This is a genomic window from Paraburkholderia phosphatilytica, from assembly GCF_003443895.1.
GTDB classification, from domain to species: Bacteria; Pseudomonadota; Gammaproteobacteria; order Burkholderiales; family Burkholderiaceae; genus Paraburkholderia; species Paraburkholderia phosphatilytica.
Window position 1 is genome coordinate 1 of the sequence record NZ_QQOA01000021.1, and the last position, 57,086, is coordinate 57,086.

49 protein-coding genes (1 of these 49 running past the window's edge) are annotated in these 57,086 nt (G+C 67.2%); 22 read left to right on the plus strand and 27 right to left on the minus strand.

Annotated features, from left to right (window positions below; genetic code table 11):
* Positions 1-211: 211 nt before the first annotated feature.
* Positions 212-1,105 (minus strand): transcriptional regulator GcvA, encoded by an 894-nt coding sequence (gcvA, locus tag DVS29_RS21550; RefSeq protein WP_118182529.1) that lies wholly within the window; start codon positions 1,103-1,105, stop codon positions 212-214.
* 95 nt (positions 1,106-1,200) lie between these two features.
* Between gcvA and DVS29_RS21555 the strand changes: the two genes are divergently transcribed.
* A complete protein-coding gene (locus DVS29_RS21555; RefSeq protein WP_118182530.1) occupies positions 1,201-2,040 on the plus strand; it encodes a DMT family transporter in 840 nt (279 codons plus the stop codon).
* Between the two features lie 45 nt (positions 2,041-2,085).
* Here the strand turns inward: DVS29_RS21555 and DVS29_RS21560 are convergent, their stop codons facing one another.
* Entirely contained in the window at positions 2,086-2,745 is a 660-nt protein-coding gene (locus DVS29_RS21560) for a GntR family transcriptional regulator (RefSeq protein WP_118182623.1), read from the minus strand.
* A gap of 183 nt (positions 2,746-2,928) precedes the next feature.
* Here DVS29_RS21560 and DVS29_RS21565 point away from each other — a divergent pair, with 183 nt between their 5' ends.
* The 5 genes from DVS29_RS21565 to DVS29_RS21585 all read left to right on the plus strand — a co-directional run bounded on the left by DVS29_RS21565 (position 2,929) and on the right by DVS29_RS21585 (position 7,358).
* Positions 2,929-3,405 carry an OsmC family protein gene (locus DVS29_RS21565; protein WP_118182531.1) on the plus strand — a complete coding sequence of 159 codons (477 nt, stop codon included), beginning with the start codon at positions 2,929-2,931 and terminating at the stop codon, positions 3,403-3,405.
* 258 nt (positions 3,406-3,663) lie between these two features.
* Positions 3,664-4,221: an RNA polymerase sigma factor gene (locus tag DVS29_RS21570; protein WP_118182532.1), complete on the plus strand. Its 558-nt coding sequence runs from the start codon at positions 3,664-3,666 to the stop codon at positions 4,219-4,221.
* Positions 4,218-5,198, plus strand: coding sequence for an anti-sigma factor family protein (locus DVS29_RS21575; protein WP_118182533.1), 981 nt, complete (start codon positions 4,218-4,220; stop codon positions 5,196-5,198). The genes DVS29_RS21570 and DVS29_RS21575 overlap by 4 nt, the downstream gene beginning before the upstream one ends.
* Complete coding sequence (locus tag DVS29_RS21580; protein ID WP_118182534.1) at positions 5,198-6,265, plus strand: catalase family peroxidase; 1,068 nt, start codon at positions 5,198-5,200, stop codon at positions 6,263-6,265. Before DVS29_RS21575 ends, DVS29_RS21580 begins: the two co-directional genes overlap by 1 nt.
* Positions 6,266-6,461: 196 nt before the next feature.
* A complete protein-coding gene (locus DVS29_RS21585) occupies positions 6,462-7,358 on the plus strand; it encodes an anti-sigma factor family protein (protein ID WP_118182535.1) in 897 nt (298 codons plus the stop codon).
* 19 nt (positions 7,359-7,377) lie between these two features.
* On the opposite strand, the gene DVS29_RS21590 is transcribed toward DVS29_RS21585, so the two are convergent.
* The gene (locus DVS29_RS21590; RefSeq protein WP_118182536.1) at positions 7,378-8,166 is read right to left on the minus strand and encodes a response regulator transcription factor; all 789 of its coding nucleotides are present in this window, start codon (positions 8,164-8,166) and stop codon (positions 7,378-7,380) included.
* 759 nt (positions 8,167-8,925) lie between these two features.
* Between DVS29_RS21590 and DVS29_RS21595 the strand changes: the two genes are divergently transcribed.
* Together DVS29_RS21595 and DVS29_RS21600 are read left to right on the plus strand one after the other, a co-directional pair.
* Complete coding sequence (locus DVS29_RS21595; RefSeq protein ID WP_420816150.1) at positions 8,926-9,591, plus strand: N-acyl amino acid synthase FeeM domain-containing protein; 666 nt, start codon at positions 8,926-8,928, stop codon at positions 9,589-9,591.
* 201 nt (positions 9,592-9,792) lie between these two features.
* Complete coding sequence (locus DVS29_RS21600; RefSeq protein ID WP_118182537.1) at positions 9,793-12,753, plus strand: putative bifunctional diguanylate cyclase/phosphodiesterase; 2,961 nt, start codon at positions 9,793-9,795, stop codon at positions 12,751-12,753.
* A 67-nt stretch (positions 12,754-12,820) separates the two neighbouring features.
* Here DVS29_RS21600 and DVS29_RS21605 read toward each other — a convergent pair whose 3' ends face one another.
* The 5 genes from DVS29_RS21605 to DVS29_RS21625 all read right to left on the minus strand — a co-directional run bounded on the left by DVS29_RS21605 (position 12,821) and on the right by DVS29_RS21625 (position 19,837).
* Entirely contained in the window at positions 12,821-13,705 is an 885-nt protein-coding gene (locus DVS29_RS21605) for a bestrophin family protein (RefSeq protein ID WP_118182538.1), read from the minus strand.
* Entirely contained in the window at positions 13,702-14,403 is a 702-nt protein-coding gene (locus tag DVS29_RS21610) for a carbonic anhydrase (RefSeq protein WP_118182539.1), read from the minus strand. The genes DVS29_RS21605 and DVS29_RS21610 overlap by 4 nt, the downstream gene beginning before the upstream one ends.
* Before the next feature lie 158 nt (positions 14,404-14,561).
* Positions 14,562-17,075 carry a PAS domain S-box protein gene (locus DVS29_RS21615; protein WP_240655727.1) on the minus strand — a complete coding sequence of 838 codons (2,514 nt, stop codon included), beginning with the start codon at positions 17,073-17,075 and terminating at the stop codon, positions 14,562-14,564.
* A gap of 362 nt (positions 17,076-17,437) precedes the next feature.
* Complete coding sequence (locus DVS29_RS21620; protein ID WP_118182541.1) at positions 17,438-18,550, minus strand: malate/lactate/ureidoglycolate dehydrogenase; 1,113 nt, start codon at positions 18,548-18,550, stop codon at positions 17,438-17,440.
* A gap of 18 nt (positions 18,551-18,568) precedes the next feature.
* The gene (locus DVS29_RS21625) at positions 18,569-19,837 is read right to left on the minus strand and encodes an MFS transporter (protein ID WP_118182542.1); all 1,269 of its coding nucleotides are present in this window, start codon (positions 19,835-19,837) and stop codon (positions 18,569-18,571) included.
* A 304-nt stretch (positions 19,838-20,141) separates the two neighbouring features.
* Between DVS29_RS21625 and DVS29_RS21630 the strand changes: the two genes are divergently transcribed.
* Both DVS29_RS21630 and DVS29_RS21635 read left to right on the plus strand, forming a co-directional pair.
* Positions 20,142-20,861, plus strand: coding sequence for a FadR/GntR family transcriptional regulator (locus tag DVS29_RS21630; protein ID WP_118182543.1), 720 nt, complete (start codon positions 20,142-20,144; stop codon positions 20,859-20,861).
* Between the two features lie 73 nt (positions 20,862-20,934).
* On the plus strand, positions 20,935-21,516 hold the full coding sequence (locus DVS29_RS21635; RefSeq protein WP_420816151.1) for an FUSC family protein: 582 nt from the start codon (positions 20,935-20,937) through the stop codon (positions 21,514-21,516).
* Between the two features lie 66 nt (positions 21,517-21,582).
* On the opposite strand, the gene DVS29_RS21640 is transcribed toward DVS29_RS21635, so the two are convergent.
* Positions 21,583-24,480, minus strand: a complete 2,898-nt coding sequence (locus tag DVS29_RS21640) for a patatin-like phospholipase family protein (protein WP_118182544.1) — start codon at positions 24,478-24,480, stop codon at positions 21,583-21,585.
* 269 nt (positions 24,481-24,749) lie between these two features.
* Here DVS29_RS21640 and DVS29_RS21645 point away from each other — a divergent pair, with 269 nt between their 5' ends.
* The gene (locus tag DVS29_RS21645) at positions 24,750-26,282 is read left to right on the plus strand and encodes a DHA2 family efflux MFS transporter permease subunit (RefSeq protein WP_118182545.1); all 1,533 of its coding nucleotides are present in this window, start codon (positions 24,750-24,752) and stop codon (positions 26,280-26,282) included.
* 15 nt (positions 26,283-26,297) lie between these two features.
* On the opposite strand, the gene DVS29_RS21650 is transcribed toward DVS29_RS21645, so the two are convergent.
* Positions 26,298-27,011 (minus strand): DUF899 family protein, encoded by a 714-nt coding sequence (locus DVS29_RS21650; protein WP_118182546.1) that lies wholly within the window; start codon positions 27,009-27,011, stop codon positions 26,298-26,300.
* 94 nt (positions 27,012-27,105) lie between these two features.
* On the minus strand, positions 27,106-27,528 hold the full coding sequence (locus tag DVS29_RS21655) for a TfoX/Sxy family protein (RefSeq protein ID WP_118182547.1): 423 nt from the start codon (positions 27,526-27,528) through the stop codon (positions 27,106-27,108).
* A gap of 223 nt (positions 27,529-27,751) precedes the next feature.
* Between DVS29_RS21655 and DVS29_RS21660 the strand changes: the two genes are divergently transcribed.
* Positions 27,752-28,057 (plus strand): hypothetical protein, encoded by a 306-nt coding sequence (locus DVS29_RS21660; protein ID WP_118182548.1) that lies wholly within the window; start codon positions 27,752-27,754, stop codon positions 28,055-28,057.
* 17 nt (positions 28,058-28,074) lie between these two features.
* Here DVS29_RS21660 and DVS29_RS21665 read toward each other — a convergent pair whose 3' ends face one another.
* Both DVS29_RS21665 and DVS29_RS21670 read right to left on the minus strand, forming a co-directional pair.
* Complete coding sequence (locus DVS29_RS21665; protein ID WP_118182549.1) at positions 28,075-28,716, minus strand: response regulator; 642 nt, start codon at positions 28,714-28,716, stop codon at positions 28,075-28,077.
* Entirely contained in the window at positions 28,713-30,128 is a 1,416-nt protein-coding gene (locus DVS29_RS21670) for a cache domain-containing protein (RefSeq protein ID WP_118182550.1), read from the minus strand. Before DVS29_RS21670 ends, DVS29_RS21665 begins: the two co-directional genes overlap by 4 nt.
* Positions 30,129-30,340: 212 nt before the next feature.
* On the opposite strand from DVS29_RS21670, the gene DVS29_RS21675 reads away from it, so the two are divergent.
* Together DVS29_RS21675 and mctP are read left to right on the plus strand one after the other, a co-directional pair.
* Entirely contained in the window at positions 30,341-30,553 is a 213-nt protein-coding gene (locus tag DVS29_RS21675; RefSeq protein ID WP_118182551.1) for a DUF3311 domain-containing protein, read from the plus strand.
* Positions 30,550-32,046: a monocarboxylate uptake permease MctP gene (mctP, locus tag DVS29_RS21680; protein WP_118182552.1), complete on the plus strand. Its 1,497-nt coding sequence runs from the start codon at positions 30,550-30,552 to the stop codon at positions 32,044-32,046. The genes DVS29_RS21675 and mctP overlap by 4 nt, the downstream gene beginning before the upstream one ends.
* Positions 32,047-32,164: 118 nt before the next feature.
* Here the strand turns inward: mctP and DVS29_RS21685 are convergent, their stop codons facing one another.
* Both DVS29_RS21685 and DVS29_RS21690 read right to left on the minus strand, forming a co-directional pair.
* Complete coding sequence (locus tag DVS29_RS21685) at positions 32,165-33,499, minus strand: type II toxin-antitoxin system HipA family toxin (protein ID WP_118182553.1); 1,335 nt, start codon at positions 33,497-33,499, stop codon at positions 32,165-32,167.
* A gap of 1 nt (position 33,500) precedes the next feature.
* Positions 33,501-33,746 (minus strand): helix-turn-helix domain-containing protein, encoded by a 246-nt coding sequence (locus DVS29_RS21690; protein ID WP_118182554.1) that lies wholly within the window; start codon positions 33,744-33,746, stop codon positions 33,501-33,503.
* Positions 33,747-34,063: 317 nt separating this feature from the next.
* Between DVS29_RS21690 and DVS29_RS21695 the strand changes: the two genes are divergently transcribed.
* Positions 34,064-35,011, plus strand: coding sequence for a 2OG-Fe(II) oxygenase (locus tag DVS29_RS21695; RefSeq protein ID WP_118182555.1), 948 nt, complete (start codon positions 34,064-34,066; stop codon positions 35,009-35,011).
* A 41-nt stretch (positions 35,012-35,052) separates the two neighbouring features.
* Here the strand turns inward: DVS29_RS21695 and DVS29_RS21700 are convergent, their stop codons facing one another.
* The 5 genes from DVS29_RS21700 to DVS29_RS21720 form a co-directional block, all read right to left on the minus strand.
* Positions 35,053-36,222, minus strand: a complete 1,170-nt coding sequence (locus DVS29_RS21700; protein ID WP_118182625.1) for a lipocalin-like domain-containing protein — start codon at positions 36,220-36,222, stop codon at positions 35,053-35,055.
* Positions 36,223-36,353: 131 nt separating this feature from the next.
* Positions 36,354-39,056, minus strand: a complete 2,703-nt coding sequence (locus DVS29_RS21705; protein WP_118182556.1) for an FtsX-like permease family protein — start codon at positions 39,054-39,056, stop codon at positions 36,354-36,356.
* The gene (locus DVS29_RS21710; protein ID WP_118182557.1) at positions 39,049-39,837 is read right to left on the minus strand and encodes an ABC transporter ATP-binding protein; all 789 of its coding nucleotides are present in this window, start codon (positions 39,835-39,837) and stop codon (positions 39,049-39,051) included. Before DVS29_RS21710 ends, DVS29_RS21705 begins: the two co-directional genes overlap by 8 nt.
* 161 nt (positions 39,838-39,998) lie before the next feature.
* A complete protein-coding gene (locus DVS29_RS21715) occupies positions 39,999-40,658 on the minus strand; it encodes a DUF2182 domain-containing protein (protein WP_118182558.1) in 660 nt (219 codons plus the stop codon).
* 3 nt (positions 40,659-40,661) lie between these two features.
* Positions 40,662-41,426: a DUF899 domain-containing protein gene (locus DVS29_RS21720; protein WP_118182559.1), complete on the minus strand. Its 765-nt coding sequence runs from the start codon at positions 41,424-41,426 to the stop codon at positions 40,662-40,664.
* A gap of 202 nt (positions 41,427-41,628) precedes the next feature.
* Here DVS29_RS21720 and DVS29_RS21725 point away from each other — a divergent pair, with 202 nt between their 5' ends.
* From DVS29_RS21725 to DVS29_RS21735, 3 genes are all read left to right on the plus strand, one after another.
* Positions 41,629-42,849, plus strand: a complete 1,221-nt coding sequence (locus tag DVS29_RS21725; RefSeq protein WP_118182626.1) for a helix-turn-helix domain-containing protein — start codon at positions 41,629-41,631, stop codon at positions 42,847-42,849.
* 39 nt (positions 42,850-42,888) lie between these two features.
* Positions 42,889-43,530 carry a Vgb family protein gene (locus tag DVS29_RS21730; RefSeq protein WP_118182560.1) on the plus strand — a complete coding sequence of 214 codons (642 nt, stop codon included), beginning with the start codon at positions 42,889-42,891 and terminating at the stop codon, positions 43,528-43,530.
* A gap of 168 nt (positions 43,531-43,698) precedes the next feature.
* Complete coding sequence (locus DVS29_RS21735; RefSeq protein WP_118182561.1) at positions 43,699-45,417, plus strand: tetratricopeptide repeat protein; 1,719 nt, start codon at positions 43,699-43,701, stop codon at positions 45,415-45,417.
* An 18-nt stretch (positions 45,418-45,435) separates the two neighbouring features.
* Here the strand turns inward: DVS29_RS21735 and DVS29_RS21740 are convergent, their stop codons facing one another.
* From DVS29_RS21740 to DVS29_RS21750, 3 genes are read right to left on the minus strand one after another with little or no spacing between them, the layout of a single operon-like run.
* Entirely contained in the window at positions 45,436-46,347 is a 912-nt protein-coding gene (locus DVS29_RS21740) for a DUF72 domain-containing protein (RefSeq protein WP_118182562.1), read from the minus strand.
* A gap of 15 nt (positions 46,348-46,362) precedes the next feature.
* Positions 46,363-46,728: a hypothetical protein gene (locus DVS29_RS21745; protein WP_118182563.1), complete on the minus strand. Its 366-nt coding sequence runs from the start codon at positions 46,726-46,728 to the stop codon at positions 46,363-46,365.
* A 46-nt stretch (positions 46,729-46,774) separates the two neighbouring features.
* The gene (locus tag DVS29_RS21750) at positions 46,775-47,062 is read right to left on the minus strand and encodes a hypothetical protein (RefSeq protein ID WP_118182564.1); all 288 of its coding nucleotides are present in this window, start codon (positions 47,060-47,062) and stop codon (positions 46,775-46,777) included.
* 139 nt (positions 47,063-47,201) lie between these two features.
* On the opposite strand from DVS29_RS21750, the gene imuA reads away from it, so the two are divergent.
* The 3 genes from imuA to DVS29_RS21765 are packed head-to-tail and all read left to right on the plus strand — an operon-like array spanning position 47,202 to position 52,656.
* Positions 47,202-47,897, plus strand: coding sequence for a translesion DNA synthesis-associated protein ImuA (gene imuA / locus DVS29_RS21755; protein WP_240655729.1), 696 nt, complete (start codon positions 47,202-47,204; stop codon positions 47,895-47,897).
* Positions 47,827-49,440 carry a Y-family DNA polymerase gene (locus DVS29_RS21760; RefSeq protein ID WP_420816152.1) on the plus strand — a complete coding sequence of 538 codons (1,614 nt, stop codon included), beginning with the start codon at positions 47,827-47,829 and terminating at the stop codon, positions 49,438-49,440. The genes imuA and DVS29_RS21760 overlap by 71 nt, the downstream gene beginning before the upstream one ends.
* 6 nt (positions 49,441-49,446) lie before the next feature.
* The gene (locus DVS29_RS21765; protein WP_118182565.1) at positions 49,447-52,656 is read left to right on the plus strand and encodes an error-prone DNA polymerase; all 3,210 of its coding nucleotides are present in this window, start codon (positions 49,447-49,449) and stop codon (positions 52,654-52,656) included.
* Positions 52,657-52,784: 128 nt separating this feature from the next.
* Here the strand turns inward: DVS29_RS21765 and DVS29_RS21770 are convergent, their stop codons facing one another.
* The 4 genes from DVS29_RS21770 to DVS29_RS21785 form a co-directional block, all read right to left on the minus strand.
* Positions 52,785-53,495: a DUF1365 domain-containing protein gene (locus tag DVS29_RS21770; protein WP_240655734.1), complete on the minus strand. Its 711-nt coding sequence runs from the start codon at positions 53,493-53,495 to the stop codon at positions 52,785-52,787.
* A gap of 149 nt (positions 53,496-53,644) precedes the next feature.
* Complete coding sequence (locus tag DVS29_RS21775) at positions 53,645-54,991, minus strand: NAD(P)/FAD-dependent oxidoreductase (RefSeq protein WP_240655730.1); 1,347 nt, start codon at positions 54,989-54,991, stop codon at positions 53,645-53,647.
* Between the two features lie 30 nt (positions 54,992-55,021).
* Positions 55,022-55,609, minus strand: coding sequence for a lipocalin family protein (locus DVS29_RS21780; protein ID WP_118182567.1), 588 nt, complete (start codon positions 55,607-55,609; stop codon positions 55,022-55,024).
* On the minus strand, positions 55,606-56,694 hold the full coding sequence (locus DVS29_RS21785; RefSeq protein ID WP_118182630.1) for an SAM-dependent methyltransferase: 1,089 nt from the start codon (positions 56,692-56,694) through the stop codon (positions 55,606-55,608). The genes DVS29_RS21780 and DVS29_RS21785 overlap by 4 nt, the downstream gene beginning before the upstream one ends.
* Before the next feature lie 390 nt (positions 56,695-57,084).
* Here DVS29_RS21785 and DVS29_RS21790 point away from each other — a divergent pair, with 390 nt between their 5' ends.
* Positions 57,085-57,086: a 2-nt sliver of a CHRD domain-containing protein gene (locus DVS29_RS21790; RefSeq protein ID WP_118182568.1), read on the plus strand. It continues 433 nt past the right edge of the window; only 2 of the gene's 435 nt are visible here; the start codon is cut by the window's right edge — 2 of its three bases fall inside, at positions 57,085-57,086; its stop codon lies off the right edge, out of view.

Here is a 57,086-nt window from a genome sequence, read left to right on the forward strand (position 1 = left end):
TCGCCTCCAGAGCATGAACTGAACCGCCGTATGCGGAACCGCACGTACGGTGGTGTGAGAGGGCTGAGGGGGTAACCCCTCACCCTACTCGATCTGTTCAATGCGTGTTCAGTTGCCGTTCAGGCGACTGCACTGCACGTCGCGTCTTTCACTCGCACCTTTCATCAAGCTGAACGTTTCGCGGCGCGCATGACTGACAGGTCATTCACGCTCATTCACGCGCGGCGCCCTCCTGTTCGAGCCATGAGCGAAACTGCACGACGAGTTCGTCCTCGCATCGATCGTCCGGCACATACGTGCAGTAGCTGCGCGATGGCAGACGCGGCCCCGTGAACGGCGCGACGAGCCGGCCGGCGGCAAGGTCGTCCGCGACCAGCGCGGTCGGTCCCATCGCAACGCCGATACCGTCGATCGCGGCCTGCAACGTCAGGTAGAAGTGATCGAAGGTCAGCGCGGTAGCAGGCATCAGCGAAGGCACGTTCGCCTTCGCGAGCCAGTCTGCCCAGAGGCGCGGAAGACTCGACGCATGCAGCAGCGTGTGATTGCGCAGATCTTCAGGTGTCCGCAGCGGCAGCGTGCGCAGCAGCGCCGGACTGCATACCGGCACGCGCTCTTCCGTGAGAAACGGCCGCATCGCATAACCGTAGAACGTATCCGGCCCGCCGCGAATGATTACGTCGTAACGTTCGTTCAAGCCCTCGACCGGTTCGTTCGACGTATCGATCCGGATCTCCACATCCGGATGCGCGGCACGGAAGCCAGCGAGCCGGGGCACCAGCCAGCGCAGCGTGAACGTGGCGATCGCATTGACGGACAATGTGCGCGCGACACCGGCCGAGCTGCCGTATCGGGCCGTGGCTAGCGAAAGCTGCTCGAAGAGCGGGCCGATTTCCGCCAGATAATTTCGCGCTGCCGGTGTGAGCACGACCCGCCGGTTATGTCGCTCGAACAGCGGCGCACCGAGCCACGCTTCGAGCAGCCGCACCTGCTGGCTCACCGCGCCATGCGTGACGTGCAATTCCGCTGCCGCGTCCTTGAAGCTGCCCAGACGGCCCGCGGCTTCGAACACGCGCAATGCATTCAGTGAAGGAAGTGAACGAGTCATTCAAGATAGTGAATCTGACCTGAACGGGAAATTTATCTGGTTTGCCGGTGCTGAACAAGATAGATATTCTCGCACCATCAACCGGAGATTCGTTCATGTCTGTCGCCGTCATGCTGCTGGTGCTGTTCGCGGCGTTGCTGCACGCCAGCTGGAACGCGCTCGTGAAGTCGAGCCCGGACAAGTTTCTCGACATTGTGCTGGTGACGGGCGGAGCCGCCGTGCTGTCCGCGATCGCCCTGCCCATGCTGCCCCCGCCCGCGGCCGCAAGCTGGCCTTACGCCGCAGCGTCCACGCTGATTCACGTCGTCTACTTCCTGCTGATCGGCGCCGCGTACCGCAGCGGCGACATGGGCTATGCGTACCCGCTGATGCGCGGCCTGCCGCCGCTCCTCGTCGCACTCGCGAGCGGACCGCTCGTCGGCGAACGTCTCGGTGCGGGCGAGTGGAGCGGCATCGTCTGCATCTGCGGCGGCATACTCGGCCTGCTGCTGACGAGCCCCGTTGGCCACGGCACACGTCGGACCACGCAGTTCGCGCTGCTCAATGCGCTGGCGATCGCGGGCTACACGCTCGTCGACGGCACCGGCGCGCGGCTGTCCGGGCAACCGGCGTCCTACGCGATGTGGGTGTTCCTGCTGACCGGCCCGCCGATACTCGCGTACGCGATCGCGCGCCGCGGCGCCGACTTCCGCGCGCATCTGCGCGATCGCTGGCATCTGTCGCTCCTGGGCGGCGCCTGTACGGTGGGCGGATATGCGCTGGTGCTGTGGGCCATGACGCGCGCGCCGATCGCGATGGTCGCGGCATTGCGCGAAACCGCGATCCTGTTCGCCACCGCGATCTCCGTGTTCCTGCTCAAGGAGCGGCCCGGCCGCGGCCGGCCGGTCGCCGCGGCCGTCATCCTGCTCGGCGTGGTGGTGCTGAAGCTGGCCTGAACGCGGCGGCCTCGATCGACGATACGACTTTACGGCGAGACGCTGCTACGCGGACTCCTCGCTGCGAACGCTTTCGATCACGTCCAGCACGATGCGTTGCGCGGACCTGAGATGCGCCGCGGTGGTCGATCGCGCAACGCGCGCGTTGCCGGCCCGACACGCTTCGAGGATCCCGGCATGCTCATGCTGAAACGCCTGCGTGTCCGCCAGCAGCGTGTGGTGAAGACGCTCGTAGCGCTCGACCTGCCCGCGCAGTTCCCGTATCGCCTTCAACTGACGTTCATTGCCGCACGGCGCGTACAGCAGTTCATGAAACTCGCGGTTCAGTTCGCCCTGCTTGTCCGGCGCGTCGGCATCGTCCAGCAGACGATGCACGAGTTCCGCGCGTGCAAGCGTCTCCGCATCGAGCGACTTCACCGCACGGTAGATCGCATCGCCTTCGAGCAGCATACGCAGCCCGTAGATTTCCTCCACGTCCGCAGCGGTCAGCATCCTGACTACGGCACCGCGATTGCGGTAAATCGCGACCAGCCCTTCGCGCTCCAGCTGCTGGATCGCCTCGCGCATCGGAATGCGGCTGACCGCGAAGCGGTCCGCCAGATCGCGCTCGACGAGACGCGCGCCATCGGCCAGTTCTCCGCTCGCAATCAGCTCGCGAAGCGAAGCGGCTAGCGCACTCGCGGTGGAATCGATTCTGGCGTGCATGACCGGCATACCTTGAGTCTTGAATTCAGGTTTGAAAAGCGATGAACTGGAATAATGGTATACCAAAATTCCAATCGGTGACATCATTCACGATGCTGAAGGCGCTGATGAACAGCTGATGAACCGTCAGTTCGAGTCGTCCACACAGGACTCGACATGACACACGCACACAGGAGAGACGCAATGGCCCATGCAGAACACACTTACCGGGTTTCAGTGGAGTGGCTCGGCAACAAGGGCAGCGGCACGTCGGGATACCGCGACTACGGTCGCGATCACGTGATCCGCTCGGGCGCCAAGCCGGACATTCCGGGTTCATCGGATGCCGCCTTCCTCGGCGACGCGGCGCGCTGGAATCCTGAGGACCTGCTGGTTGCAGCGACCTCCGCGTGTCACAAGCTCTGGTATCTGCACCTGTGCGCCGACGCCGGCATCGCGGTGCTCGCCTATCGCGATGACGCACAGGGCACGATGGTGGACAGTGCGCAGGAAGGCCGCTTCACGCAGATCGTGCTGCGCCCGCGCGTCACCATTCGCGCGCTGGACGATGCGGAACTGGCGGAGCGTCTGCATCACACCGCGCATGAAAAGTGCTATATCGCGAACTCGGTGAATTTCCCGATCCGCTGCGAACCCGTCATTGAACGCGCATCCGCGTGAATGAAGGCCTCGGCCCGTTTCGTTTGGACGAATGAAGCGCGACTGAAGCACGCATGCAATTGCGTGAAGCACGTGTGAAGCCCGCCGGAAACTGTTTGAAAAAAATTGAGGATCGTCACCCCTACAGTTCATTCGAACGGCGCACAATACGCTGTTTACGAAGTCTGACAGCGTACGATCCGCGACCCGCCCGCTCACGCGCGCGAACCGGTCGGCCGCCGGCACGACCTGCATCCGCAATCCATTCGCCAATCGATCATGTCTGCTGCAACCGGAGTCGAGAGTCTCCCGAGCCTGCTGCCGGGAATGCTGCCGAGGCTGTGGGCGTTCTCGCTGCGCCTGTGCGGTAACCAGCACGATGCGGAAGACGTGCTGCAGCGCGCGTGCGTGCGCGGCCTCGAACGCGCGCATCAGCTGCAGCCGGGCACCTCGCCGCTCAGCTGGATGTTTTCGATCGTGCACTCCACGTGGATCAACGAACTGCGCGCCCGCAACGTGCGCAGCCGTTCGAGCATGGAGTGGGACGACAACTTCCTGCAAACCGTACCCGATCCGGCCGCCCGCACGCCGGAGGAAAAGCTGCTGAACGGCGAGATCATCGCGGCCGTGGAGCGCTTGCCCGAAGCGCAGCGCACCGTGATGCTGCTGGTCGCGGTAGAAGGCCTGAGCTATGCGGAAGCGGCGGATGTGCTCGACGTGCCGATCGGCACGATCATGAGCCGCCTGTCGCGGGCACGGCAAACCATCGGCGGTCAATTCGGCGGACGTGACGCGCAGGCGTCGCAACCCGCCAGTACCCAGCGAGCAGCGCGATGACGATCGACGACGCCCAACTCATGGCCTATGCCGACGGCGAGTTGCCACCGTCCGAGCACGCGGACATCGAACGCGCCGTGCGCGAGTCCGCCGACATGACGGCGCGCGTCGCGATGCTGCGGGCATCGCGGCTGCCCTATGCGGAAGCGTTCAGCCAGCAGTCGCTGCCGCCGGTTCCCGAGCGGCTCGCACAGCGCGTCGACGAGCTGATCCGTCAGCATCTGCGCGAAGCCGACGCGCTCGCGCGCATGTCGCACGATCCGGCCAACGACGGCCCGTCGCCCACACCGCAGGCCGCTGCCGCTTCAGCGCCAGCACCAGTGCAACAACCCGCCGCCGACAACGTCCATCCGCTTCCCACCCGCCCGCGCGCCACGCCGCGCGCAGCGTTGCCGTGGCTCGCGGTCGCGTTCATCGCGGGCGCGTTCTGCTGCGGTCTCGCGCTGCACTTCGTCCCGCAACTGACCGGCAGTCCCGCGACGATGATGGCCGCCGCAAACCCGGGCGTCTCGCCATGGGTCGCGGCCGCTGCAAGCTATCAGGAGCTCTACACGCGCGACACGGTCGCGCAGCTTCAGCCCGATCTGCAGGCTACCGCCGCCACCGTCGACGCGATCCATCATGACGACGATCTCGCGCTGCAGGTGCCCGATCTGCGCAGTGCAGGACTGACGTTCAAGCGCATCCAGCGGCTGCGTTTCCATAACAAACCGCTGGTGCAGATCGTCTATCTGCCGGCCAAAGGCGGTCCGGTTGCGCTGTGCGTGCTGAAGGAAGCGCAGGCCGATGCGGCGCCCGCCGGTTCGCAGGTGGGCGGCATGAACGTGGTCGCGTGGCGCCGTGGGCAGCTCGGCTATGCGTTGATCGGTGCGCCCGGCGACGTCGATCTCGCCGCGCTCGGCAAGCAGTTATTCGACGGCCAGGTATCAGCCACCATCAGCCGCAGCGACACCGGCGCCGTCGGCCGCGAGGGTTGATGCCGCCGTCGCCGTCGTCGCCTTCCCGTCGTTTCGGTCTGCTGCTTCGCTGGTTCGTCGTGCTGGCCGTGCCGGCCGCGCTTGCCGCGCTGTTCGTCTGGTGCGCGGGCTGGCTGTCGTCGCGCCCTACCGCGCCGCGCATCGTCGATGCGTTCGAAGCGACCACCTCTTCGCATCCGGGCTTCCGGCGCAATCACGCGAAAGGCATCTGCATTGCCGGACACTTCGACAGCAATGGCGCGGGCACCGCGCTGTCGCGCGCGAGCGTGTTCGTTCGCGGCGCTTATCCGGTGGTGGGACGACTGTCGATTCCGGGCGGCGATCCCGATCAGCAGGATAACGAAGGAACGGTGCGCAGTTTCGCGCTGCGCATCGCGCTGCCGTACGATGAAGAATGGCGCCTCGCGATGAATTCGACGCCTATTTTCGCGGTGCGCACGCCGCAGGAGTTGTTCGCGCAGCTGCATGCCGAAGCGCGCAACGCGCGCACGGGCCATAGCGACCCGGCGAAGATGGAAGCCTTTCTCGCCGCGCATCCGGATGCGCGCGCGTTTCGCGCGTGGCTCGACGCGCATCCGCCGTCGTCGCGCTTCGACAACGCCGCGTATTTCGGCATCAGCACGTTCAAGGCCACCGACTCGCACGACCAGACCCGCTTCGTGCGCTGGCAGATCACGCCGGATCATCCGTATAGCCCGGTCGAAGCAGGCGAAGCACGCGACCCCGACTTCCTCGCGCACGGGCTCGTCACACAGCTTCAGCGCGGCCCGTTGCGCTGGCATCTGATGTTCGAAGTCGCGCTGCCCGGCGATCCGATCGACGACTCGACGCAGCAATGGCCCGCATCGCGTGAGCGCACATGGATCGACACCGGCACGCTCGTGATCGATCGCGCAGCGCCGCAGATCGACGGTCCGTGCCGCGATATCGTGTTCGATCCGTTGATGCTGCCCGATGGTCTCGCGCCATCGGACGACCCGCTGCTGGCTTCGCGTTCGTCGACCTATCGTGTTTCGTTCGACCGGCGTACGCGCGAAGAAAGCGCCGCCGATGCCGCGCATCGCTGAGCGGATTGTCCTGAGACATGCATCGAAGCGATATCGATCGTCTGCGGGCCCAACGCTTCGCATCGCCGTTGACGTCGCGAAGCAACGCGTCCGACAATGACAGGATCGCACTGCAACCGCGCGTGTCGTGCGGCGCTACACTACATCACGCGCCACCGCCCATGAACCGCGCGCAACGTTTCGAGTCCATCGTGTCATGACACCCGACGACAGCAAGCTGATCGCCTACGTAGATGGCGAGCTCGACGCCGCCGACTCCGCAGGGGTCGAACAGGCGCTCGCGGCATCGCCCGATCTGCGCGAAAGCGTCGATCTGCTGCGCGCGTCACGGCTGCCGTATCGCGAAGCGTTCGCCGCGCAGAAGCTGCCGCCGCTGCCCGATGCGCTCCAGCGGCAGATCGAAGCGATGGCGAGCGCGGCGCAGCCCGCAGACAGCGATGCGCCGACTCAACATCCAGCGCATCGTGAAGCGCCGCGCCGCTACGCCGCACCGCTGCGGCTGGCCGCGGCATTCGTCGCGGGCGCGATCGTCAGCGGCTCCGTGCTGCACTTCGTGCCGGGCGCGTCACCCTTCACAGGCAACCTCGCAAACAACCTCGCAGGCAACGAGCTCGCGTCGAACGAAGCGACACCGTGGATCCGCGCGGCGGTGGACTATCAACGGCTCTATACGCGCGACACCGTCGCGGACGTCGAGCCCAATCTCGCCGCGTCGGCAAAAACCGCCGACGCCATCCGCGAGGTCGACCATCTGCCGCTGCGCGTGCCGGATCTGCACGATGCCGGCCTCGACTTCAAGGCGATCGCACGTCTACGCTTCAACGACCGGCCGCTCGTGCAGATCGTGTACCTGCCGCAGCGCGGCGCGCCCGTCGCGCTCTGCGTGATGAAGGACATCCGGCCCGACCAGCAGGTCGCGCAGCAACAGCTGAACGGGATGACCGTCGTCTCGTGGCGGCAGAACGAGCTCGCCTATGCGCTGATCGCCACGCCCGGCACAGCGGACCTGCAGGCCGTCGCGCGCCGGATCGAGTCGAGCAGCGTCGATGCGTTGTTCGCGTCGCTCGCGGCACAGAACCGCTCGTCGAGCTGAGCCAACCGTCGGACGCCCATCAAGCCGCGATCGCCCGCGGCACCGTCACCGGCTGCGCCCACGCATAGCGCTCGCTGGCCGCGAGCGGCGCGTCGTCGGCGGACACGTTGCGGCCATCGCGCTCGCACGCCGAGAGCTTGTAGCCGTGCGAATAGACGGTCGTCAGTTCGACGCCCGCGTCGCGGCCCAGCCCGAGCTTCGTGCGCAGCTTGTACACGTGCTGCTCGAGCGTGCGCGATACGAGGCTGAAGTCCTTCCCCCACACCGCGAGCGCGATCTGCTCGCGGCTCAGCAGCGCGCCGAGGTTCGCGAACAGCAGCCACGCAATCGCGAACTCGCGCGGCGTCAGCGGTACGCGCACGTCACGGCGATACGCGGCGCCCGCATGACGATCCAGCCGGTACACGCCGAACTGCACGCGATCTTCGACAGGCTGGCGGCGTTCGCCGCACTCCACGGCGCGCCGCGCACGCGCCAGCAGTTCCTTCGTCGACAGCGGCCCGACCACGATGTCGTTCGCGCCGGCATCGAACGCATCGATCATGCTGTCGCGGTCGAACTGCTGCCCGATCACGATGACCGGCAGGCTGTCGCGGCACTGACAGTCCCGCCACGCGAACACCGTGCGAAACGGCGCGAAATCGCGCCCACCGTCGAGCAGCACCAGATCGACCGGGTTGCGCGCGAGGTACTTCATCAGCGACAACTGATCGGCGCATCTCACGCAGGACGACAGGCCGTCCTCCTCGAATGCCGTCTTCACCGCCCCGAACAGGTTGACGTTCTCCGTGCACATTGCGATCCGCATGCTCCCTCCCGCTCATCGAGCGACATTCCCCGGCCCGTCTGCTGTTGTTGTCGCGTGCGCCGGCGGCGGATGCCGCACGCCGTGACGCCGCTTTCGCAATCCAGAACAGCCGGCCGTTCGCGTTTATTCCATCGTCCGATCGCCTCCCGATGAACGCCCCGCGGCGGGTATCGCCCTTCAAACCTTTCGGCAGCATCTACCGCTTCAGGCCTGATCGCTCGACAAGGTTCGCTTGAATGCGCAACCAGCGCGATGGCTTGGCCGTTGTTCCAAGCGATGCTCCAAAACCCTGACTAACCTCTCCCGCTGCCGCTCCGGCTGCACCGTTAAACACCCGAAAAAAGCGCCAGGAATTCCATCAACAACAATTTCCGTAAATCGACCTGAAATGCGTCATTTCCGTAGATACGGAAATCAACTGAAACGAGAAGTAAGTTCGCGTGTTCCATCTATGCCAGTCCGAATAAGCTCTGGAAATCTCGCGAACCAGAGTTTTAAACGCCGGCACTCCATTTTTTAACAGAACCACGATGCTCCGCGCGTTGGTGTTCGTGAGAATCTAGTTTGTCGCGCTAGAAAACGGCCCCCGCCAATTCGAAAGCGACACACTTTTCCACGCTTATTTAATGGGGCTTCAAAATGGACCGAATCGATCCCGTCGTTCTGACGCAAAATACCGGGGATACCACGACCGGAAATAATTACATCTTCGATCAGAGCATCATCAAGAAAACCGAAAGGTTGCCGTTTACGATAAAAGTGGTAACCGGACTTGCGGATCTCGAGAAAGCCGTCGACATGCGGCGCGCCGCCTACCGCCGGCATCTGCCGGAGTTCGCGGACAGCATGGCGGTCGAGGCCGCTGATGAAGCGCCCGGCACGGTGGTGCTGCTCGCGGAGTCGCGGCTGGACGGCGGCCCGCTCGGCACAATGCGGATCCAGACCAATGCGTTCGGTCCGCTCGCGGTCGAGCAGTCGATCCACCTGCCGGAGTGGCTGGGCGAGGCGCGGCTCGCGGAGGCGACGCGGCTGGGGGTGGCAGGCGGGATGACAGGACGGATGGTGAAGGTGGCGCTCTGCAAGGCGCTCTTCATGTTTTGCGGACAGAACGGGGTGGACTGGATGGTGATCACGGCGCGCGCGCCGCTCGACCGCGAGTACGAAGCGATGCTGTTCGGCGACGTCTACGGCCAGAACGAATTCCTGCCGATGGCGCACGTCGGCGGGCTCGCGCACCGGGTGATGGCGAAGCCGGTGGCCGCGGCGCGCCGGCGCTGGGCGGAAGTCAGCCATCCGCTCTTCGGCTTCGTGTTCGAGACGTACCATCCGGACATCGACGTGAGCGTGCCGGGCGCGGACGCGCCATCCGCGATCCGGAACGGCGCGGTGGCGGGTCTGGTACCGCAACACGCTGCGCTGGCCTGACGGCCAGGCCAGCGGAGACCGGCGCAAGCCGGTTCGGGTGTCCGCCCGACGCAATTCGGGCGGACAATGGGTGTTCAGCTGGATGTGCAACGGAATGGGCAGCAAGCGTAGTGGCTTCGGCGCGGATGTGCCTGCCGTGCCGACGATGGCGGGAATAATTTGACGTTACCAGGACTGGCATCTATGGGGTCAGCGCAAAGGATGGCACGGATCAAACGAGCGTTTCGGGACCGCCTGACCGGCTGGCTGTTCCAGCGGTTTTCGGTCTACGTCGCGCCGTTCGTGATCGCGCTGGGTACGCTCGGCGTGCTGTTGTGGGCGCCGCACGAGTTCGACACGACGGGCGCGGTCAAGCTCGCGTTCCCGGTCGTGGCCGACCCGGGCGCCTCGCTGCAGCCCGCCGACGCGCTCGCGCGCCTGCGCGGCGCCGCGCATGCCACGCAGCCCACCCGCTTCAGCACGCATCTGGCCGAGACGCCGTTCTGGTTCCTGCTCGCGGCGCCGTCGAACCCGCCGCTCCCAGGCGAAGGCAGCACCTTCCTCGAAATGCCGTCGCGCCACGCGCAGACGCTGTCGTGCTGGCGCACCGCGCCCGATCTCAAGCTGCTCGGCAACGCCGACCGGCACGGCGTGACGGGCGAAATGCGCTTCAACAAGGCCGGTTTCGCGCTCAAGCTCGACGCAGCCGACGCGCACACGCCGATTCTCTGCCGCAGCACGTTTTCCGGCCCCGCCTACATCACCGCCGAAGCATCGAGCGGCGAAAAACTCGTCGAGTCGACGCTCGACTTCCAGCAAAGCGCGTCGCTGATCACCGGCGGCCTGCTGACGCTCGCGCTCTTCGTGTTCGTGACCGCGATCATCAACCGCGAGTGGACGTACGTGATCTTCGCCGCGTGGCTCGTCGGCAATCTTCGCCTGTCCGCCAACGCGATGGGCTTCGATACCGAATGGATGGGCCGCCTGATTCCGGCCGGCCATATCGCGCTGCTGCGGGAATTCACGTTCGCCGCGTACTACGTGCTGACCACCACGCTCTTCATGGAGCTGTTCCGCCGCGAGCTCAAGACGATGGGCCTGCGCTGGAGCATGCGCGCGGTCCGTTACGGCGGCTGCCTGCTGATGGCCGCCGCGTTCACGCTCGATTACGCGCACTTCATTCCGGTGCTGTGGACGCTCGGCTCGTTCGGCGCGCTCGTGCTGATCTATTTCCTCGCGCAGCTCGTCATCAAGGCGCGCTCGCGCACGGTGATGTGGTACGTCGCGTCGATGGCCGTGGTGCTGTTCGCGACGCTGTCCGAAGTGCTCGCCGCCGCGTTCGGCTGGAAGGCGCTCGCGGGCGGACTCTCGCCCGTCGTCACCGCGCTGTCGTCGAGCATGCTGGCCGCCTTCGCGATCGCCGAGAAGGTGCGCGAGGAACGCGAGCGCCGCCGCCAGATGCAGATCGAGCTGCGCAATACGTATGACGTAACGCCGATCGGCCTCTTCACGCTGAACGGCGAAGGCTGCTTCATCCGCGCGAACCCCGCGCTGCACGCGATGCTGGGTCTGCCGCAGCAGGAGTACGGCAGCCATCGCTGGGACCGCTACTTCGAGCCGGGCGCATGGCAGGCGCTTTCCAACCTGCTGAGCCGCGACGATTCCGCGTCGATCGAGATCGAAGGCGCGGCGGGCGCTGAAACGGAATTGCGACGCTACTCGATGCGCGCGATCCGCGCGAACGGCTTCATCGAAGGCTCGCTGGAGGATGTGACCGACCGCGCGAAGGCCGTCGAGCGGCTGCACTTCCTCGCCGAGCACGATCCGCTCACCGGCCTCCTGAACCGCCGCGGCATCGAGCATGCGATCGGCCGGCAGAGCGCCGAAGACGCACCGTGGGCGCTCGCGTATCTCGATCTCGACCGCTTCAAGCTGATCAACGACCTGTTCGGCCACCGCACCGGCGACGAAGTGCTGCGCCACGTCGCCGCGCGGCTCGTCGAACGGCTCGGCAGCCGCGTGCCGGTCGGGCGGATCGGCGGCGACGAATTCGTCTGCGTGCTGGCGGGCATGTCGATCGACGATGCGATCGCGCGTTGCCGCGAACTCGTCGGCGCGCTGAATTCGGCACCGTTCCATCTCGGCACGCGCGCGTTCCAGGTGAAGGGGTCGATCGGTGTGGTGGAATGCTCGCAGGGTGAGCGGATCCAGGATGCGCTCGCGTATGCAGACCGCGCGTGTCGCGCGGCGAAGCGCGGCGGCAACGCGCGCCTCGTTGCGCTGCGCAAGGGCGCGCCGACCTTCGAGGAACGCGCCGCCGAAATCGGCCTGATCGAAGCGCTCGGCCAGAGCCGGCTGCCCGATGGCCTGTTCCTTGTGATGCAGCCGATCATGTCGATGCGCGCGCCCAGCGAAGCGCTCGATTTCGAAGTGCTGCTGCGCCTGCGCGCGCCCGACGGCTCCGTCACCACGGCGGCGAAACTGATCGCCGCCGCCGAAGACTCCGGCAATATCACCGCGATCGACCGCTGGGTGCTGACCACGACGCTCGCGTGGATCAGCGCGAACCGCGCGTCGCTTCGCAGCACCTGCTTCATCTGCGTGAACCTGAGCGGCGGGTCGCTGAACGACGAGCAGTTCCTCGACGAGCTGTTCGCGCTGTTCTCGCACCACGAGGACGTGATCCGCTACCTGTGTCTCGAGATCACCGAGAGCGTCGCGCTGCACGATCTGGAGAACACGCAGCGGTTCATTGCGCGCGTGCACGACATGGGCGCGAAGATCGCGATCGACGACTTCGGCGCGGGCCAGACGTCGTTCCGCTACCTGAAGGAGCTCTCCGCGGATGCGCTGAAGATCGACGGCGCATTCGTGCGGACGATGTGCAAGCATCCCGCCGACACCGCGATCGTCGAGGCGATCGTCACGCTCGCGCGCAATCTCGGCATGCGCAGCATCGCGGAATGGGTCGAGGACATCGACACGCTGCGCGCGCTGAAGGAGATCGGCGTCGACTACGTGCAGGGTTTCGCGATCGCGCAGCCGCAGGAAGCGAAGGCGATTCTCGAAGCGAAATCCGTTGCGGACTTCGCGACCAGCCCGGAGCTGCAACGCTATCTGGAAACGCAGCGGACGCTGCCGCGCGGCATCGGCAGCCGGCGCACCGAGCGCGAGAATGTGTGAGTGCGTGTGACTGCGCGTGTGACTGCGCATCTGACCGCGGACATCACCGCGCGTCAGATTAAACCGCTTACCAGAGCACGCCCTTCTCCGGCTGCATCGGCTTGAGCTCGTGCGCATCGCTCAGGCCGTCGCGCAGATCGATTTCGATCACGCGCGTGAGCGCGCTCATCGGCACGTCGTTGACGGTGTTGTCGAACGGATGCTCCATGTCGTTGCCGATCTGCAGCAGCGCGAGAAACAGGAAGCCGACCACGGTCGAGCCGAGCGGCGTGAAAATCCCCAGCGTATCGACGAGCCCCACCGGCAGCAGGATGCAGAACACGTGCGTGAAGATCGCCGGATAGGACGCGTACTGCTGCGGAAACGGCGTATTGCGGATGCGCTCCATGCCGCCCTGCGCATTCGTCAGCTCACGCAGCGTGTGTTCGAGCGCGGCGATCTGGATGTTGTCGAGCCGCGCTTCGTCGCGCAGCAGCGCGGCGCTGCCGAGCAGGATCGCATTCGGCACATTGGCCACCGTTTTCAGGCGCTCGCATTCGTCTGGCGCGAGATACACGGCTAGCGTCTCCCACGGCGGCTGGCGGCGCAGATGCAGGCGCAGCGCGTGCGCGTACGCGATCTGCCGCAGCGTCAGGCGACGGCACAGGTTGCTGCCATCCTTCGGCAGCATCATCTGCAGTTCGCGCGCGAAGCTGCGCGACTGGTTGATGAACGCGCCCCACAGCGTGCGCGCTTCCCACCAGCGCGCGTACGCCGACGAATTGCGAAACGTCAGATAGATCACGATCGCCGAGCCGAGCAGCGGCAACGGCAGCGTCGGAAAGCGGACCCGGTAGCCGAGCGGACCGAGCCACGCGATGGTGACGATCACATCCCAGATGAACAGATACGCGAGCGGCCGCCCGACGTAGACGAGAACCTGCGCGAGCCGGACCCGCCCCGGCAGGATCACGTTCCGGTCTCGCTCTCGAGACGCGCGCGCGCATCGTCGAGACTCTCGAAATGGTCCTCGCGGTCGTCGTACACCGTCACCGTGCCGTGTCCGATGTCGTACACCCAGCCCTGCAACGCGAGCTTGCCCTGCGCGAGCCGCGCGGCCACCGCCGGATGCGTGCGCAGATGCGTCAGCTGCAGACGCACGTTCTCCTCCACCAGCGCCTGCACGAGGTGATCGGCGCCGATGCCGCGCGTCATTACGACGCTGCGCGCCGCTTCCGCGTTGCGCAGCCACGCCTGCACGGTCGGCATGTCCTCGACGGCCGCGACGCCCGACGCGAGCCCTTTCATCGCGCCGCAATCGGTATGGCCGCACAGCACGATCTGCTGCACGCCGAGCGCGGCCACCGCATACTCGACCACCGCCGACACGCCGCCGAGCATCTCGCCATACCCCGGCACGATGTTGCCGATGTTGCGGCACACGAACAGTTCGCCGGGACCGGTGCGCGTGATCATCTCGGGCGAGATGCGCGAATCGGCGCAGGTGATGAACAGCGTATGCGGACTCTGGCCGCGCGCGAGGTTGCGGAACAGCGCCTCGCTGTCGGGAAAGACCTGGCGCGCGAACTCGTCGACGCCGTCCAGCAGGTACAGAAGATCCGGCGAATCGCGATCCGCGCGGCGTTCGTTCAAGGAGCGATCGTTCGACATGGCAACCTGCGAAGTCGTTGAGCGGAAAGAACGCCGCTGACGGAGGAAAGTTTGAGCCCGCTACCGGCTGCCTGTGTGACCGCGAGTGTGTCGCCGCGTGTCGTGGATGCGGCGCATGGAGACGATCGCATGGAGACGGATGCGAGGCGGGCGCGCCATCACCCGCGCGCGCCCGCGAGCCCCAGCAGGCCTTCGAGTTCCTGCAGACCGACCGGCTTGGTCAGATGCAGATCGAAGCCCGCGGCCTGGGTGCGAACCCGGTCTTCGCTGGTGCCGAGCCCCGTCATCGCGGCGACCACCGCACCGCCCTCGCCCAGCGCCTCGCGGATGAACGGCAAGGCCTCGAAGCCCGTCATGCCCGGCATCGACAGATCGAGCAGCACGAGGTCCGGCTGCAGCTCGCGCGCGAGCGCGATCGCCGCGCCGCCGTCGTACACCGCGTGCGATTCATGACCCAGCACCTGCACCAGCGTCGCCATGCTGTCGGCGGAATCGACGTTGTCGTCGACCACCATCACCTTGAGGCCGCCCTGCCGCATCGAGACCATATCGGGACCGGGCGGCCGCTCAGCCGCGACCGGCCGGTCGAGTTCCGGCAGCCACACCGTGAACACGCTGCCCTTGCCGCGCCCTTCGCTGTGCGCATCGATGTGTCCGCCGTGCAGATCGACGATCGCGCGCGCCAGCGTCAGGCCGATACCGAGACCGCTCTTGTCCGACTGTTCGTCGGGCGGCGTTTCCTGCACGAACAGGTTGAAGACCGCATCGATCGCGTCGTGATCGATGCCGCGCCCCGGATCCTTCACACGGATCGCGAGCAGCCGGTCCGAGCGGAACACCTCGAGCGCGATCGTCGCGCCGGTCGGGCTGAACTTCGACGCGTTGTTCAGCAGGTTCTGCACGACCTGCACCATCCGCGTCAGATCGCCTTCGATGTAGAGCGGCGCGTCCGGCATCGACACCGTCAGCGACTGATCGCGCGCCGCGAGCAGCGGCGTGCTGCCCTCCACGCTCAGTTGCGCGATCTCCTGCACGGACACCGGCTTCGGTTCGATCCGCACGCGCCCGAGCGTCACGCGGCCGGCGTCGAGCAGGTCGTCGACGAGCCGCGTCAGATGCGACAGTTGCCGGTCGATCAGCGCATGTTCGGGCGCGAAGCCTTCGAGATCCGACGATTTGAGCTGCAGCATGCTGACCGCGTTGCGCAGCGGCGCGAGCGGATTGCGCAGCTCGTGGCCGAGCAGCGCGAGGAACTGGCTCATCCGCTGGCTCGACGCTTCGAGTTCTTCCAGGCGCCGGCGCCGCGACATGTCGCGGGTGATCTTCGCGAAGCCCTGCAGCGTGCCGTCCGAATCGCGCAGCGCGGTGGTGATGATGTTGGCCCAGAAGATCGTGCCGTTCTTGCGCACGCGCCACTCTTCCTTCTCGATACGTCCCTGGCGCGCCGCCTCTTCGAGATCGTGCGCGGGGCGGCCCGCTTCGACGTCTTCCGGCGTGTAGAAGAGCGCCGACGCACGGCCGAGAACCTCTTCCGCCGCATAGCCCATCACGCGAGACGCGCCCGCGCTCCAAGTCGTGATGCGGCCGTTCGCATCGAGCATCGTGATCGCGTAGTCCTTGATCGCATCGACGAGCACACGGAAGCGCTTGTCGAGTTCTTCCGCATTCATGCGCTCGGTGATGTCGCGCACGAAGTACGCGAGCTCCGCGTTACCGTCGAACGTGACGGGACACAGCGAGATCTCCGCCGGGAATTCGCTGAGATCGTGCCGGCACGCGACGAGCTGGCTGCGCCAGCGGCGCTCGCCGAGATTGGTGGCATCGCGGAACACGTCGAGCTGCGCGTAGTGCGCCTTGAAGCGTGCCGGAAACAGCGTGTCGAGAATCGGCCGCCCCATCACCTCGCCGCGCGCAAAGCCGAAGGTGCGCGTCGCGGCGTCGTTCCAGTCGATGATGATGCCGTGCGCGTCCGTGCAGACGAACGCGTCGTGGGTGGTGTCGAGCACGAGACGGCGGCGCCGCAGCGAGGCTTCGAGCTTGCTGTCCGCCGCTTCGCGCAGGCTGATTTCAGTGCGCAGCCGCGCGATCGTGATGGTGTTCTGCTCGATCAGCGTGCGGTTCTCGGCGAACACGCGCTGATGCGCCATGCCCGACGCGACGAGCGAAGTGATCATCTGCAGCGTGTCGATGTCGTCCTCGCCGAAGGCCGCCACTTCGGACGCCATCAGCTTGACGACGCCCGCCACCTCCGCCTGGTACTGCAGCGGCGCGACGATCATCGATACCGCGCCGACCCGTCTGCATGCGTCGGCATCGACGCGCGGGTCGTTCGACGTATCGCTGCTGTACAGCAGATGCTTTTCGAGCGAGCACAGTCCTGAAAGACTGCCCTCGCGCTTCAGCCGCAGACCGACGTGATGCGCGATCGTGCCGCTGCATGCGCGATACACCATGTCTTCGCCGTCCACCCACTCGATCACCGACGCATGCGCGGCCGGCACGAGTTCGAGCAGCGCATCGGTCACCACGGAGAGAAAGCGGTCGAGATCGAGCCTCGCCGCGGCGATGCGCGAATGCGCTTCGATCAGCCGCCGCAAACGCGCGTTTGCCGCGTGCTCCCGGCTGAGCGGTGAAGTGTTGTCGGTCGTATCGACCTGATCGTTCCTTGTCATGGCGTACGGCTCCATTGGACGCCGCCCACGGCCCATGAGGACGGACGTCAGGTCCGATGGTGCCACGTTTTGTGAATTGAATAACCCGAATTCGTCTATTCGCCGCCATTCGAACGCAATAATCCGCAGCCATTTTCAGGCCATATGCGTTTCGAATCCGATATCGAACGATCGCATTGCACGATCTCGCGGGACATACGGGCGTATGAAGGGGGTGTTCGGTCCACTCCTGCAGTGGTGTGCAGTCAAACCGCGAATGGCGCGCAATCTGCTCGCTTTAAAGCCCGCTTCAAGCCATCTGAAAGGCGGCAATCCGCGCGCGAATGCGGGCATGAATGCACATTGACGCGCATTCATGCATCTCACGTCGCGCGGTACTTCGCGATCTCACTGTCGGGCATCCCTGCGCTGCGTGCCGCTTCGACGATCTGCGTCCAGCTCTCGGTATCGATCGGGATGCCGTGCGCGCCGCGCGCGCCGCGCGTCGCGTCCTCGCGCTCGCCGGGTACGAGCACGTCGTCGACGCCATCGACGCGTCGCGTCGTCTTCAGCCAGTGCACGAAACCGTCCGCTTCGCGCTGCAGGTCGGGCGCATCGAACGCGGCCGGATCGACGATCACCGACAGCATGCAGTTGACGATCGCGTTAGTCGTGACGATGGTGTCCGCGCGCGACGTGAAGCCGCCCGACAGCGCGCCTGCGAAAATTTCGCACATCGCAGCAAGACCCGAGCCTTTGTGGCCCGCGGTCGCGCCGCCGAACGCGAGCAGCGCGCCGTGCTCGCCGGCGCCGAACAGCGCGCCCGGGTCGCGCGTCGCGTGGCCGTCGCGATCGATCAGCGCACCGTCCGGCGCATCGATGCCCTTGTTGAACGCGACCCGCACCTTGCCCGCGGCGATCGCGCTGGTCGCGAAGTCGAGCACGAGCGGCGCGCGCCCCGGGCGTGGAAACGCCGCGCAGAACGGATTCGTACCGAAGCGGCGGTCGATACCGCCGAACGGCGCGACGAGCGGATCGCCCGCGACGTTGACGAAGTGAAACGACACGAGCCCGGCGCGCGCGCACTGCTCGGCCCAGTGACCGATGCGGCCTATGTGATGCGCGTTGCGCAGACCCACCGCGCAGATGCCGAGCTTCTGCGCACGCTCGATGCCGAGCTCCATCGCCTCGCACGCCATCACCTGGCCGAAGCCGCGCGCGCCTTCCACGGTCAGCACCGCGCCCGCGTCGCGCGCGAGCTGCGCATGCGAATTCAGCTTCAGCTCGCCTTCGCGGCACGACCGCATGTAGCGCGGAATCATGCCGACGCCATGCGAATCGTGTCCCGCGAGATTCGCTTCGACGAGATGATCGGCGACGAGCTTCGCTTCGCGCGGCTCGCTGCCCGCGGCCTGCCAGATGGCGACGACGAACGCGTGCAGCGTGGCAGCGTCGATGGTGACTTCGGAATACGGTGCGGCTTCAACGTTCGGCATGGGCGGGACGCACCTCGGTCAGGATTGGAAAACGACGGCGCCGGCGGGCGCTTTCGCGCGCAGCGGCTCGACGCGGCCGACGACCAGCAGGTAGCTCGCCGCGCCCAGCACGCAGAAACCGCCCGCCACCACCAGCGGAATCGTGAACGAGCCTTTGGTCATCTGCAGCATCACGCCGGTGAAGGTGGTGAGCGCGATGCCCGCGAGGTTCGACGCGAAGTTCTGGATACCGGCAAGCGAACCGACATGCGCCGGCGTCGGCGCGACATCCGCCGGCAGCGACCAGATGCTCGCCGCCGCGGCCGCGAGGCTGCCGTACGCGATCGCGAACAGCGCGAGCATTGCGTAGACGCCCTGCACGACCGACGTCAGCGTGATCACCGACGACAGCAGCATGCCGCCCACGATGCAGGTCTTGCGCGCGGCCGTCAGGCTCCAGCCGCGCCGCACGAGCGCATCCGACAGCCAGCCGCCGAACCAGCCGCCCGGAATCGATGCGATCGCGGGCAACACGCCCAGCGTGCCGAGCGACTTCAGCGAGAAACCGCGCGCCTCCACCAGATAGCTCGGAAACCACGTGATGAAGAAGTAGATCACGAAGTTGAGGCAGAAGAAACCGAGCATCATCCCCCACACCGTGCGGTAGCGGAACAGCGTGGTCCAGCGGATCGCCGGCTGCCCTTCCACGCGCTGCGCCGGTTGCGGCCGCGCGAACGCGGCGCGCCCGGCCGGTTCACGATACATCACCGCCCAGCCGAGAATCCACACGAGCCCGAGCACGCCGGTGATGACGAACGACGCCTTCCAGCCCCACGTCGCGATGATCGCCGCGACGATCGGCAGCGACAGCGCGGAGCCGGTGCGCGAGCCGCTGTCGTAGATGCTGGTGGCAAGCGCGCGCTCGTCGCGTTCGAACCACTGGCTGACGAGCTTCGCGCACGACGGATAGGCGCCGGCCTCACCGACGCCCAGCATCAGCCGGCAGCCGAACATTGCGCCGAAGCCGCCGGCGACGGCGGTCGCCGCGGTGAACACGGACCACCAGCCCACCGCGAACGGCAGCGCAACGCGCGCGCCGATCCGGTCGACGAACCAGCCGAACGGCAGCTGCATCACCGCGTAGGTCCAGAAGAAGCCGCTCAGCAGCAGGCCCATGCCGGCCGGCCCGATGCCCAGATCTTTCATGATGTGCGGCGCGGCGACCGCGAGATTCGCGCGGTCGATGTAGTTGACCGCGATCGCGAGAAAGCAGAAGAACACCACCAGCCAGCGAGCCTTCTCCTTCATGTTGCTGTCTCCTCCTGAGCCGGCCGGATCGAACGCCCGGACGGAGGCCGCGTGGACGGCCGGGTCTGGCCGGCACGCGCGGATACGCGCCGGCGGGTGAGCTGCGGGGCGGGAAAAGCGGACTGACCAGACCAGTTAGTACTTAAATTGGCCTGACCCATTGCCTCGCCGAAGGTAGACCAGCCGCGCGCGGCGGTCAACCGGGAATTCCCTGAGCCGCCGCCGCACGCGCTGCCCCTGTCGCGCGGCAAAACGGCGAGGCAGAATCACGACACCTCCATTCGCCCGTTCCTTCACGTCACTCATGTCAGGCCTTCCCCGTGAACCTCGCCGCCTTTACCAGGACATCGCGGACCGGCTGCGCATCCTCATCAGCGACGAGTCGTTCGCGCCGAAGGGGCGCCTGCCCGCCGAGCGCGATCTCGCGAAGCAGCTCGGCGTGTCGCGCCCTTCGGTGCGCGAGGCGCTGATCGCACTCGAGATTGCCGGCGAGGTCGAGATCAAGGTCGGCTCCGGCGTGTACGCGAAGCCGCGCAATCCCGATGCCATCGCGAGCAACCGCGCGCCACGCGCGACGGAGCCCGCGTCGATCGGCGAGAGCCCGCTCGATATCCTGCGCGCCCGTTCGCTGATCGAAGGCGCGCTGATCGCCGAAGTTGCGCCGAAGATCCGCCCGAAGGACCTGCGCGCGATCCGCGACGCATTCGTGCAGATGAAGGACGCCATCGGGCAAGGCGTGACGCCCGTCGACGCGGACCGCCTGTTTCACGTGCGGATCGCGGAGGCGTCGGGCAACGCGGTGCTCGCGCGGCTGATCGGCTCGCTCTACGACGAGCGGCACAGTCCGCTCTGGAGCGAGATGCGGCTGCGCTTCGAAGGCGGCGGCACGTGGGTCATCGCGCTCGACGAGCACGCGCAGATTCTCGATGCGCTCGAAAACCACGACGCGCTGCAGGCGCAGGCCGCGATGGCGCGGCACCTGAAGGCGTCGCATGAGCGGTTGATGACGCAACTGAAAGGCTGACAGGCTGACGTCGAGCGAGGTGAGCTAACGCGCCCGCTAGAATGGCCGCTCTCTCCAGCACAAAGGGACCACGATGGAGCAGCCCGCGCAACACGATCGGCCTGCCGTGCAGCGTCGCGAAGAGCGGCGCGGCGCGATGGGCGAATTCCTCGCGATGCTGCGTTCGATGCCGCTGCGCGAGCGGCTCGGCGAAGGCGCATTGATGGCGCTGCAGGCGGTGTGCGGCGCGAGCCTCGCCTACTGGGTCGGCCGCTACCTGCATACGCAGCAGGCTTTCTGGGCCGCGATGACGGCGATCGCCGTCGTGCAGCACAGCTACGTCGACACCCAGCACCTCGCGCGCGACCAGTTCTTCGGCGCGATGATCGGCGGCATGTGCGGACTCTTCGCCGCGCTGTACGGCGGCGGCTACTACCTCGCGTACGCGGCCGCGATCGCGGTCGCGATGGTCGTGAGCTGGGCGATCAACATCGGCAGCGCGGCGCGGCTCGCGGCGGTCACCGCGACGATCATGCTGCTCGTGCCGAGCGGCGGCGCACCCTGGCAGACCATGCTGCTGCGGCTGGGCGAAGTGACGCTCGGCACACTGAGCGCGCTGCTGGTGAGCAGGCTGATCGCGCTGTGCGAACGGGTGTGGATGGCGACACGCCAGTAGCCGGGATTCGCGCCGCCGGTTTGACGCGAAGCGTTTCATCGCTCAGCGCGGTCGACTGCCTCGCACTCACGCCATCAGTTGCCCGACGAGCCATTCGCCAAGCTTGCGGTGACTCTCCCACTGGGCCTCGTCGAAGAACTGCTCCATCGTCGACTCTTGCGGAAAATCGGTGTCCACCGCGTATTCACGGGTGTCGTACGGCGCGTCGGCCGGTATGCGCGGCTTGATCCACAGCACTTCCGAGTACGGCATCGTGCCGTCGGCGCGTTTCGCGCGCGGATAGTCGACCCGGAACAGGATCGCGAACGGTTCGCCATAGCGCGGGTCGCTGTTTTTCTCGTCGTGGATCTCGTCGTGGAATGCGCTCAGACCATCGATCGCGGCGGTATTCAGGCCGACGCCGAGACGACGCTTCCAGCCATCCAGCGCCGCGCGCCACGCCGGGTCGCGTTTCGGCAGCTCCTTCATTTCCGCGCCGAAGTCGATGCGAATGCGCCGCTGCAACGTCGCGAGATCGTCGAAGTGGTAGTCGCGGTCCGCGCCGTTGTCGAGCACGATGATCCATTCGAGGCGCCTGCGGACCAGCTCGTACGCGCCCGTGTTCTCGAAGTGACCGCCGTCGGTCAGATACCAGCGGCGATCGCGCGGACCGAGGAACATGCCGCGCAGCTCCTGGAACAGCAGCAGCTGGGTCGCGACGGGGCGACCGACGATATGCATCTTCTGCGCGATGTCGCAATGTTCCGCGAGATCCGGCTGCGAACCCGCGTCCCACCAGTATCCGAGCCGGATGTTGGCTACGCCGAGCAGGAAGGCATACGAGCTTTTGGTCCGATAGCCGAGTCCGGTGCTGACTGCCGCGCCGGATATCGAGCACCAGTCGCCGACCTGCAGCGTTTCGATCGGCTGGATCTCCAGCTTTCCGCATTGGTGGCTCAGCCATTTGCCGCCGCCCGCCGTCACTTTGGTGACGCGTCCATCGCGAGTCCATTCGCAATGGAATCGCAACGAGTTCTTGCCGACCTCGATGCCGGCCGGACCGACGCACATGCCGAACCCGAGGTTCGCGCGATCGAGGATGCGGCTGCCGTTCCACGCGACCGTGTTGTTGACGGTCATGTTGATCAGATGCACCGGAGCGAGCATCTGGTCGCCGTAGTACACGCCGAGCTGGACGGCGTCGCCCGATGTCAGGCTGGTCACATCGCGGTTGTCCCGGTTATTGAGCCTGACGGGATTGCTCGCGCCGAGAAAGCAGCGCGTCAGCCGCGACCCATAGAGGCTTTGCAGGCTCGACAGGTTCAGGATGCCGATACTGCAGCCGGAGATGACGACCATCAAGCCGAGCAGACCGAGCGCCCAGTACAGTGGTTCGAGGCTGCGATGCTGGCTGTCGTCGCACGCGAACCGTATTGGCGGTGAGATCGACCCACCTGTGGCCGCCTGCTGGCAGTAAAACCAGTCCTTTACGCCGAAATGCACTGCGACCGACCAGAACGAAAGGATCAGCAGCAGCAACGCGCCCGCGGCGACGCCCGCCACCACGGGCAGCAGCTTCGCCAGCATGGCGTTGCCGGTGCGCTCCCGGCTCGCGAGCGCCCATTTCAGGCCCGCGAAAGTCAGCGAGCCGGCTCCGGTAAACACCCCGAGCACCTTCACGTGATAGTCGGCGAACTCGCGCACGACGGACTGGCCGATCGTGTCGATCGCCGCGGCGCCGATCATCAGCAACAGCAGCAACGTGACGTTGAAGGGGCCGACGCGCACCATCGCGTTGGTCAGCGAATTGCGGATCTTCGACGCACGCGAAGTCTGCTCCGACGACCAGCCGAACACGACCGTTCCGAAGAAGGCAATCGCGAGCGTCCCGAGCACGACGAGGGTCCAGATCGCGACGAGGCCGGCGAGTATGGGTATCTGCCTATGGTGGTGAAAGACCGTCAGACCGATACCGACATCCCATGGAGCGTTCGGAAAAACCTTGAAAAACGCGAGAGGAACGCAGGCCAGGCCGAGAAGCGGCACAACGAACATCAGAATGATGCGCCGGGCAGCCTTGCAAATGATCCGGGATCGCTCGTCGAACTTCGCCTCTTTCCACAGTTCCCGGATGGGCTGACGGTTGGCACCGCTATTCGCGGTCAGCCAGAAGGCCAGCTGAATCGTCAGCAGTGCGAGCGCCATGAAGCCAGCGACGAGCCAGAGCGGACTCCACCACACATGGCCAGTGGGCGCAAAGAAGGCCTCCAGCTGACCGTCGATGTGTCGCGCGTATACGAGTCGCGTCACGACAGCCAGCATCACGCTCGCCATCGCGGTGACAGCCACCACGAACTGCACGGCCAGCCAGTTGCGGCCGGTGATCGCCGACGAGAGCAGATAGTCGCCGCCGCCGTTGGGCGCGAGATAGTTTGCGTTCGCGCGCAGATAGCTCAGCGCCTCGTCGCCCTTGCAACACGATGGTCTCAGCTTCGACGCCGCCTGGCGGGCTTCGTCGAATAGCTGACGCTCGCACTGGTGAGAACGCGTTTCGCTGTCACCCTTCGCGGCCTGCCCGTCGCGTTGTACCGAAGGGATATGCAGCGCGGTGAAGAACATCCCGATATACGAGCCGCCTGAAACCGTCGACAGGTAGTCGAGCTTGTTCAGGATGTCGCGCTTCGATTCGCCGAACGCCTGCAGCACGCCGAGGGAAAAGATCGCGCTGCGAATGCCGCCGCCCGAGATCGCGAGACCCAGCAGTTCGTGGGGTCTCGGCGGCGCGCTTCGATCAGGCGGGGTAACGGTCGCCGTGGCGCCCGTTGCGTCCAGTGGAGCATTCCTCGGCGCCACGGCCGGCCCATTCGTGCCACGGCGCCGGCGGACCTGGTCGTATTCGACTTCGTAGAATGCGATGCGCTCCGCGGTTCGCTCCGCATCGTCGTCCAACCCGGGCGCTGCATCGCCCTCGCTCTCAGTGGTCATTTTTCACCTCTTATGTCCATCTGCATCGGCACGTTCGGTACGGCAGATAGGAATGCCAAATATTGATAGCCCGTCAGACGAATTTAAGCATCCCGGGTTAACCATGTTTCCGTCCCGCATGCGGGACCGCTGGACGGGAAGCGCACGGTACGCATGATGCTGGCGCATCGCCTGTACCCCACCTGCCCGCTTCGACCACCTTCCGCGAGCGGCCAGGGTAGATTTCAACTATCGCTTAAAAGTTGGGACGCCAGGGAGGAGACCCACGCATGGCCGCGACTGGTGCTGCGCCGCACGTGCTGCCCGAACGCCGGGTCAGGATGTTCATCACCGCGTCGGTGATGCTCGCCACGATCATGCAGGTGCTCGACAGCACCATCGCGAACGTCGCGCTGCCCCACATGGAGGGCAGCCTCTCCGCGACGCAGGACCAGATCACCTGGGTGCTTACGTCGTACATCGTCGCGGCGGCGATCGGCACGCCGCTGTCCGGCTGGCTCGCGGGCCGCTTCGGGCGCAGGCAGGTGTTCCTGATCTCGGTGGTTGGCTTCACGGTGACGTCGGTCGCATGCGCGCTGTCCACGACGCTCGTCGAGATGGTCGGCGCGCGGCTGCTGCAGGGCCTCTTCGGCGCGGCGCTGGTGCCGATGTCGCAGGCGACGATGCTCGACATCAATCCTCCGGAAAAGCACGCACAGGCAATGGCCGTGTGGGGCATGGGCGTGACGCTCGGCCCGATCCTCGGGCCCGCGCTCGGCGGCTGGCTCACCGACGCGTACAACTGGCGCTGGGTGTTCTACGTGAACGTGCCGATCGGGCTCGTCGCATTCTTCGGCATCTACGCGTTCATGAGCGAGACGCGGCCGGTCGCGCGCCGGCTCGACCTGTTCGGCTTCACGACGCTCAGCATCGCGATCCTCGGGCTGCAGCTGTTTCTCGATCGCGGCGAGGTGCAGGACTGGTTCGGCTCGATCGAAATCTGGATCGAACTGCTGACCGCGGTCATCGCGTTCGCATTCTTCGTCGTGCATACCTTCACGGTGCGGACCACGTCGTTCTTCAACCGTGCGCTCGCGCGCGACCGCAACTTCGTCAGCGGCTGCTGCTTCTACTTCGTGATGGGCGCGGTGCTGTACGCGACGCGCGCGCTGCTGCCGCCGTTCCTGCAGGACCTGATGGGCTATTCCGTCGTCGACGCCGGCTTCGCGACGGCGCCGGGTGGCGCGGGATCGATGCTCGCGATGATGATGGCCGGCCAGCTGCTCGGCCGCTTCCAGGCGCGCACGCTGATCGCGGTCGGCTTCTCGATCTCGGCGTTTTCGCTGTGGCAGATGTCGGGCTACACGTTCGAAATGAGCGAGAGCACCGTGATCTGGTCGGGCTTCCTGCAAGGGCTCGGCCTCGGGCTGATCTCGGTGCCGCTCACCACCGCGACGTTCTCCATGCTCGACCCGATGCTGCGCGGCGACGGTACGTCGATCTACAGCCTCTCCCGCAACATCGGCAGCAGTATCGGCATCTCGTTCGTGCAGGCGGAGCTGACGCGCAATACGCAGGTCGCGCATTCGTCGCTCGTCGAGCACGTCAACGCGTTCAATCCGCTGCTGCAAGGCGGCGCGAGCCACTGGCAGACAGGCAGCGCGTCCGGGCTCGCGGCGCTGAACGCCGAGGTCACGCGGCAGGCGTCGATGATCGGCTACGTCGACGACTTCCGCCTGCTGATGCTGCTCGCGCTCTGCATCGTGCCGTTCGTGTCGCTGATGAAACCGGAGCGCGCCAAGCACCCGCACAAGACGCGCTGAACGCAGCGCTCCGTCTCAGCCGCGCGTGCCGTAGTCGAGCTTCGGATACCAGTCGGTACCGCGTCCGGCCGGCGTCATGTCGAGCAGGTTCCAGAGCGGCATCAGGTCGGGCGCGCCGCGCGGGTCCTGACCGGGATCCGCCGTCTCTGGGCCCATTTCCCCGCCCCAGAAGTGGTGCATCGCGCCGTCCTTGCGCGTGAACACGTTGATCGCGGGCACGTCGTAGCCGTCCGGATCTTCGTGCGCGTAGTCGACGTTGAAGGTATTGCCGCCGGACGACACGATCGGTAGATAACGCCAGCCGCGCTCCTTCGCGAACGCAAGCAGCTTCGCGATCGGCCCGCGCCCGACGACGGCGAACGCGACGCGCTGCAGCAGATCGGGCACCTCGCCGTCGTACGCGGACAGCAGCGACGTGCACATCGGACATGGCCGCTCGCGCTGCGGCCCGAACATCCAGTTGTAGACGATCAGCGTGTCGTGCCGGCCGAACAGTTCGCTCAGCTTCACGGGGCCGTTCGCCCCTTCGAACGTGTAGTCCTGCGGCACGGCTCCGCCCTGTGGCAATGCGCGCCGCATTGCCGCGACGCGTTCGAGATGGCGCCGCAGCTCGATCTCCTCGGCCAGCAACGCATTGCGCGCCTCGCGGTAAGCGGCGCTTTCGCCCGGAAAGCGGATCGGCGACTGGGACAGCTGGACGGCAGGCTTCAGTGCTTGCGGGTTCGTCATGTTGCGTACCTCCCTCTCGGAATGGATGGGATGGAGCTGCCATGGCCGCTCCTGAAGCGACGACGAATGAGGACCAGGGAAATCGACGGACTTTTCAGTCTGGTTTCACGTTTTTCGCACGGGTGGTTTTCGCGCCAGCCAGCTTGGGCTTCGCATCGCGCTTTGGCTTCGGCACCTTCGATGCCCGGCTCGCGAGCGCCGCCGCAATCGCACCGCGGCGCCACGGCTCAATCAGATACGGCGACTCCATCGCCTCGGCAGGCACCGACCAGTAGCTGAGCGCGATCGGCCGGTCCGTCGACTTGTGGACCACCAGCTGGCTGCTGCCCGCTTCCTCGAAGGCACGCGCGCCGGCGTCGTCGGCCTTCAGATACAGCTGCTCGTCGATCACGATCGCGATGAACAGACCGTCGTAGTACAGGCCATGGCCGCTGAACATGCGCTTCGCCGTGACGGCCTGCGCGCCGCCCAGCAGTTCCACGCAGTAGTCGATGAATTCGTTGCGCCGGGTCGTCATGGAGTGGGTCTCGCTGGCTAGATCTGCTGGCCGCGTCCGGATGCTGTCGGGCGCGGCACGGCGTTTGCTGAGAGCGCTTCGCCATGCACGCCACGCAGTCTGCCATGTGCGAACGGCGCTGTGCGCCTCTCGATTCGTGGATTCGCACCGGCGACCGGCCGTGTTCCTGCGAGGTCAGGTACAGCGTTCCGCACCCGGGCATTACGGAGAGACATCGATCGCCATGAACCCGCCCCTGCAACGAATCGGCGCGAACGCACGCGTCATCGACGCGCCGCGCGAACGCGACCGCCTCACGCTGTGGCTGACCGCGATCGCGGTCGTGCTGCTGGCGACGGTGCTCTACGTCTTCTGGACGACGTTCTCCGCTTCGCTCGGCGCGGCAACCGAACTGCTGAAGCAGCTGCTCGCGTTCTGCATCGGCATGGCGATTCCGGCTGCCGTATCGGTCGGCGCGCATCGCGCGTACCGGTGGATGCTGCGCGCGAGACTGGCGCGCAGCGGCCCTCGCGGGCCCGCGGCGCAATAACGCCCGCAAACTTCGCGCTAACGCCGTCGCCGGTTTTCCACCGCGAACTTGATCAGTTCCGCCTGCCCCTCGATCTCGAGCTTGCGCTTCAGGTTCTGTCGGTGCGTCTCCACCGTGCGCACCGACAGCCCGCTGCGCTGCGCGATCACCTTGCTCGACAGACCGTCGGCGAGCGCATCGAGAATGTCCCGCTCGCGCGGCGTCAGGCGTTCGAGCGGATTCTTCTGCGCGCTCGCCTGGATCACACGGGCACCGAGCCCGGCGCTGAACCACGTCTGCCCGGCCAGCACGGCCTCGATCGCGCGGATGATCTCGGTGGCGGGCGAATCCTTCAGCACGTAGCCGCTCGCGCCCGCGCGCACGGCCTGGGTCACGTATTCGAGGTTGTCGTGCATCGACAGCATCAGCACGCGGATCGCCGGAAAGCGCTGATGGAACACGTCCGCGAGTTCGATGCCGCTCATCCCGCTCATGCCGACGTCCATCAGCGCGAGATCGGGAGCGAGCGTCTCGGCGAGCCTGATCGCCTCGCCACCATTGCCCGCCTCGCCGACCACCCGCAGTTCCGGCACCGCCTCGAGACGCGCGCGCAGACCGTCGCGCACGAGCGGATGGTCGTCGACGAGCACGATGCGGGCGAGTACCGAAGACGCGTTCATGGAGTTCCAGTGATGAGATTGCGCGGCCGTCCGCCGGCAGCGGTACGCGGCACGTGAGCGGCGACGACCGTCGATCCCGGATGCGACAAGATGGACAGCGTGCCGCCGAGCGGGTCGAGCCGCTCGCGCATGTTGCGCAGACCGAGGCCCGCGCGCGGATCGGCGAGCGTGCGCTCGACCGCGAAGCCGCGGCCATTATCCGCGATCGTGAACTCGACCGCTGCGCTCGTGATGGACAGCGACAGCGCGCACTGCGTCGCATCGGCGTGCCGCACGACGTTCGTCAGCCCTTCCTGCGCGATCCGGTACAGCGCGGTGACCACGTCGTCGGGCAGGCTTGCCGCGTCGCGATCGGCGTCGAGCGTGAAGCGGATGCGGTCGCTGGTCTCTTCGTTGAACTCACGGGTCAGCTGTTCGAGCGCGGACGGCAGGCCGAGATCGTCGAGCAGCGCGGGCCGCAGCGCATGCGAGATGCGGCGCACTTCGCGCAGCGTGTCGCCGAGGCGCCCGAGGCTCGTCCCGAGCGCGGCTTCCGCCGCCGGCAGCCGGTGCTCGCTGCGCTCGAAGCGCGTGCTCGCCGATTCGAGCAGCAGCTTCACCGACACCAGCATCTGCCCGACGCTGTCGTGCAGCTCGCGCGAGATCCGCGCACGCTCCGCTTCCTGCGACTGCACGACCTGCTGCGCGAGCCGCTTCAGCTTCACGTCGGCGCTGCGATATTCGCTGACGTTCAGCACCAGCGCGCACGCGGCGATCACGACGAGCGCGGCGAGCGAGATCGCGCCGATCCACAGCATGGTGTGCTCGATGTTCGCCGATGCCGCGTGATCGATCTGCGCGAGCGCGTCGTCGACATCGTCGAGATAGATGCCGGTGCCGATCATCCAGCCCCAGCGCGGTAGCGGCACCACGTAGCCGAGCTTCGGCGCGAGCTTGCCGGTCGACGGGCGCTTCCACAGGTACTGCACATAGCCGCCGCCATGCTCGGCCGCCGTGATCAGCCGCTGGATGGTGAGCCGGCCTTGCGGATCGCGCAGCATCCACAGGTCCTGCCCGACGAGTTGCGGCTCGCGCGGATGCATCAGCGAGCGGCCATGCAGGTCGTAGACGAAGAAGTAGCCGTCGGGGCCGAAATCCATCTTGCCGAGCAGATCGAGCGCGCGTTGCCGCTGCACGGAATCGTCGCGCGCGTTGCTGCCCGCGTCGTCGTACAGCGGTCCGATCGCGCCCTGCGCGAGCTCGACGTAGTGCTTCAGCTCGAGCTTCTTGCTCGCCAGATAGGCCGCGCGCATCGTCTCGTCCTGCGCGTTGGCGAGTGTGGTCGCCTGATGGCGCACGCCGAACGCGACGCCCGCCATCGCGATCACGAACGGCACGAGCGCGAGCAGGAATATCCTGGTTTTCAGGTTCATCGGAGCTTCATCGGACTTGGGACGGCCGGGGTCGATCTACGTATTACTACGCAGACCGTCTGCGTAGTTGTGCGGTTGTGAGGCCCGACGCGGATCGGGGATACTCGTGCCACCGAAAAGAAGGCGTACGGCCTGCTTGCCCGCATTGTGCGGCATGACCGCGCCACAGTACACACACCACGCCATCCCCGATGGCTCCGGAGGAGATAGAGATGACCGACCGCACACAGGCGGGCGACGCCACGACCAGCCGCGGCTGGCTGTGGATCGTCCTGCTGATCCCCTATATCGCGCTGCTATGGCTGCCGTTCTACAACGACAGCCGCCCGTCGTTCGCCGGCTTCCCGTTTTTCTATTGGTACCAGTTCCTCTGGGTTCCGTTGACCTCGCTGCTGCTTTACGTCGTCTACCGGAGCGCTAAATGAACGCAGTGAATCCAGTCAATCCGGTCTCGATGACCGTCTTCATCGCGTTCTTCGCGCTCGTCACGATCATCGGCTTCTTCGCGGCGCGCTGGAAAGCCGGCGACCTCACGCAGTTGCATGAATGGGGACTCGGCGGCCGGCAGTTCGGCACCGTGATCTCGTGGTTCCTCGTCGGCGGCGACTTCTATACCGCGTACACGGTGATCGCCGTTCCGGCGCTCGTCTATGCGGTCGGCGCGTACGGCTTCTTCGCGCTGCCGTACACGATCATCGTCTACCCGTTCGTGTTCGCGGTGATGCCGAAGCTGTGGAAGGTCGCGCATGCGAAAGGCCACATCACCGCGGCGGACTTCGTGCACGGCGAGTTCGGCGGCAAGTGGCTGCCGGCCGCGATCGCGATCACCGGCATCGTCGCGACGATGCCCTATATCGCGCTGCAGCTCGTCGGCATGCAGGTCGTGATCAAGGGGCTCGGCCTGTCGGGCGAGCTGCCGCTCATCATCGCGTTCCTGATCCTCGCGCTCTACACGTACACCAGTGGCCTGCGCGCGCCGGCCATGATCGCGTTCGTGAAGGACATCATGATCTACATCGTCGTGATCGCGGCGGTGTGCCTGATTCCGGCGAAGCTCGGCGGCTACGGTCACGTGTTCGACGCGGCCGATACCTACTTCAAGGCGAAGGGCGGCGCCACCGGCATCCTGCTCAAGCCGACGCAGTTCACCGCGTACGCGTCGCTCGCGCTCGGCTCGGCGCTCGCCGCGTTCATGTATCCGCACACGATGACGGGCGTGCTGTCGTCGGCCTCCGCGGACACGGTGAAGAAGAACGCGATCTTCCTGCCGGCGTACACGCTGCTGCTCGGCCTGATCGCGCTGCTCGGCTATATGGCGATCGCGGCCGGCATCCACGTGAAGTCCGCGACCGACGTCGTGCCGGCGCTGTTCGGGACGCTGTTCCCGTCGTGGTTCGTCGGCTTCGCGGCGGCGGCCATTGCGATCAGCGCGCTCGTGCCCGCCGCGATCATGTCGATCGGCGCGGCCAACCTGTTCACGCGCAACCTGTGGCGCCCGCTCGTGTCGCCGAACCAGTCGGCGGCGGCTGAAGCTTCGACGGCGAAGCTCGTGTCGCTGATCGTCAAGTTCGGCGCGCTGCTCTTCATCGTCGCGCTGCCCACGCAGTTCGCGATCGACCTGCAGCTGCTCGGCGGCGTGTGGATCCTGCAGATCTTCCCGGCCATCGTGTTCACGCTGTACACCCGACGGCTGAGCTCGCCGGGCCTCTTGGCCGGCTGGCTGGTCGGCATCGTGCTCGGTACGAGCCTCGCGGCTTCGCAAGGGCTCAAACCGGTGTTCACGCTGCACCTCGGCGACTCCGCGTGGCCGCTCTATATCGGGCTGATCGCGCTCGTGGCGAACATCGTCGTCACGTTCGTGGTGTCGATGCTGGTTCCCGCGCGCCGGAGTGCGGCTGAAGGGCAGATGACGACCTGATCCGCGACAACGGGGGCGCTTGACTCACGCTTCACCCACGCTTGACTCGCAAAGAAACGGAGGCGCCTTGACGGCAGCCTCCGTTTTTCATTGGCGCTGAGGAATGCGCGATTGCCGCTTACAGGACTTCGGCCTCGGCAGCGAGCCTTGCCGCCGACGCGCGCAACCCGGCGAAAATGCGCTCCGCCACCCGCGCGGGAAAATGCGGCGGCAAACGCGCGGCGACGTCGTCGATCGCGTACTGCAGACGTCCGAGCAGTTGCCCGATCAGCGGCTCCGCCTCGGCGCCAAGGAAACACCGGTGCGCCATCGCGTTGAAATGCCGGCGGCCGATCTCCTTCATCACGTAGTGCCGGTTCTTGCCCGACACCGCCATCGCGAGCCGCGCCTTGTGCCAGGACCACTGGTTGCCGCCATCGCCCTCCACCGGCCAGATCGACATCACGTCGTAGAGCGGCGTCAGTACGAAACGGCCGCGCGGCAGCAGATGGATGCTGAAATTCTTCGCGTGGCCATCGGGCGCGGCGAGCAGCAGGAACAGGATCTGAGCGCTCAGCAGAATGCCGAGGTCGCGCTCCGGCTGTGCCGACTGGCGCAGCACCGACGCGATATCCGGCACGCCGGGGCCGCCGTCCGCCTCGTACTTCAGATGCGATGGCTTGCCGAAGACCTGGCAGAAGTCTTCCTGCGGCAACCGCATGATCCAGCCGCCGCCCGAATGCAGGCGGCGGTCGAACCGCTCGACGCACAGCACTTTCTGGCTGCCGAACGTGAGGATCTCGCTGCGTGCCGCCGGCAGGCCGAATGCGCGCAGGAGTTCCAGACACAGCCATTCGTTTTCGACGGACGTGGTCCAGTCCGCCCGCTTGTTGCCGACGAGTCCGAGCGGCAGCTTGAGGATATGGGTGGTGGGCGTGGTGCCGTGCGGCTTCAGCCAGCGGCCGTCGTGCCGCAGCAGCGCGGTCTTTTCCTGCGCGCCGGCGAGCGAGATGCGCAGATCGTCCCCGTCGCCGAACGGCGCCGGCGCAATGGTCTGCTGGAGCAGCGCCTCGATCTCCCCGTCGGACAACGCGGTGCCCTCGATGCGCTCGATCGCATCCGGCGTGTCGTCTTCGTCGAGCAGCTGCACCGCGCCGATGCAGTCGCGGCCGATCGCGCGCAGCAGATCGAACGCGTCGAGCGATGGCGTTCTGAAACGCGTCGCGATGCGCCGGCGGATCGGCTCGCTGTCGGGCAGCAGATTGTCGAAGTAGTTGCGCACGCGCTCGCCGGTGAGCGGCGCATCGTCGACGCCGAACGGCAACGACAGCGACAACGGCCGCCCGCCCGGCGAGTCGAGCCACGCGCGGTCGTACTGGAACTCGGTGTCGCCGCGCGCCGGGATGCTCCACAGGCCGACACGCTGGCCGTTGGCCCACACGGACAGCGCCCGGGTATGCGTCGGTCTGCCCATGTCACCACTCCTGGTCGAACGACTGCATGTCGCCCTTTTCCTGCAGCAGCAGCTCGATGCCGTACAGCGCGGTCAACGCCAGCAGCTGCGCGGCGGTGATGGACGCGGCGTCGAGCTCGAGTTCGGACATCCGGCTCTGGCTCAGGCCGATCCGCGTAGCGGCTTCGAGCTGGCTCAACTGCCGGCTGCGGCGCGCCGAGCGGAGCAGCTGCCCGAGCTGGTTCGAGGTGATGAGGACGTGTGTCATGGCGGAATACCGGTTTGAGCGGTATTTGCATTTTACCGGCAAAACCGGTAAATGCAAAATATCGCTATTAGCGGTAAATACAGAATACCGCTATGACCGGTAAAACGGATCGTCAGCTGGTCGGCGGGAATCGTCGGCGCATGCATCTGCGCCGCGGCAATGCTTCCGTACACGATGCCGACGATTGATCCGCGCGGCTGGCGCTTTGTTCGCCCGGCTGACGTTCAATGGCGCGAGATGTGCTATACAAATTGAGCCGCTTGCGACCGCATACATCGCGAGAAACAACCGGCACCCGACGATCGACGAGGACGCTCATGGAGACACTGGACGCCGCCTGGCAGGATTGGCTCACGCTCAACGTACAGCGCGGCTGTACCGCGGAGTCGATGCTCGATGCGATGCTGCGCGCGGGCCTCGATCCGCTCACCGCGCGCGCCGCGGTCGCCGCGCGTATGGCCACGGCGGCGCCGGCTGCATCGGTCGCGCCGGAAGCTGAAGCCGCCGCGCTCGAACCCGTCGACATGGACGATTCCCCCGTCGTCACCGCCGCGGTCGCCGCGCGCGCCACGGCACGCGCGGCCGTTGCATCCGGCGCCGACGCGTATCGCTACGATCCCGCGCCGGTCGAGGCCGGCAACGTGATCCACGCGCTCGATCGCGACGTCGAAGTGCTGATGCGCTGCGAGCGTCCGCAGCTGATCGTGTTCGGCAACGTGCTGTCGGCCGACGAGTGCACGCAGCTGATCGACCGCTCGCGGCATTCGCTGCGCCGCTCGACCACCATCAACGCCGACGACGGCAGCGAAGACGTGATCCAGAACCGCACCAGCGAAGGCATCTGGTATCCGCGCTGCGCGGACGACTTCATCGCGCGGCTCGACCGGCGCATCGCCGCGCTGATGAACTCGCCGCTCGAAAACGGCGAAGGCCTGCAGGTGCTGCACTACCGGACCGGCGGCGAGTACCGGCCGCACTTCGACTACTTTCCGCCCGAGCAGGCCGGCAGCGCTCGGCACACCGCGCACGGCGGGCAGCGCGTCGCGACGCTGATCGTGTATCTGAACGACGTGGAGCACGGTGGCGCGACGATCTTTCCCGAGGCGGGCATCTCGGTGAGCGCGAAACAGGGCAACGCGGTCTACTTCCGCTATCTGAACGGCAGCGGCCAGCTCGATCCGCTGAGCCTGCACGGCGGCGCGCCGGTGTCGGGCGGCGAGAAGTGGATCATGACGAAGTGGATTCGTGAGCATGCCTATGTATAGCGGCGCGCTCATCCTCAGTTCATGTCCCGCCGCGCGACACGTCACTGCCGGTCCATGTCGCGCGCTTTCGCGTAGCCGGTCAGCTCCAGATAACCGCGTCCGGCCGCCGCGCCGTTGCGCGTCAGCGTGACCGCGCCCTCCCAGTACACCGCGCCGGTCGAATCGCGCGAGTCGAGTTCCTGATCGTCCAGTAGCGGCATGAGCTGCCATACGTCGGCGCCCGTATGGACCGTCATCGCGACGGGCCAGCTCGTGCCGGTGCGCGACGAGCGCCATGTGCGGTCCGGCGCGAAACCCACCTCGCCAGGTCCGAAACGCGTGACATGGCCGCTCGCATCGCGCAGCGTGCCCTGCGCCCAGACGTCGCGGCCATCGCGGCCGCGCACCCGAAACGCCATCAGTGCGCCGCCGTCGGCGAGATTCGCGCCGAGCCAGTCCCAGCCGACCGCATCGCCGCTCAGCAGCGTGCTCGACCATTCATGGTCGAGCCATGCGCTGCCGGTGACCGGCGTCGGCAGCGCCGACTTCGCCGCGGTCCGCCCGTCCGCGCGCGCGCCGGCAGCGACGGGGCGCGTCACGCTGCCGCTCACGCGCAATTGCGGCTGGCTGTAGTAGTCGCTCGCCTGCGACGGGGACGGCCCCTTGCGCGAATAGCCGTGATCGCCCTGCAACAGCGGCGGCTGCGTCGGCGTCAACGACAGATGTAGCGCGAAGTCCGCGGCATCCACATCCACCGCGTAATGGCCGTCCGCTTCGCGCACCATGCGCCACGCGTCCAGCTTGACGTCGGTGTTGCCGGTTTTCGCATACACGAGGCCGAAGCCCGCACGCGCGATCCGTTGATCGTGCACCGAGCGGCCGAACGCCGGATCGCTCAGCGCCGCGTGCGCGATGATCAGCTGTGTCGGCGCGAATGCGCTCGGGTCGTTCGAAGGATGGCCGGTCGCCGAGCGGAAGAACGTGATCTGGAAACCGAGCGGACGATGATCGGGCGTGTCGAGCCAGCCGGTTGCGTACCACCATTCGAGCCGGAAGGCGGGATGCGCGCCGCTGTCCTGCGGAAACGCGACGGCGTAGCCGGGCTGGATCGCGGCGAAAGTCGTGGAGTTCGCGGCGGCGTGTTCTGAACCTGACGATGTGTTTGCAGCGGATGAAGCCGCGGCAGCGACGGATTCATCGGCGAGCACAGCCGCGCCCGGCGCGCACAGCATCGCCAAGTACATCATCGCGAGCGCCACCGTTGCGAAGCGCCTCCCCAACACCCAGCGCGCGCCGCGCGCACCCGGTTCCATTCGACGGACGCGCCGTTTGCGCACAACGTTCCAGTGTCCGGCCTTGCACATCACCAGTCCTCCCGAACCGCGCGCACCGCGTCGAGCGACACCGCGCGGCGGCCCGCGATCACCGCGGTCGCGCACGACGACGCCAGCATCACGACGCCGATCCCCGCGAGCAGACCCCACGGCACATGCAGCGACATGCTCCAGTGGAACGACTGCGGGTTGACCACGAACACGAGGATCAGGCTGATCGCGAAACCGAGCACGCCGCCCATCGCGATGCCGAGCGCGGTCAGCAGCCCGCCTTCGGTGGCGAGCAGCGCGAGGATCTGGCGGCGCGTGACGCCCACGTGCCGCAGCATGCCGAATTCGCGCGAGCGCGCGAGGGTCTGCGCGGAAAAGGTTGCCGCGACGCCGAACAGCCCGATCACGATCGCGACCGCTTCCAGCAGATAGGTGATCGCGAAGCTGCGGTCGAAGATCGTCAGCGTGCGGGCGCGGATGTCGCCGGGTTGCGAGAACTGCAGCGCCGCGCCGAACGGCAGCGCGCGCAGCGCGGCGATCACGTCGCCGGCATGCGCGCCCGGCGCGAGCGTGATCGCGGCGTCGGTGGCGGCGGTGTCGCCCGTCAGCCGCCGGTAGTCGGCAAGGCGCAGTTGCAGCGCGCCGGTCTGCCGCACGTAGTCGCGCCAGATGCCGGCGACGACGAACGTCTGCTCTCGTGTTTTGCCGTTCGCATTTTCGTGCGCCCCGCCGATCGGCAGATGAATGCGCGCGCCGACGCGATAGCCGTACAGATCGACCATCGCCTCGGAGGCCCACACCGGCGTTTCGTCGGCGCGCCACGCGGACGGCGGCAGCACCGCGCCGGACATCTGCAGTTGCGCGCCGGGATCGGCCGCATCGATGTCGCGCCCGAGCAGCACCACCGGCGGCCGCGAAGGATCGAGCGTGAGCTGCGATGCGCGCACGAACGCGGCCGACTTCACGCCCGGCGCGGCGGCAATCTGCCGCTGCTGCGCGAGGTCGAGCGTGCCGGTATCGCCGCTCGCCGCGACCCGCACGTACAGATCCGCGGACAGCAGATGCTCGAGCCACACTTCGACCGACACGCGAAAACTCGACACCATGATCGCCATCGCGACGATCAGCGCGAAGCTCGACAGCACGCCGCCCATCGCGATCGACGCCTGGCCCGGCGCGTTCGCGAGTCGCGCGAACGCGAGCGTCGTAGTCGGCGATGTGGCGCTTCGGGCTGCACCATGGGCCGCGCGACGCGCTGTACGACGTGCTGTACGACGATCCAGCACGCGAAACAGCACCGCGGTACAGCGCGGCATCAACGCGATCCCGCCGACCAGCAGCAGCGCCACCGCGAGATAACCGGCGATCGGCGTATCGAAGAGCGGCGGCGCCTGCGTCAATGCGCCCGCGGCGACCAGCGCGTACACGGCCGGCCACGGCGTGGACAGCCGCGCGAGCGCGCCCTCCTCGCTGCCGGCCTTCAGCGCGGGCGCGGGCCGCGCGCGCGCCGCTTCAAGCGCCGGCACGAGGCTGCCCAGCACCGCGACGCCGATGCCGAGGCACAGGAAAATCGCGCTCGCGACCGGCTCGAAGGCGACGGTCGGCCGCACGCCCGGAAAGTAGCCGCCGCCGAGATCGCTGCCGAAGAAACGCAGCGCGACACCGGCGATCGCATAGCCCGCGGCGATGCCGCCGAGCGCACCGAAGAGCCCGAGCAACGCGCCTTCGAGCAGCACCTGCCGCAACAGTTGCGCGCGCGTGAGCCCAAGCACGCGCAGCATCGCGAACTGCGCGCGCCGCCGCACGACGCCGAGCGCCTGGGTCGAGAACACGAGGAACGCGCCGGTGAAAAGCGCGACGAGCGCCAGCACGTTCATGTTGATCCGGTACGCGCGCGACAGCCGGTCGGTGCGGCTCTCCACATCGCGCGGCTCCGATACGACCAGGCCAGCGTTTTCGTCGGCTCCGTCGGTTCCGCCGCCCTGGCCCGCGACGCGTGCCTGCAGTTCGCGCCGGAAGCGCTCGCGGTCCACACCGCGCTCGAGTTGCAGATCGACCCGCGACAGCTTGCCGACGCGATCGAAACGCCATTGCGCGGCAGCGATATCCATCACCGCGATGCGCTGCCCGGGCCGCGCCCGCACGATTCCGCCGGCCACGCGAAAACGCACGAACGCGGTGCCGCTCTGCAGCGCGATCGTGTCGCCGGTGCGTACGCCGAGCCAGGCCTCAGCCGCCGGCGACAGGAACACCGTATCGGCCGCGAGCGTATCGAACGGGTGCTGCGCGGCGGGCACGCCGGTCAGATCGGGCGCGATGCGGCTCGCGCGGAAGACGTCGATGCCGAGCACCTTCAGCGGCGTCGTGCGACCCGGCACCGCGGCATCGAACTCGAGCACCGGGCTCGCGACCGCGACGCCCGGCAGCGACGCGAGCCGCGGATACCACGTGTCGCTGAAGGTCGGACCCGCGCCGCGCACGAGCAGATCCGCCTGCCCGGACAGGCTGCGCGCCGCCGCGGAAAACTCGTTGAACGCCGCGCTGTTGATCAATTGCACCGCGTAGCCGAGCGCGACGCCCAGCGCGATCGTCGCGATCGCGATCAGCGCGCGGCCGCGATGGCTGCGCCATTCGGCGACGAGCAGCCAGCGCGCGAGCCTGCGCAGGCCGCTTCGGCTTGCGCTTTCCCGTTCGCGTTCGCCTGAAGCTTGCCGCGGTGGCGAATGAAGCGTGTCAGCCATGCGAGGTCCGGGAGTGACGTTGCACGCCCGCGTCTTCGGTGGTTAAACGCGATCGCATCCGTTCCGCGGGATGCAGCGTGCCTTCGCTCAGGATCAGCACGCGGTCGGCGAACGCGGCCGCCGCCTCCGAGTGCGTGACCATCATCGTGGCCGCGCCGTTCGCGCGCGTCTCGTCGCGCAGCATGGCGAGCACGCCGTGCGCGGTATCGGGATCGAGATTGCCGGTCGGCTCGTCGGCGAGCAGCAGCGACGGGCGATGCACGAGTGCCCGCGCGATCGCGACGCGCTGCAGTTCGCCGCCGGACAGCTGGCGCGGCAGGTCGTCGCCGCGTCCGTCCAGCCCGACTGCCGCGAGCATCTGCCGTGCGTGCTCCGGCGGCAGGCCGTTGAGCAGCAGCGGCAACGCGACGTTCTGCGCGAGCGTCAGATGCGGCAGCACGTGGAACGCCTGGAACACGAAGCCGAGCTTGCGGCGGCGCAGCTTCGTCGCCGCATCGTCGTCGAGCGACGTGACCGACGCGCCGTCGATCCGCACGTCGCCGCTGTCCGCGCGGTCGAGGCCCGCGATCAGGTTGAGCAGTGTCGATTTGCCGACCCCGGAATCGCCCATGATCGCGACGAACTCGCCGCGCGCCAGCGTGAAATGCAGATTCGCCAGCACGATGCGGTTCGCGCCGTAGGTTTTCGTGAGCGCATCGCACTCGAGCGCCGGCCGCGATGCGGCGGCAGGTGGCGCGGTGGTGTGGGTATCGGGTTGTGCGGCGTCGGGCGTGGCGTGCATGAAGGTCGCGTGGGTCGGACAGTCGGACTTTCGGGCTCGCGGCGGGTACGGACTCGCCGCGCTCGCTCAAGTTTGCCACCACGCGGACATGCGTGCTGCGGAGCACTCAACGCCGATCCGGCGATACAGCGATGCGTGTATCGCGAACGCGATGCGTGACGCTACACGCCCATCGCTTGCGCGAGCATCGCCACGCCCACGCCGACCGCCGCCACGCCGATCGCGCGCACCATGACGCCACGACCGCGAACCGGCGCGACACGTTCGGCGGCGATGGCGACCGTCACGGCCATCATCGCCCACAGATCCATCACGCCGACCGCGAGCAGCGCCAGCATCAGGTTTCCGCAGCACGATCCGCAACGCAGCCCGAGCCGCACGCCATGACGCAACGCCGAACCCGCATCGGCGGGCAACGCGCGCCCGCAACCCGGCACCGCGCGACAGCACGCGAGCCGCTGCGCTTTCCATGCGGTGAACTGCAGCGCGCCGGCGATCACGACGACCCACGCCGCCGCGAACGGAACGGCGCGCGCAAGCGCCGGCGCCTGCATCTCGAGCGCGGCCAACGCGGCGCCGAGCGGAAAGACGGCCACGCCCACCAGCAGCCACACGAAGAAGTACCCCGCGCCGGCCAGCAACGTCAGCAGCGCGCGCCGCGCTTCACCCGCGCCGCGCACCGCCGCGCGATAACGCCACAGCATCGGCACGCACGCGGGCAGCATCATCGCGACCATCATCACGCTCCACACGCCGACGAACGACCCGGCGGCGGCAAGCCAGGTCTGTCCGCACATCGGCATCCACATGCCGGGCATCATGCTTCACCCTTTCGCGTATTCGTCGTGCCGGCGCCACCAGATGCCCGCCTCGTTGCGCCCTTTCGGCGCGCGATCGAGCCACTGGTACATGCCCCACAGGCCGTCGAGTCCGCGCGCATAGGTCGAGTACGTGTGGTAGACGACGCCGTCTTCGAGCACGAACGCACTCATGCCCGGCCGGTCGCGCGCATAGGTGGCCGCATCGGTGCCGCAGGTCGCCGCGAACTGCGCGACGGGCGCGGGAGGCGGCGTCACGTCCATCGCGTGGCCGCCGCGCGCGTAGTTGTATTCGACCTCGCCGCCGCGCTGCTGCGCTTCGGTGAACGACACGTTGAAGTCGTAGTTGAAGTCGTTGCCGTGCGACGACGCCCACGGGAACGACCAGCCCATCCGCTTGCGGTACGCCAGCAGCTGCGCGAGCGGCGCGCGCGACACGGCCATCAGCTTCACGTCGTGATTCGCGAGATGAACGGCGAAACCGTCGAAGCCATCCGCGATCGACGAGCACGACGGGCAGCCCGCCTTGTAGTCCGGCCCGTACATGAAGTGATAGACGATCAGCTGCGAGCGGCCGTCGAACAGGTCCTTCAGCGACGTGCTGCCCGCTTCGGTCTCGAACCAGAACGGCTTGTCGACGGGCACCCACGGCAGTGCCTGGCGCTGCTGCGCGAGCTCGTCGCTGCGCCGCGTGAATTCCTTTTCCGCCGCGAGCAGTTCGAGCCGTGCCGCCAGCCAGGTCTCGCGGGTTCCGGTTGCATGCGTTGCCATTGCTCATTCCTCCGATGTCGATGGGAGTTCGCGTTTCGGTGCTCACTCCGGTTTGTGCGATGTGGTGCGGTGCGGGTCGTCCCGCCACGCCGCACCTGGCGGATCGGTCGATCGCCGTGTCGGTGCTGTATTGGCACCGTGTTAGATTAGGCGCGGGCTTCGAACCGGGGGGAGTGACAAGTGTGTCGGGATTCCGATGAGCATGGACTCGCTGGTCACCGCCGCGGCGCGCGCGCTCGCCGCGGGTGATCCGCTCGGCGCGCTGAACCGCGTCGCGCTGCGCGACGATGCGCCCGCGCTCGCGCTGCGCGGCATCGCGATGGCGCAGCTCGGCGATCTGGCCCGTGCGAAGGCGCTGTTGCGCAGCGCCGCGCGCGCGTTCGGCCCGCGCGAAACCGTGGCCCGCGCGCGCTGCGTCGTCGCCGAAGCCGAGATCGCGCTGGCGTCGCGCGACCTCGGCTGGCCGCCCAGGGCGCTCGATTCCGCGCGGCAGACCCTCGAAGCGCACGGCGATCACCTGAACGCCGCGCATGCACGCTATCTCGACATTCGCCGTCTGTTGCTGATCGGCAAGCTCGACGACGCCGAGCGTCTGCTCGCGAGTCTCGATCCTTCACCCTTCCCACCCGCGCTGCGTGCCGCGCACGCGCTGATCGTCGCGGGCATCGCGATGCGGCGTCTGCATACCGCGACGGCGCGCGCCGCGCTCGACGAAGCCGCACGCGCGGCGCGGCAGGCCGGCATCGCGGCATTGACCGCGGAAATCGACCACGCGGCGCGCCTGCTCGATGCGCCGGCCGCCCGGCTGATCGTGCGCGGTCACGAGCGCCCCATGCTGCTCGAGGACGTGGAAGCGCTGCTGGCATCGAAGGCGTTCGTCGTGGATGCGTGCCGGCATGTGGTGCGCGACGGCAACACGACGGTGTCGCTCGCGACGCGCCCGGTGCTGTTCGAACTGGCCCGCGCGCTCGCCGAAGCATGGCCCGACGACGTGCCGCGCGACACGCTGATCGCGCGGGCCTTCCGCACGAAGCACGCGGACGACACGCATCGCGCGCGGCTGCGTGTCGAGATCGGCCGGCTGCGCTCGCTGCTGTCGACGCTCGCGAACGTCGACGCGACGAAGCAGGGTTTCGCGCTCGTGCCGTTCGATGCGAGCGAGGTGGCGGTGCTCGCGCGGCCCGTCGAAGAGAAGCACGCGGCGGTGCTCGCGTTCCTCGCGGACGGCGAATCGTGGTCGAGTTCGGCGCTCGCGCTGGCGCTCGGCGCGAGCCAGCGCACGGTGCAACGCGCGCTCGACGCGCTCGCGGCCGACGACAAGGTGCAGTCGTTCGGCTACGGACGCGCGCGCCGCTGGACGACGCCGCCTGTGCCCGGATTCGCGACCACCTTGTTACTCCCGGCGCCGCTGCCGGGCGATTAGGATGGGTTCATCGACCGTTCATTACGTGAGGATGAAGACATGAAGCGCTCCGCAGCCACCATCGTTCGCGAATACGGACCCTTTCCCGGCGTCGACAAGGTGCACGGGCTCACGTACGACGGCAGCCGGGTCTGGTTCGCGGCCGGCGATCATATCGAGGCGCTCGATCCGGCGAGCGGCGAGACGCTGCGCTCGATCGACGTCGCCGCGCACGCCGGCACGGCCTTCGACGGCCGGCACCTGTTCCAGATCGCCGAGGATCGCATCCACAAGATCGATCCGCAGACGGGCCGCGTGCTCGCCACCATTCCGGCGCCCGGCGGCGGCGGCGATTCGGGGCTCGCGTGGGCCGAGGGCTCGCTGTGGGTCGGGGTGTACCGCGAACGGAAAATCCATCAGGTCGATCCGCACACTGGCGCGATCCTGCGGAGCATCGAGACGAGCCGGTTCGTGACCGGTGTCACGTGGGTCGACGGCGAACTCTGGCACGGCACCTGGGAAGGCGACGAAAGCGATCTGCGACACATCGATCCACGCACGGGCGAGGTGCTGGAGCAGATCGACATGCCGGCGGGCATCGGCGTGTCGGGGCTCGAGTCCGATGGCCACGACCAGTTCTTCTGCGGCGGCGGCACGAGCGGCAAGGTGCGCGCGGTGCGGCGGCCGAAGCGCGATGCGTGACGACGTGCCTGCGATGGCGTGTTGCCGCGGTGGGGTTAGCGCGCGACGGTGATCTCGCGACTCGGCGATAATTGGTGTCATCGTCGTTGTTATGACGTTCCGTATTCCGCCAAGCTTCATCCGCTGCCGCAACGCACGCGGATGAATGAGCCGGCCACCTGACGCCTGATGAGTAAAACAGCCAACCCGCAGCGCCAGCTCGACACGATGCTGCGCGAAGCCGTCACGATGCAGCAGAACGGCGCCTACGCCGAAGCCGAAGACATGTATCGCGAGATCCTCGCGCTGCGTCCAAAACATTTCGATGCGATCCAGCTGCTCGGCGCGCTGTCGCTGCAGGCGGGACGTCTCGACGAAGGCATCGAGCTGTTGAAAAAGGCCGTCGCGATCAACGGGATGCAGGCGCCGCTGCACTCGAATCTCGCGTATGCGTACAACGCGCAACGCCGCTTCACCGAAGGCCTCGCGAGCGCGAACCGCGCGCTGACCTTGCAGCCGAAATTCGTCGACGCGCTGAACAACCGCGGCAACGCGCTCGCCGGACTCGACCGCGCGACAGACGCGCTCGCGAGCTTCGAGCAGGCGCTCGCATTGCAGCCGGCGCTCGCGCAGGCCTGGAACAACCGCGCATGCGTGCTGCGCGATCTGGGCCGCCCCGCCGATGCGCTCGCGAGCTGCGATCAGGCGATTGCCTTGCAGCCCGGTTACGCCGATGCGTGGAGCAATCGCGCGAACGCGCTGAGCGACCTGAACCGTCCGGACGACGCGCAGGCGAGCTACCAGCGCGCGATCGAATTCGCGCCCGCGCTGGCGGACGCGTGGAACAACCTGGGCCTCACGCTCGTGGACCTGAACCGACACGACGAAGCGCTCGCGTCGTACGAACGCGCGCTCGCGCTCGATGCCAGCTTCGCCGAGGCGCACTGGAACCACGCGCTGTGCCTGCTGCAGATGGGGCGCCTCGAAGAAGGCTGGCGCGAATACGAATGGCGCTGGCAGCGTCACCGGATCCAGGCATCGCAGCGCCGTTTCGCGCAGCCTGTATGGCTCGGCGATTTTCCGCTGGATGGCAAAACGATCCTGCTGCACGCCGAACAGGGGCTCGGCGATACGCTGCAGTTCTGCCGCTATGCAGCGCTGGTCGCGGCGAAAGGCGCGAAGGTCGTGCTCGAAGTGCCGGCGGAACTGATGCGGCTCCTCGCAGCGCTCGACGGCGTCTCGGTGCTGATCGAGCAAGGTCAGCCGTTGCCGGACTTCGATTGCCACACGCCGCTGTTGAGCTTGCCGCTCGCATTCAGGACGGAGCTTGCGGGCATCCCGGCCGCGACGCCTTATCTCCATGCCGACCCGGCCGCGTCCCAGCACTGGGCCGCGCGGCTCGACGAGGCGTTGCCCGCGGCGCCTTCCGCTATCAAGGTCGGACTCGTATGGGCGGGCGGCAGCCGTCCGCACGTCGCGGAACTGCGGAAGAACGACGCGCGGCGCTCGATCGCGCTCGAGATGCTGAAGCCGGTTCTCGACGTGCCGCGGGCGCGCTTCTACAGCCTGCAGAAAGGCCCGGCGGCCCGGCAGTTGAGCGAGCAGGCCGATCTGGCCGCGCGCATCACGGATTACACGGACGAGTTCGCCGACTTCGCGGACACCGCCGCGTTCGTCGACAACCTCGATCTGGTGATCACCGTCGATACAGCCGTCGCTCATCTTGCCGGCGCGATGGACAAGCCGGTGTGGATCCTGAACCGCCTCGATACCTGCTGGCGCTGGCTGCTCGAACGCACCGACAGCCCGTGGTATCCGAGCGCGCGGCTCTTCAGGCAACCGATGCTCGGCGATTGGGACAGCGTGATCGCCGCGGTGCGCGATGCGCTCGCCGCAAGGGCTGCATAAGCGATCTACATAAGCGGCCTACATGGGCGCGCTCACGCCGTTACCGAACAGGCTCATCAACGTTCGCGCATTGCGCTGCCCCTGGTCCTCGAAGCAGTTGTTGAAGATGACGTGCGTCTTCGCCGCCCGGCCGGCGATCGCGCGGATCGGCACCGCGAGCCCGGACAGCTCCTCTTCGCTGTAGTCGTAGTCGAAGCGCGCCGACGCCTGCGTCGCGCCCGTTGGGCGCCACGTCGCCGCATTGCGCCCATGCAGGCGCACCAGCGCGAACTCGGGATTCGTGACCGCCCAGACGGTATGCGCGCGCCCCTTCACGCCCTCGGGCGCATCGAGGATCACGTGCACGAGCCGACGCTGTTCGAGCCAGCCAAGCGTGGTGTCCGCCTGCCGTTCGCCCAGCCACGAGCTGTTGCGGAATTCGACCGCGACCGTGAAACCTTCGAGACGCGCCGCGCATTCCTCGACGTGCCGCTTTCCTTCGGAAGACGAAGTGATCCACGGTGCGAGCTGCAGCAGCACGAACCCCAGCTTGCCGCCCTGCCGCAAAGGCTCCAGCGCCTCGCGATAGCGCCGCCACATTTCGTCGAGCACCTCCGGCGGCACGTCGCGGTAATAGAGCCGCGGGCTGCCGGTTTCCGGGATAGCGGCGGAGATGTCCGGCGGCAATGACCGGCGTTCGGTCTGGTGGCCGCTGAACAGGCGAAACGCCTTGAAGTTGAACGTGAAGCTTTCCGGCGTGCGCGCCATCCAGAGCGCCGAGTTCGACGCGGAGGGCATTGCGTAGTAGCTCGAATCGACCTCGACGACCGGATACTGCGACGCGTAATAGCGCAGCCGCGCCTCCGCGCTCGAACACCCCGGCGGATAGAAGCGCCGGCTCGCGATCAGCGACTTGTCGGCCCAGCCGGCGGTGCCGCACAGAATGTTCATGGACGGAACCGCCGCTCAGACCTGCAGCGCGCGCCCATCGGGCCCGGGCTGACGGGGGATGACGGCGGGCGGCCACGCGAGCACGGCACGATGCCTCGACGACAGCGATGCCGATGCCGACGGCGCTGCCGACGACGCGGACAGCGCCGCCGTCGTGGCCGTACGCTGCGCGGTGACATGACGATCGGTTTGCACCGCGTGGCCGGCCGTGAGCCGCGCGGACACGTGCGGGCGCGCCGGCGCCGGATGGCGCAGCGGCGGATGCGCGCGGGCCTCCGGCGGATTCCAGACCTCGACGTAATGCGCCGCATACGCGGCCGGTGCGCTGCCCAGCATACCGAGCATGATGATCGGCGCGCATGCCAGTGTGGCTGCCTTCATGTGCTGTTTCCTCGTTTTCGTATCGTCTTCATCTCGTGCTGCCGGCTCAGCGCTGGCACGTCACTTCCCTGCCGACGCACGAGCCGTCGCAGCCGTGACAGTAAGCGCGGTTGCGCACGCCATCTCCAGCCGGCCAGCCAGCCGCGGACGGCGGACTCGCCGTGCCGACCGAGCGGCCGTTTTCCGCCGCGTAAAAGAAGCCCGGCTCCCCGGCCTTGCCGCGGCGGATGGCTTCGTCGATCTCCGCTTCGCCGAACGCGGCCTTCAGATTCGCGACGAACGCCGCGACCTCCGGCATGGGATGCACGACCGCTTGCAGTACCCGCATATCCATCGCTCACGCTCCGAAAAAAGGTTCAGTTCACAGCCGCCGATTCCGTGTAGGATACTGTATATCCATACAGCTTTTTGTGCAATCGCGATCCAGTAACAACCCGGCGCTACCCGTCTTGTCATCCGCCCCAGCCTCCGCCGTGCTTCAGCCGGAAACCATCCACCCGTCCCTGTGGCGGGCGTCGCAGCTCGCGCGCGTGCGCAGCCGCACGCTGGATACCGGCTACGCGGCGCTGTCGGCGGAACTGCCGGGCGGCGGCTGGCCGGTCGGCGCGCTCGTCGATCTGCTGGTGCAGCAGCCGGGCGTCGGTGAAATGCGGCTCCTGCAGCCCGCGCTCGCCCAGCTCGGCACGCGTTCCATCGCGCTGGTCCAGCCGCCCCATCTGCCCAACGGTCCGGGGCTCGGCTACATCGGCCTGCCGCTCGCGCAGGTGCTGCTCGTCAACGCGCCGAAGCCGGCGGATGCGCTGTGGTCCGCCGAGCAGATCCTGCGCGCCGGCAGTTGCGGCGCACTGCTGTTCTGGGCGCGCCAGGTGCAGCCGTCGTCGCTGCGGCGGCTGCACCTCGCCGCGCAGTCGTCGGAAACGCTGTTCGTGATGATCCGCCCGCTCGCCACCGCGCAAGACTCGTCGCCCGCGCTGCTGCGGCTTGCGCTGCACCCCGGTGGCGACGGCCTTTCCGTCGGCATCGTCAAGCGACGAGGTCCGTTACGCGCCGAACCCGTGTCCGTTCCTCTTCAACCCACGCCAGTCCTGCTTTCCCGTCATGCGCGTCTTTCTCGCCGTCCATCTGCCCCGGTTGCAGCTCGAGGTCTTCCGGCCGAGGTGGCGGCATGACCGCGCGGCTGATCCCCGGCCACGGCGGCCGGACGTGCAGGCACCGGAGCAGAACCACGAGCAGCAGCAGGAACAGCAAGGCGTCGTGGAACCAGCCGTGGGACAAGCCGCGGGTCAAGCCACAGAACCAGCCGCGCAGCCCGGCTATGTGATCCTCGAGAAAGACCGGGTGAACCTCGCCGATCCAGTTGCGCGCGCGGCGGGCGTGCGGCCCGGCATGAAGCGCGGCGGCGTGCTGACGCTCGCGCCCGAAGTGCGGCTGCTGGAACGCGACCCCGCCCGCGAGGATGCGGCGCTGCGTGAAACCGGCATCGCGCTGATGCGCTTCTCGCCGGACGTCGCGCTGCTGGACGAGGCCACGGTGCTGGTCGAGGTCGGCGCGAGCCTGCGCCTGTTCGGCGGCCTGCTCGCGCTCTGCCGGCAGGCGAAAAGCATGCTCGCCACGCTGGGTTTCACCGCGCGGGTCAGCGCGGCGCCCACCGGCCAGGGCGCATGGCTGCTCGCGCGCTACGGCGCGGGCCGGCGCGCGCGGCGCGTGCTGAAGCTCGGCACGCTCGAACGCGCGCTCGCGTCGTTGCCGCTCTTCGCAGTGCCCGAGGCGCAGCCGTTCGAAGACTGGTTCACGGGCCTCGGCTGCACGACGATCGCCGACCTGCGCCGGCTGCCGCGCGCCGGCCTGCAACGGCGCTGCGGCGAGCATCTGCTCGATTCGCTCGACCGCGCGTTCGGCAACGCGCCGGAAATCTTCGACTGGCTGGAGCTGCCGCCGTCGTTTGCCGCGCGCATCGAACTGCCGGACCGTATCGAGCACGCGGAAGGCGCGCTCTTCGTCGCGCACCGGCTGATCGTGCAGCTGTGCGGCTGGCTGTGCGCGAAACAGCTCGCCACCACCGGCATCACGCTCCTGCTGGAACACGAGCGCGGCCGCCAGGCGATCGAACCGACGCCACTCGTCATCGCGCTCGGCGAGGCGACGTGGCGGGACACGCATCTGCTGCGGCTCGTGCGCGAGCAGCTCGCGCGCATCGAACTGGGCGCGCCGATGATCGCGCTGCGGCTCGAGGCTTCGCGCGTGCAGCCGGCCGCGCCGGTGTCCGATTCGCTCTTCACCGAACCCGGCGGCTCGCCCGAAGACCACGCGCGGCTCATCGAGCTGCTGGTCGCGCGGCTCGGCCCTGACAACGTGCTGCGCGCCGTGCCGGACGCGGACCATCGTCCCGAGGTCGCGAACCGCTGGCTGCCGGTCGGCTCCACCACGAAGGCGGCCGCGCTGCCGCCCGGCCTGCCGCGTCCCGTCTGGCTGCTGGCGAAACCGCTGCAGCTGCTGATGCGCCAGGACCGGCCGTTCTACGGCTCGATGCTGAAAATCGTGTCGCCCGGCGAACGCATCGAAGCGGGCTGGTTCGACGGTCAGCTCGTCACGCGCGACTACTTCGTCGCCCAGGCGAACGATCAATCCTGCTACTGGATCTACTTCGAGCGCGTCAGCAGCCGCGACGCGGACAGCCCTTCACGCTGCTTCCTGCACGGGCTGTTCGGGTGAGCGGCCATGGAAACCTCGATCAACCTGTTACCCGCGTACGCGGAGCTGTTCTGCCAGTCGAATTTCTCGTTCCTGCATGGCGCGTCGCATGCCGAGGAACTGGCCGAACGCGCGGCGCAGCTCGGCTACGCGGGCCTCGCGATCACCGACGAATGCTCGCTCGCCGGTGTCGTGCGCGCGCACGTCGCGGCAAGGAAGCACAGCCTGCCACTCGTGATCGGCTCGTATTTCCGGCTCACGAACGTCGACGGCTCGCCGGCCTTCGGGCTCGTCCTGCTCGCGCAGAACCGCGAGGGCTACGGCAACCTCTCCGAACTGATCACACTCGCCCGCTCCCGCGCGCCGAAAGGCGAGTACCGGCTGGCGCCGCAGGACCTGTCGCGGCCCGATCGCGAGAACGCGCATCTGCGCGGCATGCCCGACTGCATCGCGATCCTCGTGCCGGATTTTCCGGCGCAGGAAGCGCAGCTCGACCCGCAGCTCGAATGGCTCGACGCCACCTTTCCGGGCCGCGCGTGGTGCGGGCTCGTGCTGCATCAGCGCGCGATGGACGACATCCATCGCGGCGCGGTCGAATACGTGGCGGACGAACGCGGCGTACCGGTCGTCGCGCTGGGTCACGTCGTGATGCACGTGCGCTCGCGCAAGCCGCTGCAGGACACGCTCACCGCGATCCGCGTCGGCCGCCCGGTACACGAGTGCGGCTACGACCTCGCGCCGAATGCCGAGCAGCATCTGCGTTCGCGGCTGCGCATCGCGAACCTGTATCCGGACAACGCCATCGTCGAAACCACCAACCTCCTCGCGCACTGCACCTTTTCGCTCGACGAACTGAAGTACGAATATCCGGACGAGCTCGTGCCGCCGGGCTTCACACCCGCGTCGTATCTGCGTCAGGAAACATGGATCGGCGCGCAGCAGCGCTTTCCCGGCGGCGTCCCGTATCAGGTGCAGCAGCAGGTCGAGCACGAACTCGCGCTGATCGGCGAGATGAAATACGAGCCGTACTTCCTGACCGTCTACGACATCGTCCGCTACGCGCGCAGCCAGCACATCCTGTGTCAGGGGCGCGGCTCGGCGGCGAACTCGGCGGTCTGCTACTGCCTCGGCGTGACCGAGGTCGACCCGGCGCGCGGCAACCTGCTGTTCGAGCGCTTCATCAGCAAGGAGCGCGGCGAGCCGCCCGACATCGACGTCGACTTCGAGCACCAGCGGCGCGAGGAAGTGATCCAGTACATCTACCGGAAGTACGGGCGCGACCGCGCGGCGATCGCCGCGGCGGTGTCCACCTACCGGCCGCGCGGCGCGCTGCGCGAAACCGGCAAGGCGCTCGGCGTCGACCCGCAGATCGTCGATGCGGTCGCGAAAACGCACCACTGGTTCGATACGAGCCACGATCTGCTGGAACGCTTCCGCGAGTCCGGGCTCGATCCGGATACGCCGCTGATCCACGCGTGGGCGCAGTTCGCGTCGCAACTGCTCGGCTTTCCGCGGCATCTGTCGCAGCACTCGGGCGGTTTCGTGATCAGCCGCGGCAAGCTCACGCGGCTCGTGCCGGTGGAAAACGCCGCGATGCCCGAGCGCAGCGTGATCCAGTGGGACAAGGACGATCTCGAATCGCTCGGTCTCCTGAAGATCGACGTGCTCGCGCTCGGCATGCTGTCGGCCATCCGGCGCACGCTCGATCTCGTTTCGGAGCGGCGCGGCGAGCGCTTCACGATGCAGGACATTCCGGCTGAAGACGAAGCCACGTACGACATGATCTCGCGCGCCGATACGATCGGCGTGTTCCAGATCGAGTCGCGCGCGCAGATGTCGATGCTGCCGCGGCTCAAGCCGCGGAAGTTCTACGACCTCGTGATCGAAGTCGCGATCGTGCGGCCGGGGCCGATCCAGGGCGGCGCGGTGCATCCGTATCTGCGGCGGCGGCAGAAGCTCGAACCGGTGTCGTATCCGAAGGAAGCGTTGCGCGTCGCGCTCGAACGCACGCTGGGCGTGCCGATCTTCCAGGAACAGGTGATGCAGATCGCGATGATCGCGGCCGGCTTCACGCCCGGCGAGGCCGACGAACTGCGCCGCGCGATGGCCGCGTGGAAACGCAAGGGCACGCTGCAGAAGTACTACGACCGCATCGTCCTCGGCATGCAGGAGCGCGGCTACGAACGCGGTTTCGCCGAGGCGATCTACGAGCAGATCAAGGGCTTCGGCGAATACGGCTTTCCGGAAAGCCATGCGGCGAGCTTCGCGCTGCTCGTCTATGTGAGCAGCTGGCTCAAGTGTCACGAGCCCGAGGCCTTTCTCGCGGCGATGCTCAACAGCCAGCCGATGGGCTTCTACTCGCCGTCGCAGCTCGTGCAGGACGCGCAGCGGCACCACGTGCGGATCCTGCCAGTGGACGTGACGACAAGCGGCTGGGATTCGTCGCTCGAATATGTGGCTGAAGCGATGGACGAATCCGTGGACGCAGTGGTGACAGAGGCGATGACCGAAGCGGTGACCGAAACCCCGCGCCCCGCGGTGCGTCTCGGCCTGTCGCTCCTGCGCGGCATGCGCGACGGCGCGGCCGGGCGGATCGAAAACGCGCGTGCGGTGCGGCCTTTTTCGAGCGTGATCGATCTCGCGCGCCGCGCGCAGCTCGACCGGCACGACCTGCAGGTGCTCGCCGGCGCGAACGCGCTCGAAGCGCTTGCCGGCAATCGCCGGGAGGCGCTCTGGCATGCGGCCGACGCGCTGCCGGACAAGGACATGCTTGCGCCCGCCCGGATCGTCGACGAAACGCCGATGCTCGGCGCGCCATCCGAGGCGGAAGACGTGGTCGGCGATTATCGTTCGGTGGGGCTCACGCTCGGCCGGCATCCGGTGGAGCTGCTGCGGCCGGAGCTCGCCACGCGGCGGCTGATGCCCGCCGCCACACTGCGCGCTTACCGCAACGGCCAGCTCGCGCGCGCCTGCGGCATCGTGACGGTGCGGCAGCGGCCCGGCACCGCGAAAGGCGTGATCTTCATCACGATCGAAGACGAAACCGGCAACGTCAACGTGATCATCTGGCCGAAGCTGCTCGAGCGGCAGCGCAAGGAAACGCTCGGCGCGTCGCTGCTCGCGGTGTACGGCAAGTGGCAGCGCGAAGGCGAGGTGCGCCACCTCGTCGCGCAGCGGCTCGTCGATCTGTCGCATCTGCTCGGCGGTTTGACGACCGTGTCGAGGAATTTCTGCTGAGCGCGGTTCAATGCGCGGTTCACTGAACGATTCACTAACGGCTCACTGAGCAGTTCACTGAAGGTTCACTGAACAGCTCACTGCGCGGTTCACTGCCTGGCTCACTGCTTGGCTCACTGCGCGATCCTTCATTCCACCCCCGGCTTCCGGCCGAGAAACGGCACCCGCTTCATCAGCAGCCGCAGCGCCTCCCAATGAATCCACATGACCACCGCCACCGTCATCCACGGTTGCCGCAGCAACGCGAGCAGCGCGCGCGCACCGGTCAGCGGCGCCGCCTTCGTGCCGATCGCCGTGCGGATCAGGAGGCCGTCGCGATCGCGATAATCGATCGTCACGGACACATGCGCGCCCTGCTCGCGCACCCTGAACGCATACGAACCCTCGACCCGGCAGAACGGCGATACGTGAAACGTCTTGCGGCACGTCAGTTCGGTATCGGCGTCGATCGGCGCGTGGCCGGGTGCGCTCAGCAGATACGAATGCCGCGCGCCGAACGTGTTGCGCACCTCGGCGAGCAGCGCGCGCAGCTGGCCGTCGCGGTCATGACAGAACCAGAAACTGACCGGATTGAACGCGTAACCGAAGATGCGCGGCATCGTCTGCAGCCAGATTGCGCCGTCAGCAGGAATGCCGGCTCTCGCGAGTTCGTCGCGCATCCACCGCTGCAGATCGCCGCCATCGCAGGCGCCATGGTCGCAGAGGCGCAGACCGAGCGGCGCCCAGCGATCGATGCCGAACCACCAGCGTCGCAACGACGACAGCCGCGCCAGATCGCAGCGCACGCAGAACACCGGATAGGTGAAGCGATGACGCACGGGCCGCAGCCGTTCGTGCATCACGCGGCCGGTCAGGAGCCACGCAAGCGTATCGGCGAATGCTGCGCGACCGTCACGCGCAGTTGCTGACCGCGCGCCGTCCGCGCCATCCGTGTCACCGCGGCCATCGCGAGCGGCATCACCCACACCATCGCGAACGGTCCGCCCGCTCATAGCCTCGCCCAACCCGGCAATACGCCGAAGTCCGCCGCCACGCGCAGCGCCGATTTCAGCCCGTCTTCGTGGAACCCGTAGCCGGTCCACGCGCCCGCATACCAGGTGCGGCGCCGTCCCTGAAGACCGGGTACGCGCTGCTGCGCCGCGACGGCCGCAAGATCGAACAGCGGATGCTCGTAACGAAAGCGGTCGATCTCGGTGCCGGGCGTCGGCTGCGCGATCGGATTCAGCGTGACGACGACCGGCGTGCGGAACGGCAGCGGCTGCAACTGGTTCACCAGATAGCTGACGCAGACCGGCCGCACATCGCCGTCGCGCGCCGCCGGCATGGTCGGCACACCGCCGCGCCAGCCGCCCAGATAGTTCCACGCGGACCACACGCGCCGGCGGCGCGGCAGCAACGCAGTGTCCGTATGCAGCACCGCGACGTTCGGTTGATAGCGCACCGCGCCGAGCAGCGCCGCCTCGTCGGCGTCCGCGTCGTCGAGCAGCTTCAGGCTCACGGGCGCGTGCGTCGCGAGCACGACCGCGTCGAAGCGTTCCACGCCGGCTTTGGCGGTGCGCACCGTCACGCCGTGGGCATCGCGACGCACGCCAAGCACCGGTGCCGCGAGACGCACGTCGTCGAGCCGCGCTGCGATCCGCCGCACGTAGTCACGCGCGCCGCCTTCGACGGTCTTCCATTGCGGCCGACGGTTCACCTGCAGCAGCGCATGGTTGATGCAGAAGCGCAGGAACGTCGCGGCCGGAAAATGCAGGATGTCGTTCGCGGCGCTCGACCAGATCGCCGCGGCCATCGGCAGCAGATAGTGCTCGCGAAACGGCGCGCCATAGCCGCCGCCGGCGAGCAGCTCGCCAACCGAGCAGCCGCTCGCCGATGCATACGCGAGATGCGCCGGCGCGGCCGTATTGAAGCGCAGGATGTCGCGCAGCATGCCGAGAAAACTCGGCGAGAACGCGTTGCGCCGCTGCGCGAACACCGTGTTCAGATTCGTGCCGGCCCATTCGAGCCGCCCTTCGTCGAGCGATACGGAAAACGACATCTCGCTCGCGTGCGCCTTCACCCCCAGCTCGTCGAACATCGCGACGAGATTCGGATAGGTGCGGTCGTTGAACACGAGAAAACCTGTGTCGACCGGATGCCGATGCCCGTCCAGCTCGACATCGACGGTATTCGTATGGCCGCCGAGGTAATGCGCGGCTTCGAACAGCGTCACCTGGTGGCAGCGCGACAGCAGCCACGCGCTCGCGAGCCCCGCAATGCCAGCGCCGATCACGGCGATGCGCTGGCCGGAGCGTTGCGCGTCCAGTACGCGTTGTTGTTCCCGCATATCATCCATACCTGAAGGTATCCTGATTATTCACGCGAGCTAGTGGCCGATCGTCTCAAAGCCGGGTTTGCCGATCTCGTCCGGGGTCTGCGGCACGCGGCGAAAACGCGACGTGTCGTAGCCCATCGCATCGAAACGCGCGAGCAGCGACCGGTAGGTCGCGTCGTCCATGTGCGGGTCGCGCGAGAACACCCAGCCGAGCGTCTTGCCCGGATAGCCGATCAGCGTGTAGCGATAGTCGGGGTCGACATAGACGGTCAGCTGCGTGACGGTGATCGGCCAGATCACGCGCACGCGCCACTCGCCGTTACCTGTGCCGGGCACTGGTGTGTCGGTGAAGCGGTAGTGCTTGAGGGCAGAGTCGAACGTCTTCCTGCGGCCGAAATACTGGTCGTCGATCTTGCCGTCGTCGCGCAGCGTCCATTGCGCGTACGACCCGACCATGTCCTTCTCGGCGAAGTACGGAATCAGCGCGACGATGTACCAGCGGCCCATGTAACGCGGCAGATCGACCGGCGCCGGCTGCAGCGGCACCGCTGCGCGCGGATTCGGATTCGGCGGTTCATTCGAGCATGCGGCCAGCAGACCGAGCGCGACGATCAGCAACAGCGTGCGCAGCGTATTCATGCGCGCCGCTCGAACAGATAATGCGCGACGCCCCATTCGCTGCCGCCCGCATAGCCGAACAGTTCCGCCACCGCCATGTAGAACATCCGCCAGCGCTGGAACCAGCGAGCCGCGTCACGTGCACCATAGGTCTCGACGAAGAGCGGCAACACGCGTTCGCGCGCCGCATCGAGCGACGCTAACCACTGGTCCGCGGTACGCGCATAGTGACGGCCGTTCACCCACCATTCGCGCGTCACGCGCAGATCGTCCTGGAAGTGCAGCAGCAGCGCAGCCGACGGCATCGTGCCGCCGGTGAAGAAATAGCGCGACATCCAGTCGGTGCCATCGCGGTTCTCGAAGTGATACGCGAGCGTCGGATGCGCGAACAGATGGACGAACAGCTTGCCGTCGTCGGCAAGCCAGCGCGCGATCTTCGCGAGCAGCAGTCCGTAGTGCTTCATGTGCTCGAACATCTCGATCGACAGCACGCGATCGAAACCGTGTTCGCCGCGCTGTTCACCCCCCAGCGAAACCAGTTCGCCCGCGAATTCGAAGTCGACGATGTTGCCGGTCAGCACACGCAGATTGAGCAGCCCACGCTCTTTGCAGCGCGCCTCGATGAACGCGCGTTGCTGCGCGGAGTTCGACAGCGCGACGACCTGCGAACGCGGGTAGCGCGCCGCGAGCCACAGCGACAGCGAACCCCAGCCGCAGCCGAGATCGAGCACGCGCTGTCCGTCCGCGAGTCCGGCGCGCTGCGCATAGAGTTCGAGCATTGCGTTCTCGCCGTCGGCGAGCGTTTCGTCGCCGCGCGGATAGTAGCCGCACGAGTACTTCAGATGCGGACCGAGATGCGCGGCAAAGAACGTGTTCGGCAACTCGTAATGCTGCGCGTTCGCGGCCTGCGTATCGATCGCGATCGGACTCGCGCGCAGTTCGGCGACGAGTTGCGCCAGCGCTTCGGCACGGCGCTCGCCATCGCGCGCGTGTCCGTCGCGCAGCCGCTGACGCATCAATGCGCGCATGCCCACGCGAATCAACGCGTCGGGCAGCAGACCTCGTTCGCACGCGCGGATCAGCCAGCCTTCGCGCGAGCCGTTCATCGCGCGCGGATCGCCGCTGTGCGCAATGCCAGACGCATCGGCCAGCGACGTGCGCTGTACCGGTCGGGGCGGGGAAACGCTCATCGATCAGGCTCCTCGTTCGGAATCCGTGCGACGCAGGCGCCGCTTCACACCGGATACGGACGTCGCCGCCGGCCGGATGCAACGCGACATCGAAATTTCATCGACGACGGCAAAGATGCTGCGTTGCGGCAGCGTGCCCACGGCACACCGACGGAATAAACCGTGCGGCGAAGCGTTCTGTGTGGTGACGCGCGCGAACGACTATGCTGGTAAGCGCATGCGCCGTCGCACGACATGCAGCCGTCCCGACCGTCGCAACGGGTCGGACAGACTGGTCGGGAAGCCCATCACTTTCGGAAGACATCCAT

Excerpts from the sequence above, each read along its gene's own strand:
- gcvA (WP_118182529.1), bottom strand. The coding sequence starts at position 1,105 with ATGACTCGTTCACTTCCTTCACTGAATGCATTGCGCGTGTTCGAAGCC.
- DVS29_RS21555 (WP_118182530.1), top strand. The coding sequence starts at position 1,201 with ATGTCTGTCGCCGTCATGCTGCTGGTGCTGTTCGCGGCGTTGCTGCAC.
- DVS29_RS21560 (WP_118182623.1), bottom strand. The coding sequence starts at position 2,745 with ATGCACGCCAGAATCGATTCCACCGCGAGTGCGCTAGCCGCTTCGCTT.
- DVS29_RS21565 (WP_118182531.1), top strand. The coding sequence starts at position 2,929 with ATGGCCCATGCAGAACACACTTACCGGGTTTCAGTGGAGTGGCTCGGC.
- DVS29_RS21570 (WP_118182532.1), top strand. The coding sequence starts at position 3,664 with ATGTCTGCTGCAACCGGAGTCGAGAGTCTCCCGAGCCTGCTGCCGGGA.
- DVS29_RS21575 (WP_118182533.1), top strand. The coding sequence starts at position 4,218 with ATGACGATCGACGACGCCCAACTCATGGCCTATGCCGACGGCGAGTTG.
- DVS29_RS21580 (WP_118182534.1), top strand. The coding sequence starts at position 5,198 with ATGCCGCCGTCGCCGTCGTCGCCTTCCCGTCGTTTCGGTCTGCTGCTT.
- DVS29_RS21585 (WP_118182535.1), top strand. The coding sequence starts at position 6,462 with ATGACACCCGACGACAGCAAGCTGATCGCCTACGTAGATGGCGAGCTC.
- DVS29_RS21590 (WP_118182536.1), bottom strand. The coding sequence starts at position 8,166 with ATGCGGATCGCAATGTGCACGGAGAACGTCAACCTGTTCGGGGCGGTG.
- DVS29_RS21600 (WP_118182537.1), top strand. The coding sequence starts at position 9,793 with ATGGCACGGATCAAACGAGCGTTTCGGGACCGCCTGACCGGCTGGCTG.
- DVS29_RS21610 (WP_118182539.1), bottom strand. The coding sequence starts at position 14,403 with ATGTCGAACGATCGCTCCTTGAACGAACGCCGCGCGGATCGCGATTCG.
- DVS29_RS21615 (WP_240655727.1), bottom strand. The coding sequence starts at position 17,075 with ATGACAAGGAACGATCAGGTCGATACGACCGACAACACTTCACCGCTC.
- DVS29_RS21620 (WP_118182541.1), bottom strand. The coding sequence starts at position 18,550 with ATGCCGAACGTTGAAGCCGCACCGTATTCCGAAGTCACCATCGACGCT.
- DVS29_RS21625 (WP_118182542.1), bottom strand. The coding sequence starts at position 19,837 with ATGAAGGAGAAGGCTCGCTGGCTGGTGGTGTTCTTCTGCTTTCTCGCG.
- DVS29_RS21630 (WP_118182543.1), top strand. The coding sequence starts at position 20,142 with ATGTCAGGCCTTCCCCGTGAACCTCGCCGCCTTTACCAGGACATCGCG.
- DVS29_RS21635 (WP_420816151.1), top strand. The coding sequence starts at position 20,935 with ATGGAGCAGCCCGCGCAACACGATCGGCCTGCCGTGCAGCGTCGCGAA.
- DVS29_RS21640 (WP_118182544.1), bottom strand. The coding sequence starts at position 24,480 with ATGACCACTGAGAGCGAGGGCGATGCAGCGCCCGGGTTGGACGACGAT.
- DVS29_RS21645 (WP_118182545.1), top strand. The coding sequence starts at position 24,750 with ATGGCCGCGACTGGTGCTGCGCCGCACGTGCTGCCCGAACGCCGGGTC.
- DVS29_RS21650 (WP_118182546.1), bottom strand. The coding sequence starts at position 27,011 with ATGACGAACCCGCAAGCACTGAAGCCTGCCGTCCAGCTGTCCCAGTCG.
- DVS29_RS21655 (WP_118182547.1), bottom strand. The coding sequence starts at position 27,528 with ATGACGACCCGGCGCAACGAATTCATCGACTACTGCGTGGAACTGCTG.
- DVS29_RS21660 (WP_118182548.1), top strand. The coding sequence starts at position 27,752 with ATGAACCCGCCCCTGCAACGAATCGGCGCGAACGCACGCGTCATCGAC.
- DVS29_RS21665 (WP_118182549.1), bottom strand. The coding sequence starts at position 28,716 with ATGAACGCGTCTTCGGTACTCGCCCGCATCGTGCTCGTCGACGACCAT.
- DVS29_RS21670 (WP_118182550.1), bottom strand. The coding sequence starts at position 30,128 with ATGAACCTGAAAACCAGGATATTCCTGCTCGCGCTCGTGCCGTTCGTG.
- DVS29_RS21675 (WP_118182551.1), top strand. The coding sequence starts at position 30,341 with ATGACCGACCGCACACAGGCGGGCGACGCCACGACCAGCCGCGGCTGG.
- mctP (WP_118182552.1), top strand. The coding sequence starts at position 30,550 with ATGAACGCAGTGAATCCAGTCAATCCGGTCTCGATGACCGTCTTCATC.
- DVS29_RS21685 (WP_118182553.1), bottom strand. The coding sequence starts at position 33,499 with ATGGGCAGACCGACGCATACCCGGGCGCTGTCCGTGTGGGCCAACGGC.
- DVS29_RS21690 (WP_118182554.1), bottom strand. The coding sequence starts at position 33,746 with ATGACACACGTCCTCATCACCTCGAACCAGCTCGGGCAGCTGCTCCGC.
- DVS29_RS21695 (WP_118182555.1), top strand. The coding sequence starts at position 34,064 with ATGGAGACACTGGACGCCGCCTGGCAGGATTGGCTCACGCTCAACGTA.
- DVS29_RS21700 (WP_118182625.1), bottom strand. The coding sequence starts at position 36,222 with ATGCTGTGCGCGCCGGGCGCGGCTGTGCTCGCCGATGAATCCGTCGCT.
- DVS29_RS21705 (WP_118182556.1), bottom strand. The coding sequence starts at position 39,056 with ATGGCTGACACGCTTCATTCGCCACCGCGGCAAGCTTCAGGCGAACGC.
- DVS29_RS21710 (WP_118182557.1), bottom strand. The coding sequence starts at position 39,837 with ATGCACGCCACGCCCGACGCCGCACAACCCGATACCCACACCACCGCG.
- DVS29_RS21715 (WP_118182558.1), bottom strand. The coding sequence starts at position 40,658 with ATGATGCCCGGCATGTGGATGCCGATGTGCGGACAGACCTGGCTTGCC.
- DVS29_RS21720 (WP_118182559.1), bottom strand. The coding sequence starts at position 41,426 with ATGGCAACGCATGCAACCGGAACCCGCGAGACCTGGCTGGCGGCACGG.
- DVS29_RS21725 (WP_118182626.1), top strand. The coding sequence starts at position 41,629 with ATGGACTCGCTGGTCACCGCCGCGGCGCGCGCGCTCGCCGCGGGTGAT.
- DVS29_RS21730 (WP_118182560.1), top strand. The coding sequence starts at position 42,889 with ATGAAGCGCTCCGCAGCCACCATCGTTCGCGAATACGGACCCTTTCCC.
- DVS29_RS21735 (WP_118182561.1), top strand. The coding sequence starts at position 43,699 with ATGAGTAAAACAGCCAACCCGCAGCGCCAGCTCGACACGATGCTGCGC.
- DVS29_RS21740 (WP_118182562.1), bottom strand. The coding sequence starts at position 46,347 with ATGAACATTCTGTGCGGCACCGCCGGCTGGGCCGACAAGTCGCTGATC.
- DVS29_RS21745 (WP_118182563.1), bottom strand. The coding sequence starts at position 46,728 with ATGAAGGCAGCCACACTGGCATGCGCGCCGATCATCATGCTCGGTATG.
- DVS29_RS21750 (WP_118182564.1), bottom strand. The coding sequence starts at position 47,062 with ATGGATATGCGGGTACTGCAAGCGGTCGTGCATCCCATGCCGGAGGTC.
- DVS29_RS21760 (WP_420816152.1), top strand. The coding sequence starts at position 47,827 with ATGCGCGTCTTTCTCGCCGTCCATCTGCCCCGGTTGCAGCTCGAGGTC.
- DVS29_RS21765 (WP_118182565.1), top strand. The coding sequence starts at position 49,447 with ATGGAAACCTCGATCAACCTGTTACCCGCGTACGCGGAGCTGTTCTGC.
- DVS29_RS21770 (WP_240655734.1), bottom strand. The coding sequence starts at position 53,495 with ATGCACGAACGGCTGCGGCCCGTGCGTCATCGCTTCACCTATCCGGTG.
- DVS29_RS21775 (WP_240655730.1), bottom strand. The coding sequence starts at position 54,991 with ATGGATGATATGCGGGAACAACAACGCGTACTGGACGCGCAACGCTCC.
- DVS29_RS21780 (WP_118182567.1), bottom strand. The coding sequence starts at position 55,609 with ATGAATACGCTGCGCACGCTGTTGCTGATCGTCGCGCTCGGTCTGCTG.
- DVS29_RS21785 (WP_118182630.1), bottom strand. The coding sequence starts at position 56,694 with ATGAACGGCTCGCGCGAAGGCTGGCTGATCCGCGCGTGCGAACGAGGT.